At 42.5% G+C, this 57,671-nt stretch carries 59 protein-coding genes and 1 riboswitch (2 of these 60 running past the window's edge); of the genes, 18 read left to right on the top strand and 41 right to left on the bottom strand.

Annotation, left to right across the window (positions count from 1 at the left end; all coding sequences use genetic code 11):
- The 5 genes from R50345_RS29500 to R50345_RS29520 form a co-directional block, all read right to left on the bottom strand.
- Window positions 1-627, bottom strand: the 5' end (the start) of a protein-coding gene (locus tag R50345_RS29500) for an MATE family efflux transporter (RefSeq protein WP_042131654.1). It extends 738 nt beyond the left edge of the window; only the first 627 of its 1,365 coding nucleotides appear in the window; it begins with the start codon at window positions 625-627; the stop codon falls past the left edge of the window.
- 75 nt (window positions 628-702) lie between these two features.
- Window positions 703-1,362 carry a dihydrofolate reductase family protein gene (locus R50345_RS29505; protein WP_042131655.1) on the bottom strand — a complete coding sequence of 220 codons (660 nt, stop codon included), beginning with the start codon at window positions 1,360-1,362 and terminating at the stop codon, window positions 703-705.
- A gap of 21 nt (window positions 1,363-1,383) precedes the next feature.
- Window positions 1,384-2,520 (bottom strand): sugar ABC transporter substrate-binding protein, encoded by a 1,137-nt coding sequence (locus R50345_RS29510; RefSeq protein ID WP_042131656.1) that lies wholly within the window; start codon window positions 2,518-2,520, stop codon window positions 1,384-1,386.
- Window positions 2,521-2,535: 15 nt separating this feature from the next.
- Entirely contained in the window at window positions 2,536-4,476 is a 1,941-nt protein-coding gene (locus R50345_RS29515) for an alpha-amylase family protein (protein ID WP_081954224.1), read from the bottom strand.
- Window positions 4,477-4,512: 36 nt separating this feature from the next.
- A complete protein-coding gene (locus tag R50345_RS29520; protein WP_042131657.1) occupies window positions 4,513-5,553 on the bottom strand; it encodes a zinc-dependent alcohol dehydrogenase in 1,041 nt (346 codons plus the stop codon).
- Window positions 5,554-5,854: 301 nt separating this feature from the next.
- Here R50345_RS29520 and R50345_RS29525 point away from each other — a divergent pair, with 301 nt between their 5' ends.
- A complete protein-coding gene (locus tag R50345_RS29525) occupies window positions 5,855-7,006 on the top strand; it encodes a metallophosphoesterase (protein WP_042131658.1) in 1,152 nt (383 codons plus the stop codon).
- Window positions 7,007-7,145: 139 nt separating this feature from the next.
- Here R50345_RS29525 and R50345_RS29530 read toward each other — a convergent pair whose 3' ends face one another.
- Window positions 7,146-7,700 carry a TetR/AcrR family transcriptional regulator gene (locus tag R50345_RS29530; protein WP_042131659.1) on the bottom strand — a complete coding sequence of 185 codons (555 nt, stop codon included), beginning with the start codon at window positions 7,698-7,700 and terminating at the stop codon, window positions 7,146-7,148.
- Window positions 7,701-7,866: 166 nt separating this feature from the next.
- Between R50345_RS29530 and R50345_RS29535 the strand changes: the two genes are divergently transcribed.
- Complete coding sequence (locus R50345_RS29535) at window positions 7,867-9,330, top strand: DHA2 family efflux MFS transporter permease subunit (RefSeq protein WP_042131660.1); 1,464 nt, start codon at window positions 7,867-7,869, stop codon at window positions 9,328-9,330.
- Between the two features lie 137 nt (window positions 9,331-9,467).
- Here the strand turns inward: R50345_RS29535 and R50345_RS29540 are convergent, their stop codons facing one another.
- Complete coding sequence (locus tag R50345_RS29540) at window positions 9,468-10,820, bottom strand: amino acid permease (protein ID WP_042131661.1); 1,353 nt, start codon at window positions 10,818-10,820, stop codon at window positions 9,468-9,470.
- A gap of 132 nt (window positions 10,821-10,952) precedes the next feature.
- Window positions 10,953-11,033, bottom strand: a riboswitch (glycine riboswitch).
- A 197-nt stretch (window positions 11,034-11,230) separates the two neighbouring features.
- Between R50345_RS29540 and adhP the strand changes: the two genes are divergently transcribed.
- The 3 genes from adhP (at window position 11,231) to R50345_RS29555 (ending at window position 13,926) form a co-directional block, all read left to right on the top strand.
- Window positions 11,231-12,247: an alcohol dehydrogenase AdhP gene (gene adhP, locus R50345_RS29545; protein ID WP_042131662.1), complete on the top strand. Its 1,017-nt coding sequence runs from the start codon at window positions 11,231-11,233 to the stop codon at window positions 12,245-12,247.
- A 153-nt stretch (window positions 12,248-12,400) separates the two neighbouring features.
- The gene (locus R50345_RS29550) at window positions 12,401-13,252 is read left to right on the top strand and encodes an alpha/beta fold hydrolase (RefSeq protein ID WP_042132585.1); all 852 of its coding nucleotides are present in this window, start codon (window positions 12,401-12,403) and stop codon (window positions 13,250-13,252) included.
- A gap of 203 nt (window positions 13,253-13,455) precedes the next feature.
- A complete protein-coding gene (locus R50345_RS29555; protein WP_042131663.1) occupies window positions 13,456-13,926 on the top strand; it encodes a pyridoxamine 5'-phosphate oxidase family protein in 471 nt (156 codons plus the stop codon).
- A gap of 558 nt (window positions 13,927-14,484) precedes the next feature.
- Here R50345_RS29555 and R50345_RS29560 read toward each other — a convergent pair.
- Together R50345_RS29560 and R50345_RS32380 are read right to left on the bottom strand one after the other, a co-directional pair.
- Window positions 14,485-16,728: a U32 family peptidase gene (locus R50345_RS29560; RefSeq protein WP_042131664.1), complete on the bottom strand. Its 2,244-nt coding sequence runs from the start codon at window positions 16,726-16,728 to the stop codon at window positions 14,485-14,487.
- A gap of 164 nt (window positions 16,729-16,892) precedes the next feature.
- Window positions 16,893-17,075 carry a hypothetical protein gene (locus tag R50345_RS32380; RefSeq protein ID WP_331281350.1) on the bottom strand — a complete coding sequence of 61 codons (183 nt, stop codon included), beginning with the start codon at window positions 17,073-17,075 and terminating at the stop codon, window positions 16,893-16,895.
- Window positions 17,076-17,279: 204 nt separating this feature from the next.
- Here R50345_RS32380 and R50345_RS31525 point away from each other — a divergent pair, with 204 nt between their 5' ends.
- From R50345_RS31525 to R50345_RS31530, 3 genes are all read left to right on the top strand, one after another.
- Window positions 17,280-17,546 (top strand): hypothetical protein, encoded by a 267-nt coding sequence (locus R50345_RS31525; protein WP_156114889.1) that lies wholly within the window; start codon window positions 17,280-17,282, stop codon window positions 17,544-17,546.
- A gap of 367 nt (window positions 17,547-17,913) precedes the next feature.
- Complete coding sequence (locus R50345_RS29570) at window positions 17,914-18,153, top strand: hypothetical protein (RefSeq protein ID WP_042131665.1); 240 nt, start codon at window positions 17,914-17,916, stop codon at window positions 18,151-18,153.
- Window positions 18,154-18,195: 42 nt separating this feature from the next.
- Window positions 18,196-18,459: a transposase gene (locus R50345_RS31530; RefSeq protein ID WP_156114890.1), complete on the top strand. Its 264-nt coding sequence runs from the start codon at window positions 18,196-18,198 to the stop codon at window positions 18,457-18,459.
- 98 nt (window positions 18,460-18,557) lie between these two features.
- On the opposite strand, the gene R50345_RS32135 is transcribed toward R50345_RS31530, so the two are convergent.
- The gene (locus R50345_RS32135) at window positions 18,558-18,788 is read right to left on the bottom strand and encodes a hypothetical protein (RefSeq protein WP_042131666.1); all 231 of its coding nucleotides are present in this window, start codon (window positions 18,786-18,788) and stop codon (window positions 18,558-18,560) included.
- Between R50345_RS32135 and R50345_RS29580 the strand changes: the two genes are divergently transcribed.
- Together R50345_RS29580 and R50345_RS29585 are read left to right on the top strand one after the other, a co-directional pair.
- Window positions 18,682-19,464, top strand: a complete 783-nt coding sequence (locus tag R50345_RS29580) for a transposase (RefSeq protein WP_231573990.1) — start codon at window positions 18,682-18,684, stop codon at window positions 19,462-19,464. The two genes, R50345_RS32135 and R50345_RS29580, sit on opposite strands and share 107 nt — an antisense overlap.
- A 232-nt stretch (window positions 19,465-19,696) precedes the next feature.
- Complete coding sequence (locus R50345_RS29585; protein WP_042131668.1) at window positions 19,697-21,154, top strand: MDR family MFS transporter; 1,458 nt, start codon at window positions 19,697-19,699, stop codon at window positions 21,152-21,154.
- A 346-nt stretch (window positions 21,155-21,500) separates the two neighbouring features.
- Here the strand turns inward: R50345_RS29585 and R50345_RS30570 are convergent, their stop codons facing one another.
- From R50345_RS30570 to R50345_RS30575, 18 genes are all read right to left on the bottom strand, one after another.
- On the bottom strand, window positions 21,501-23,486 hold the full coding sequence (locus R50345_RS30570) for a CFI-box-CTERM domain-containing protein (RefSeq protein ID WP_156114892.1): 1,986 nt from the start codon (window positions 23,484-23,486) through the stop codon (window positions 21,501-21,503).
- A 432-nt stretch (window positions 23,487-23,918) separates the two neighbouring features.
- Window positions 23,919-24,950: a hypothetical protein gene (locus R50345_RS29595; RefSeq protein WP_042131669.1), complete on the bottom strand. Its 1,032-nt coding sequence runs from the start codon at window positions 24,948-24,950 to the stop codon at window positions 23,919-23,921.
- Window positions 24,868-25,296, bottom strand: a complete 429-nt coding sequence (locus R50345_RS32140) for a hypothetical protein (RefSeq protein ID WP_231573991.1) — start codon at window positions 25,294-25,296, stop codon at window positions 24,868-24,870. The genes R50345_RS29595 and R50345_RS32140 overlap by 83 nt, the downstream gene beginning before the upstream one ends.
- Window positions 25,268-25,582 (bottom strand): hypothetical protein, encoded by a 315-nt coding sequence (locus R50345_RS29600; RefSeq protein ID WP_042131670.1) that lies wholly within the window; start codon window positions 25,580-25,582, stop codon window positions 25,268-25,270. Before R50345_RS29600 ends, R50345_RS32140 begins: the two co-directional genes overlap by 29 nt.
- A gap of 30 nt (window positions 25,583-25,612) precedes the next feature.
- Window positions 25,613-27,847, bottom strand: a complete 2,235-nt coding sequence (locus tag R50345_RS29605; protein WP_042131671.1) for a hypothetical protein — start codon at window positions 27,845-27,847, stop codon at window positions 25,613-25,615.
- A gap of 161 nt (window positions 27,848-28,008) precedes the next feature.
- On the bottom strand, window positions 28,009-29,676 hold the full coding sequence (locus tag R50345_RS29610) for a recombinase family protein (protein WP_156114893.1): 1,668 nt from the start codon (window positions 29,674-29,676) through the stop codon (window positions 28,009-28,011).
- Window positions 29,677-29,716: 40 nt separating this feature from the next.
- Window positions 29,717-31,291 (bottom strand): recombinase family protein, encoded by a 1,575-nt coding sequence (locus R50345_RS29615; protein ID WP_052414777.1) that lies wholly within the window; start codon window positions 31,289-31,291, stop codon window positions 29,717-29,719.
- An 18-nt stretch (window positions 31,292-31,309) separates the two neighbouring features.
- Window positions 31,310-31,558 carry a hypothetical protein gene (locus tag R50345_RS29620; RefSeq protein WP_156114894.1) on the bottom strand — a complete coding sequence of 83 codons (249 nt, stop codon included), beginning with the start codon at window positions 31,556-31,558 and terminating at the stop codon, window positions 31,310-31,312.
- 139 nt (window positions 31,559-31,697) lie between these two features.
- On the bottom strand, window positions 31,698-32,018 hold the full coding sequence (locus tag R50345_RS29625; protein ID WP_042131673.1) for a DUF960 family protein: 321 nt from the start codon (window positions 32,016-32,018) through the stop codon (window positions 31,698-31,700).
- Window positions 32,019-32,486: a JAB domain-containing protein gene (locus tag R50345_RS29630; RefSeq protein WP_042131674.1), complete on the bottom strand. Its 468-nt coding sequence runs from the start codon at window positions 32,484-32,486 to the stop codon at window positions 32,019-32,021.
- Window positions 32,483-32,896 (bottom strand): hypothetical protein, encoded by a 414-nt coding sequence (locus tag R50345_RS29635; protein ID WP_156114895.1) that lies wholly within the window; start codon window positions 32,894-32,896, stop codon window positions 32,483-32,485. The genes R50345_RS29630 and R50345_RS29635 overlap by 4 nt, the downstream gene beginning before the upstream one ends.
- A 348-nt stretch (window positions 32,897-33,244) precedes the next feature.
- Window positions 33,245-35,563: a hypothetical protein gene (locus tag R50345_RS29640; protein ID WP_042131676.1), complete on the bottom strand. Its 2,319-nt coding sequence runs from the start codon at window positions 35,561-35,563 to the stop codon at window positions 33,245-33,247.
- On the bottom strand, window positions 35,515-36,075 hold the full coding sequence (locus R50345_RS29645) for a bifunctional DNA primase/polymerase (RefSeq protein WP_197069727.1): 561 nt from the start codon (window positions 36,073-36,075) through the stop codon (window positions 35,515-35,517). Before R50345_RS29645 ends, R50345_RS29640 begins: the two co-directional genes overlap by 49 nt.
- Before the next feature lie 240 nt (window positions 36,076-36,315).
- Complete coding sequence (locus R50345_RS29650) at window positions 36,316-36,804, bottom strand: hypothetical protein (protein ID WP_042131678.1); 489 nt, start codon at window positions 36,802-36,804, stop codon at window positions 36,316-36,318.
- A 94-nt stretch (window positions 36,805-36,898) separates the two neighbouring features.
- Complete coding sequence (locus R50345_RS29655) at window positions 36,899-37,387, bottom strand: hypothetical protein (protein ID WP_052414778.1); 489 nt, start codon at window positions 37,385-37,387, stop codon at window positions 36,899-36,901.
- A gap of 274 nt (window positions 37,388-37,661) precedes the next feature.
- The gene (locus tag R50345_RS29660; protein ID WP_042131679.1) at window positions 37,662-38,192 is read right to left on the bottom strand and encodes a hypothetical protein; all 531 of its coding nucleotides are present in this window, start codon (window positions 38,190-38,192) and stop codon (window positions 37,662-37,664) included.
- A 223-nt stretch (window positions 38,193-38,415) separates the two neighbouring features.
- The gene (locus R50345_RS29665; RefSeq protein WP_042131680.1) at window positions 38,416-38,856 is read right to left on the bottom strand and encodes a hypothetical protein; all 441 of its coding nucleotides are present in this window, start codon (window positions 38,854-38,856) and stop codon (window positions 38,416-38,418) included.
- 90 nt (window positions 38,857-38,946) lie between these two features.
- Window positions 38,947-40,344: a stalk domain-containing protein gene (locus tag R50345_RS30575; protein WP_052414779.1), complete on the bottom strand. Its 1,398-nt coding sequence runs from the start codon at window positions 40,342-40,344 to the stop codon at window positions 38,947-38,949.
- Between the two features lie 217 nt (window positions 40,345-40,561).
- Between R50345_RS30575 and R50345_RS29675 the strand changes: the two genes are divergently transcribed.
- Window positions 40,562-40,900 carry a helix-turn-helix domain-containing protein gene (locus R50345_RS29675; protein ID WP_042131681.1) on the top strand — a complete coding sequence of 113 codons (339 nt, stop codon included), beginning with the start codon at window positions 40,562-40,564 and terminating at the stop codon, window positions 40,898-40,900.
- Between the two features lie 50 nt (window positions 40,901-40,950).
- The gene (locus R50345_RS29680) at window positions 40,951-41,256 is read left to right on the top strand and encodes a hypothetical protein (protein WP_052414780.1); all 306 of its coding nucleotides are present in this window, start codon (window positions 40,951-40,953) and stop codon (window positions 41,254-41,256) included.
- Between the two features lie 13 nt (window positions 41,257-41,269).
- Here R50345_RS29680 and R50345_RS29685 read toward each other — a convergent pair whose 3' ends face one another.
- The 4 genes from R50345_RS29685 to R50345_RS29700 form a co-directional block, all read right to left on the bottom strand.
- Complete coding sequence (locus tag R50345_RS29685) at window positions 41,270-41,530, bottom strand: hypothetical protein (RefSeq protein WP_042131682.1); 261 nt, start codon at window positions 41,528-41,530, stop codon at window positions 41,270-41,272.
- A 6-nt stretch (window positions 41,531-41,536) separates the two neighbouring features.
- A complete protein-coding gene (locus tag R50345_RS29690) occupies window positions 41,537-41,914 on the bottom strand; it encodes a hypothetical protein (RefSeq protein ID WP_042131683.1) in 378 nt (125 codons plus the stop codon).
- 233 nt (window positions 41,915-42,147) lie between these two features.
- Window positions 42,148-44,376, bottom strand: a complete 2,229-nt coding sequence (locus tag R50345_RS32285; protein WP_156114897.1) for a type II restriction endonuclease — start codon at window positions 44,374-44,376, stop codon at window positions 42,148-42,150.
- Window positions 44,352-44,546 carry a hypothetical protein gene (locus tag R50345_RS29700; RefSeq protein WP_042131684.1) on the bottom strand — a complete coding sequence of 65 codons (195 nt, stop codon included), beginning with the start codon at window positions 44,544-44,546 and terminating at the stop codon, window positions 44,352-44,354. Before R50345_RS29700 ends, R50345_RS32285 begins: the two co-directional genes overlap by 25 nt.
- Window positions 44,547-44,701: 155 nt before the next feature.
- Between R50345_RS29700 and R50345_RS29705 the strand changes: the two genes are divergently transcribed.
- From R50345_RS29705 to R50345_RS29725, 5 genes are read left to right on the top strand one after another with little or no spacing between them, the layout of a single operon-like run.
- Window positions 44,702-46,630, top strand: a complete 1,929-nt coding sequence (locus tag R50345_RS29705; protein ID WP_042131685.1) for a DEAD/DEAH box helicase — start codon at window positions 44,702-44,704, stop codon at window positions 46,628-46,630.
- Window positions 46,614-47,051 carry an EcoRII N-terminal effector-binding domain-containing protein gene (locus tag R50345_RS29710; protein WP_042131686.1) on the top strand — a complete coding sequence of 146 codons (438 nt, stop codon included), beginning with the start codon at window positions 46,614-46,616 and terminating at the stop codon, window positions 47,049-47,051. The genes R50345_RS29705 and R50345_RS29710 overlap by 17 nt, the downstream gene beginning before the upstream one ends.
- On the top strand, window positions 47,048-48,652 hold the full coding sequence (locus tag R50345_RS29715) for an ATP-binding protein (protein WP_042131687.1): 1,605 nt from the start codon (window positions 47,048-47,050) through the stop codon (window positions 48,650-48,652). The genes R50345_RS29710 and R50345_RS29715 overlap by 4 nt, the downstream gene beginning before the upstream one ends.
- Window positions 48,645-49,475, top strand: a complete 831-nt coding sequence (locus tag R50345_RS32155) for an HNH endonuclease (protein WP_052414781.1) — start codon at window positions 48,645-48,647, stop codon at window positions 49,473-49,475. The genes R50345_RS29715 and R50345_RS32155 overlap by 8 nt, the downstream gene beginning before the upstream one ends.
- Window positions 49,476-49,520: 45 nt before the next feature.
- A complete protein-coding gene (locus tag R50345_RS29725) occupies window positions 49,521-50,021 on the top strand; it encodes a hypothetical protein (protein WP_042131688.1) in 501 nt (166 codons plus the stop codon).
- Window positions 50,022-50,277: 256 nt separating this feature from the next.
- Here R50345_RS29725 and R50345_RS31535 read toward each other — a convergent pair whose 3' ends face one another.
- From R50345_RS31535 to R50345_RS29745, 6 genes are all read right to left on the bottom strand, one after another.
- Window positions 50,278-50,454: a hypothetical protein gene (locus R50345_RS31535; RefSeq protein ID WP_156114898.1), complete on the bottom strand. Its 177-nt coding sequence runs from the start codon at window positions 50,452-50,454 to the stop codon at window positions 50,278-50,280.
- 153 nt (window positions 50,455-50,607) lie between these two features.
- Window positions 50,608-50,862 carry a hypothetical protein gene (locus tag R50345_RS29730; RefSeq protein ID WP_042131689.1) on the bottom strand — a complete coding sequence of 85 codons (255 nt, stop codon included), beginning with the start codon at window positions 50,860-50,862 and terminating at the stop codon, window positions 50,608-50,610.
- Between the two features lie 165 nt (window positions 50,863-51,027).
- Complete coding sequence (locus tag R50345_RS29735; protein ID WP_231573993.1) at window positions 51,028-51,339, bottom strand: HTH-like domain-containing protein; 312 nt, start codon at window positions 51,337-51,339, stop codon at window positions 51,028-51,030.
- Between the two features lie 30 nt (window positions 51,340-51,369).
- Complete coding sequence (locus R50345_RS32290; RefSeq protein WP_269321977.1) at window positions 51,370-51,498, bottom strand: hypothetical protein; 129 nt, start codon at window positions 51,496-51,498, stop codon at window positions 51,370-51,372.
- Window positions 51,495-51,974: a 23S rRNA (pseudouridine(1915)-N(3))-methyltransferase RlmH gene (gene rlmH / locus R50345_RS29740; RefSeq protein ID WP_042131690.1), complete on the bottom strand. Its 480-nt coding sequence runs from the start codon at window positions 51,972-51,974 to the stop codon at window positions 51,495-51,497. Before rlmH ends, R50345_RS32290 begins: the two co-directional genes overlap by 4 nt.
- A 132-nt stretch (window positions 51,975-52,106) precedes the next feature.
- Window positions 52,107-52,457 carry an ArsR/SmtB family transcription factor gene (locus R50345_RS29745; protein ID WP_042131691.1) on the bottom strand — a complete coding sequence of 117 codons (351 nt, stop codon included), beginning with the start codon at window positions 52,455-52,457 and terminating at the stop codon, window positions 52,107-52,109.
- A gap of 141 nt (window positions 52,458-52,598) precedes the next feature.
- On the opposite strand from R50345_RS29745, the gene R50345_RS29750 reads away from it, so the two are divergent.
- Window positions 52,599-54,011: an MFS transporter gene (locus R50345_RS29750; RefSeq protein WP_042131692.1), complete on the top strand. Its 1,413-nt coding sequence runs from the start codon at window positions 52,599-52,601 to the stop codon at window positions 54,009-54,011.
- A 96-nt stretch (window positions 54,012-54,107) separates the two neighbouring features.
- On the opposite strand, the gene R50345_RS31045 is transcribed toward R50345_RS29750, so the two are convergent.
- From R50345_RS31045 to cydD, 3 genes are all read right to left on the bottom strand, one after another.
- On the bottom strand, window positions 54,108-54,275 hold the full coding sequence (locus R50345_RS31045; RefSeq protein WP_076120603.1) for a CxxH/CxxC protein: 168 nt from the start codon (window positions 54,273-54,275) through the stop codon (window positions 54,108-54,110).
- A 230-nt stretch (window positions 54,276-54,505) separates the two neighbouring features.
- The gene (cydC, locus tag R50345_RS29755) at window positions 54,506-56,263 is read right to left on the bottom strand and encodes a thiol reductant ABC exporter subunit CydC (RefSeq protein WP_042131693.1); all 1,758 of its coding nucleotides are present in this window, start codon (window positions 56,261-56,263) and stop codon (window positions 54,506-54,508) included.
- Window positions 56,260-57,671: the 3' portion of a thiol reductant ABC exporter subunit CydD gene (gene cydD, locus R50345_RS29760; protein ID WP_042131694.1), read on the bottom strand. The gene runs 355 nt beyond the window's last position; only the last 1,412 of its 1,767 coding nucleotides appear in the window; its start codon lies off the right edge, out of view; it ends in the stop codon at window positions 56,260-56,262. The genes cydC and cydD overlap by 4 nt, the downstream gene beginning before the upstream one ends.

Here is a 57,671-nt window from a genome sequence, read left to right on the forward strand (position 1 = left end):
AATGATCAATAAACATTCGATTACTCTGGAAACAAGCGTAGCGATAGCCGAACCCTTCAAGCCGAGTGCAGGAGCGCCGAAGTGGCCGAAGATAAGCACGTAGTTCAGTATAAGATTCAATCCAACTGCAATTAAGCTAACATACATCGGCCATTTGGCATGCCCGGTACTGCGCAAAATCGCAGAATACATCATCGTGAGCATGACAGGCACAAAGCCGATCGACATAATCTGTAGAAAAATGTACCCGTCATTTATTACATTCGCATCTGTAGTGAACATACTCAGAAAGAACGGCGAATCGATGAATACAGCCGCAGAGAACAGGAACGAGAACGCGAAGCCGACGATCAGACCGAGACCCAGCACCTGGGAGACACTTTTGGAATCTTTGTTCCCCCAAAATTGGGCAGCAAAAATAGATACACCTGTCGATAAACCGGCTAAGACAACCGCGATAATTCCGTATATTTTGGTGGACATCCCCACCGAGGCAATCGCCACATCTCCAAGCTGACCGACCATCAATTGATCCGTCAAATTGAGCAATGCCATCAGTAAGCTCTGAAGTGTGACGGGCACAGCTATTTTATACACACTTTTGTAGAAATTCTCTTTGTCTGACATGTATTGTTTACAACCCCCATATTCTTAATTTTTCCACAATCCATAGCCTTTTGCAGTCTATGACCTTGTGAGAGGTCATACTACTTTTTTGTAGCGCATGAGCGTGTAATTATCTTTTGGCTGAATTTCTACAACTTTGAACTTTTTTGCAAAGCTCAATTGCTGGTACCCGTCTCCATCCACTAAAGTAATGTTCGTGGAGCCGCCTATAATGATCGGTAGCTGCATCAGAATAATTTCATCAACGATATCCTGATTGAAAATATGCCAGTTCAAAAATCCGCCGCCCTCGACCATCAGGCTAGTAATCCCATAATTTTTCTCAAGCTGACGTTCAAGCTCAACGAAATCGACTTTATCCTCGCCGCAAATGAGGCATTCCTTGCCTCTTTCCCGAATCTGCTTGATTTTTTCTTCATCCCGTCCTTTCTCGGTTGTGACAATAATCGTCTTCCCCTGATCCGAGAGAACATTGCAGTCTAGCGGAATATCCAAGGTAGTTGTCGGAATGATACGAATTGGATTTTTGTTCTCCTCATATCGATTAGTAAGAAACGGATTGTCTGTCAGGATCGTATTTTTTCCAACCATAATGCCCTGCACGTTCCCCCGAAATAGATGGATGAATTCCATATCCTCATTGGAAAACAAAGAAAAAAGCTCTTTACTCGAATTACCGGCTCCCATCGTGAGCTTTCCGTCAATCGAAATTTGGCTGAATATCGTTGTTTTCATTTGTTTTCTCCCCGTCTCTTATTAGCTTTTAAATGCGCCCCAAGATACTTGGAGACTTTGCTCTATTTTTTTAAGCGCTTGTTCAGGATTACTCAAGGGCAACTCGATAAGACCTGCATTCAGTGCCTCCCATACGTGGATCATGAAGGGGAAAGTCGGCATCGGCCTTGCTTGATCCAATAATGATAAAATCATTTTTTTGTTAGGTGCCGCAATATCAGTTAACCGTTTAAGTGTTCCTTCCTGTGCCGGAATCCGCTGCACATCCAGCGTCCACATAGTTTGGCATTCATCACTCAGCATAAAACGCGTGAATGATAAAATATCTTCCCGCTCCTCTGATGTTAACGAATGATTGGGATAGATCAGGCCGATGGAAGAAGTCATGGATTGCGATTGCCTCCCCTCGATAACCGGAAGCTGGCAAACCGCAAGGCTATGATTCATATGCTTATCCAGATGATTATAAATCCACTCGCCACAAATAATGGCGCCGATCTTACCATCAATGAACTGCTCTAGCAGTCCTGTAGAACCATCAAGACTTACAAGTACACCTTGATCCATCTTGTCGCGGATAAATTGTAGTGCCTGCTTCATTTCAGCGGTGATGATATTCGGCTTTCCATTCTGTACAGGCCAACCACCAAAAGCCGTAAGGAACGGAATAAACCAATAGCCCTGTTGTAAATCTGCGCCAATCGGCACGATACCTTGTGCGGATAACCTCTCAGCTTCCTGTTCGAACACATCCCATGTCGTCGGCGCACTAGTGAAAATTTCCGGGTTGTAGTATAGGACCAGATGATTGCCCCTCAATACCGGAATACCATACTGAACGCCATCCATTTGCATCGTTGAAAGGGTCCCTTCAGTCAACACATCATCGAGCAGCCCGCCAGGCACCTCGGAGTAGAGGCCATTTTCGACATAAGAGGACATGTCGGCGGGAACCATCGCCAGGTGCGGACCTTGGTGGGTATCCTTAATTCGGTTCAGGCGCGCAGTCAGCTCTGTAATATTCATCACTTGAGGTGTAACTTGTACGTCAAAGCGCTCCGTATACAGCTTGCAAATTCCCTCTAACACCTCAATCGAGGTATCTCCCGGACCATCAAACTCATGCCATAACACGATTTCCTTGTTTTTCTTTTCCATTGCAACCTCTCTCCCTTAACTAACTTGTCTATGATTGTTTACTAGCACTAGTGCCTGATTAGGCGCAAGCAGTAAGCTTTCGAACACCTGACCTACGCTGCTGTCCGTTAAGGAACTATCCAGTGTCACGGACATTGGGTATCGACCAGGTACGGCAGCCTTTAAATCGACTTGGCAGGAAGTATCAGCACTCAAGTTAAAGCAGCATAACAGCGTCCGATCCCCGTGCATATATCCGTACAGAACAGTACCCTCCGGGGACTGAGCCACGAAAAAATTCTCTGGCTGAACTAGCTGGCGCCAGTCTTTCTTGAATTCACTTAGCTCCGTCAGCAGCGGCAGCATCGGTGCAGGATTGGTCCAATTAATCTGCATGACGTTAAAAAAAGCACGAGAAATCTCTTCTCCGTTCGTGTTGTCTCCAAGACCGCAGTTGAGGGGCTGCTCTTCATTCATTTCATAGCCCGTCGTCACATACGGAATGGCGTTCGGAAGAAATTGATTAAACACCGCGATCATTCGAGCAACGTCTATACCGCCACGGCTCGTGATCCGGGGAGTATCCGCCGTCTCTGCACAGGCAAACACATGAATGTTCAACTCCGGCAGCTCCTCTAAGAATGAAACGAGATTCTCCTTAGTAATCTGCGTCATAACGTTCCATCCGCTGCCTAGCATAATGTTGTAACCGGTGCTCGCTGCCTTCTTGTGGTTACGATTGAACAAATCTTCGCTGATCAAGATTGCATTCGGATTCAGCTGTTTAATCGTATTAAAAATTCGAGTCAGCAACGGTGTTGGAAGCACATGTCCGATGTCGATGCGAAAGCCGTCAATTCCATATTTTTCGAGATTAAACCGTACGGCCTCCTCCAGAACATCCCAGAGCTCCAAATTCGGCTCCTCTCCAGGATAGTCATTGCATTTAATCGTATCAAAAAGGACATATGGCGCCTGATCCGGACTTATAAGATGTCTCACTTGTGGAGAAAAGTCCTTGTATAAGCGTAAAAACGTAATGTCTGTCCAAATCGGCTGCACATCATTTATCCAATCCGAATGCGCTGGAGCAGTCGTTATCCCCATCTCTCGCTCCACCAAAGTTAATATCTCCTCCCCAGTTCTATCAGCCCTCTCTTTTAATTGCTGCCAAAGGATTGGATGAAGTTCATTGGGCGGCAGTGAGAACTTCCGCAGAAATGCTGCGGTCTCCTGGCTTTGATAGACCATCTCCAATTTATCAGGCGTACACTCCTCAAAAAACCCAAGCTCAGGGATCGGTGGCGGCGCAAAGCCTTCTAATTCATCCATCTTGATCCAATACACCCATTCAGGATGTTCATTAATGAACGCGCTGTTTTTCGCCGTTACACGGGGAATGAAATCAACAACCGTCTTAATATCAAGCAAATGACAAGCTTCTACCAAAGCGCTAAGCTCATCGTGGATCGTGAACTCTTCCATACCATCCAACAAGCTATCATGCAGGTTCTGGTCCAAGTGAAATAACGACTGCACCGCGTAAGGTGATCCGATATCCCCCTTCAGATTTAACTTGCTGTACTGGTTCACAGGAAGCATGTATAGAATATTAATGCCCATTTTTTTTAGCAGCGGCAGAAGAATAAGGAATCTTAAAAAAGTACCAGATTCGATTGTTCCATCATGGTTGTAATCCCAAGCCGTCGAATAGCGAATAAGCGAGGAATAGATCGCGCTGTCGTCCAGATTTGTGCGTTCCTTAAGCAAATACCTCCACGAAAGCTTGTCCACATACTTCAAATGCTCCGTCAAAAAATCATACGGATGTACACAGATTTCACCGTCTTTTTCAAAGAGAACACGCTCATACTGGCACTCATTCCACACTGCAGGGATCCAAATGGGCTCCACGTCTTTATCCTTGTGTGTAGACAAGTAGTCCTGAACTAGCCTAAATTTGCTGTCGTTGCTCATTATCAGTGCCACCTCTCATTGATTGTAGGATTTCGTTTAGGGAACAAAAACCGTCTTTACGGTTTCACTCCTAACCACCTTCAAAGAGTTCAACTCATAGCCGATCAACTCGTCTATCGCTGCTTCATGCTGACTGAGCCTAACTTTTCTAGTTACCAGCTTCTCCAGTTCAGGTGTTTCAGCGGCAAACCGCAAAGCCTCCTCGAACATGTAGCGGTATTCGCCTGCTGCAATAATTTTGATTGCAAGCTGTACGAATTTGGTAGGAGAAAAGGTATACCGGTACTTTGCATTAATACCAAAAGGAACGATGCGCCCCCCGCGCTCAATCCACTTCTCTGCCATTTCGAGCTGTGTCCCCACTGTGTCGATAATCAGATCAAACTTATGTCCCTCGCAGATTTCATCCACAGTAGCTTGATTTAATTGGGAAGGTGTCAGAGCGAAATCTGAAATCTCTCTGGCAAAAGCCAACCGATAGGGATTAATTTCTGTCGCCACCGTGAGCGCAGATTTGGATTTACTCACAATTTGACTTAACAGTCCCATCGGACCCGATCCAAGAATGAGCACCTTATCGTCTGCTGAGACGTTAGCCTCTTTGAAATTGTGCAGCACACAGGCAAGTGGCTCGATCAAGACTGCCGTCTCCCAGCTCATATGATCAGGAAGGAGGTGTGCAAACGTTTGTGCAGTAGCATAAAAAAAAGTGAATGTCCCGTTTCGATTCAATCCAGCAATAGGCATTCCATTTCCATCCTGACCCGTACATAGGTGCGGCTGTTCCTTCAAACAAAAATAACATTCATTGCAGCTTTGATTCGGATCGATAACTACGCGGTCCCCCACCTTAACACGGTCAACGTTACTGCCGATTTCGACTACAGTCCCTACAGCCTCATGACCGCGAATGACCCCTGATACTCCTTCCTCTTTACCGGTTACGACTGCTAGATCTGTTCCACAAATACCTGTCATCTCAATCCGGATCTTAACTTCATCCGGGGCTGTGATCTGTGGCTCTTCCCATTCGCATAGCTCCAGCCTATGATTGGATGTCCACACCAGCGCTTTCATACGCATACTTCCTTTCTGTTTGTGTTATCCATATTCGCCCAGAATATATCATACCCACCATGTAAAAGTAAGGTGAATATTGTCGTAAAATGCTATAGCTTACATTTTTATATAAATTTCATATAAGTAAGCGCTTTAAAATATATTCAAACCGTTTCGATTCTTCTTATTCAAAATCAACTCTCTCCTCTTCCAACATGAAAAAATATGTTACTCTTACTGAGTACATGACTATTTATTCATTCTTATTGATAATAATTGTTTACTCTCAGAAATCTAAAGAAAAAGGGTGGTACATCATATGATATTTGCATTTCTGTGTATATTCGCTTTGTACGCGGCAACTAACTATTATATCGCGAGAAAGATTTTTAAATGGCTGCAACATATATTTCCAAATGTAACCGGGATTCTATATGGAGTCATCTACAGCTTATGTGCGTTAACAATCATAATTAATTTACTATTGTCCTCTTCAGCTATGACGACCGATTTAAGCATCGTTAACTTTTTGGGTCAATTCGGGGACTATTGGATGGGGATCTATTTCTATTTGCTCTTACTATTGATCCTTTCAGATATAATCTTACTGGTTAGTAAGTGGGTTAAAATCATCCCCTCTCCTACACCAGCGCGTGTTATTTTTCATACAAGATCAGTAGTGTTAGTTCTAGTCATAGGGTTAGTGTCTTATGGGATTTATAATGCGAATCAGTTAAAAGAAGTCACTTATCCGATCCAAATTCATAAAAACACCTCATTAGATCATTTAAATATTGTTCTGATCAGCGACTTACATTTGGGCTACATAAATGATGTGAAATTTATTGAAGACGTTGTTGATCGTATTAATGGATTACAGCCGGATATTGTGTTAATGACAGGGGATATCTTTAATGGTAACTACTACGCGCTCTCTAATCCTTCCAAAGGTATGGAGTTATTAAGTACCATTCAGTCCACCTATGGAGTTTATGCTTGCTTAGGCAACCATGATGCAGGACGATCATACGATGAGATTGTGAACTTTATAGATAAGAGTAATATTAAACTTCTAAATGATGAGCATGTTGTTATAGATAATCAATTCGTTGTTGTTGGTAGGAGGGATTCATCACCGATTGGCAATCAAGGAAACCCAAGAGCAATTACTTCCGAAGTGATGAGTAAGATTGATACAAATATGCCCGTTATCGTAATGGACCATCAACCAACGAATATGATTCAATACGGAGATGACGTCGATCTAATCATTAGCGGACATACGCATCAAGGACAAGTATTCCCTGGAAACCTAATCACCAACGCTATGTTTACAGTAGATTATGGCCACTATCAGAAGAATTCGAACAGTCCTCACGTCATCGTTACATCTGGTGCAGGGACTTGGGGACCGCCATTACGCATTGGCACGAATAGTGAGATAGCACTGATTAAGGCTGAGTTTAAATAATATGATTTTTTGAAAAAAGCGGACAGCCTTTGGACGAGAATTAACGTCCTAGACTACCGCTTTTTATTGTTTCACTCACTTCATTCTGACTTAGAATAGCTATCGGTTCCCCAAATCCTCCTGCAGCGTAGTCTAGCGCTTATAAATACCTTCTTTTATACATCAAGGTAATCTGCCCCGCTATGTATTCCGCACTATATTGGCTGCCATCCTTAATCCACCACATAATAATCCCAAGTAGTGATGCTGCAATTATATCAACAGAGACTACTTCTTTATTGGGGTCTATGTTTCTGGCGTTTCTTCGTTTTTCGACAGTATTCTTTAACAGGTTGGTCAAGTGGTTTTTGAAGCCTTTGTGCTCCATCAATACAGCAAAAACTTTCCGGTATTCATAAAAATAATTTAAAAATGTGACCAGCTGCTCCTGTTCGTTGTTGCTCTTCATTTGTAATAGCGGTTCAACCTTCATGGACAGGTCATCAAAGATTTCATGTACAATCTGGCGCAATAAATCGTTAATATCCTCATAATGCAAATAAAACGTAGCACGATTCAGTTCAGCACGGTTGGCGATTTTTTGGACAGTTAATTGAGAAATCTCCACATTGTCGGCCAACAATGAAAAAACAGCATTCTTCAGCATCTTTTTTGAGCGAATGGCTCGTGGGTCAATTCTTTTATGTTCAGACATTTCATCCCTCTATTATCGTTTATGTGGCACTTCATAGACTAATTTACCCAATCTGTCGATTAGTCGACATTTTCAATAAAATTGCAAATAGGAATACTATTTAAATCCTGATATGATTCATTTTATTGACACTATGTCGAAAAAGCAATGAAGAGAGGACTACACCATGCAAGAAGACATTAAGAAAATTAATAAAGGGATCTTACTAACCATTTTAATTTTTGGTTGTTTCTTATCCACACTCAATCAGACACTTTTAAATGTCGCCTTAAGTAGTCTGATGGATGTCTTTGATGTTACGGCAACAACCGTACAATGGATTTCCACGGGCTTTATGCTAATCAACGGGATATTGATCCCGATTACAGCCTATTTAATGAAACGTTTTACAACACGTCAATTATTTATAAGTGCCATGTCATTTTTATTAATCGGTTCGATTATTTGTGCAGCGGCGCCGAGCTTTAGTCTACTCTTAATCGGACGAATGATCCAAGCTGCGGGTGCTGGCATAATAATGCCGCTCATGATGAGTGTTGTGCTCGCCATCTTCCCCGTTGAGAAACGTGGCAGTGCTATGGGACTGCTCGGACTGGCAATGATATTTGCTCCTGCTATAGGGCCGACTCTTGCGGGATTTGTTGTCGAATACCATTCTTGGCGCTGGTTATTTATCGGCCTCATCCCACTTGTTATCCTTGTTATAGCGTTGGCATTCAAGTATTTAGTGAATGTATCTGAGACCTCTAAGTCGAAGCTTGATGTGGTAAGTGTTCTTTTATCAACCGTCGGATTCGGCCTGATCTTATACGGCTTCAGTAGTGCAGGCAGTAAAGGCTGGGACGATGCAATAGTGATTCTGACCTTAGGGATTGGGATCGCTGTAACGGCTGTATTCTGTATAAGACAAATCAAGTCTGATGATCCACTGCTAAACCTGTCTGTCTTCAAAAATAAAGTCTTTACGATGACGTCTCTTATTAACGTATTGATCACGATGATGATGTACGCAGATATGATTTTATTGCCTATTTATCTGCAGAATGGCCGTGGTTTTACAGCGTTTGATGCAGGATTGCTCTTGCTGCCGGGGGCACTTGTAAATGCGTTCATGTCGCCCGTCACCGGAAAATTATACGACCGTTTTGGTGCCAAGCCGCTATTCATTATTGGTTTACTCTTTATTTTTCCATCTATGTGGGCGGTAACCGATTTATCTCAATCGACAACCTATATGTATCTAATGATTCGTACCATTGGTCTCCGAATTGGATTAAGCTTTATCACTATGCCACTCAATACAGCCGGACTAAATGCGTTGCCCAAACAACTAGGTACGCATGGTACAGCAGTGAACAATACCGTTCTTCAAATTGCTGGCGCCATTGGTACTGCTGTCGTAATTACAATTTATACCGTGCAGGCAACAAGTCATGCGGCCACAGTGATGCAGAGCAATCCCTCTACTACTCCTGAAATCCTTAAATCCCTAGCATCCATTCTAGGGGCGAGTGACGCCTATTACTTCATGATGATATTATCCATTGCCGCATTTGTTATAACATTATTTATGCCTATGAAGAGCAAGATCACGATTGAAAAGAAAGCAAACCTAGCTAGCGAAGAATAGACTCATAAAGTGGAACGTCAAAAGGACAGCTGCTTGCTGTCCTTTTGCATTATCCTCATAGCTATTTTCAGCTCACTAGCTTTGGTTTCAGCCCCGCATCCCCTAGTAGCGCTACTTAATGTCTGCCTCACACTAGCTTAATTACTTTTCCCCTTCTTACCTCTAATCGAATACAGGATGAATAATAAAATAAACCAGATCGGAGTACACAATAAAGCCGGGCGTGTCTCTCCAGCGAACAGCATAATGATCAGTATTCCAGCGAACAAGGTTAAGACAATATAATTAATAGCCGGTGTGAACGGTGCTTTGAATTTGGATTTCGCCTGTAAGTCTGGCCGGGTTTTCTTATACTTAATATGGCAGATGAGCACAATTCCCCACACCCATATAAAACAAATGGCGCTAATCGTTGTCACGATTCCAAAAGCCTGCTCCGGAATAAGTTTACTTAAAAGAGCTCCTACAGATATGACAATTGTAGAAATGAATAACGAGTTACCCGGTACATGGTTTTTATTTAGTTTGCCCAAATGAGGTGATGCCTGCTTATTTCTACTCAAATTATAGAGAATTCGGCTTGTCGAGAACATCCCACTATTACAAGCGGAAGCCGCTGAGGTTAGTACAACAAAATTAATAATCCCTGCGGCAATTGGAATCCCTACTAAAGTAAAGGTTTTTACAAAAGGACTTTCTGCCGGACTAAGCTCCGTCCAAGGGTTAATGCATAGCAGGACGAAAAGCGCGCCGACATAGAAAAATAGAATCCGTAAAGGAATTTTATTAATTGCAGACGGGATATTTTTCTCCGGATCCGCTGTTTCCGCTGCTGACACACCCACCAACTCCACACCGACATAAGCAAATACAACCATTTGAAAAGAGAATAAGAAGCCTGATATGCCGTTCGGAAAAAAGCCCCCATGCTCCCATAGATTCCGTATCGTAACCGATCCTGCATCCGTCTTAAACCCTATGATCAGTAAAATGACCCCAAGACCAATCAAGGCGAGAATCGTAATTACCTTAATTAAAGCAAACCAAAATTCGAGTTCCCCAAAGCTCTTTACAGTTAATAGATTAAGTCCTAATAACACGACTAGACAGGCGATGGCAGGAACCCACTGCGGGATATCAAACCAATATTGTACATATACGCCAACAGCGATGACATCAGCCATAGCCGTCATGATCCAGCAAAACCAATAGGTCCAACCGGTAATGAATGCGACCCGTGATCCAAGGTAGTCTTCAGCAATATCCGTAAACGATTGATAGCCCGCTTTAGATAATAGGAGCTCTCCCAGTGCTCTCATCACAAAAAACACAGCAATACCCACGATTAAATACGTGATCATAATGGATGGGCCTGCCTTCTCTATCGCCTTGCCTGATCCCAAGAATAATCCTGTACCGATGGTGCCGCCAATAGCAATAAGTTGAACATGCCGATTAGCCAGCTCTCTCTTTAATTCTGGTTGTGCCATACCTAGTTCCCCCTTGTGAGTACAATAAATTGGAATAAAAAAAGAGAGATTGGATGTCATCCAATCTCCCAGATCGTAAGAATATCAAATAATATTTGCCTACTGATGTCGATCAGCATGACAAATATATATTCGTACTCTTCTGTCCTTTTGCCTGAGATTGTGAACCCTTCGGCGCCGCGGAAATTCCGCAGTCTCTCCAGAAGCTGCTCCAGCTAAAGTGTAATCCTTAGCCATCATAGCTCGTGAATTATGAAGTTGATAAAGCGGTAACGCAGTAAAGCTGTTCTGATATTCTAACATATTACTTCTGATGTGAGTGTTAATCTGTGATAAAAGTCTCAAGAATTTAAAGTAAGCCTCATGAACATACTACTTTTTGAAAAACAAAAAGCTAAAGGAGTATGCTAATGAAAGCCGCTGTAGTAAAACAATTTAAAGAAAAGTTAGAACTACAAGACGTACCTAAACCAAAACCCGGACACAAAGAAATTCTTGTCCACATTCAGGCGTGCGGAGTGTGTCATACTGATTTGCATGCTGCTCATGGCGATTGGCCTGTCAAACCGAAACTCCCTCTTATTCCCGGACATGAAGGCGTTGGGATTATTGAAGAAATAGGTGAAGGAGTTACACACTTAAAGGTAGGGGACCGAGTAGGAATTCCGTGGCTGTATTCTGCTTGCGGTCATTGCGAATATTGTCTCACAGGAAGAGAGACCCTTTGTCTGGATCAGCAAAATTCCGGATATTCCGTAAATGGCGGATATGCAGAATATTGTGTAGCAGCTGCCGATTATGTAGTGAAGGTTCCTGATAATCTAAGTTTCATCGAAGCGGCACCTTTATTTTGCGCTGGCGTTACGACCTATAAAGCTTTGAAAGTATCAGGTGTAAAGCCAGGTGAATGGGTAGCCATTTTCGGCGTCGGAGGATTGGGTCATCTAGGTGTACAATATGCAAAAGTAATGGGAATGAATGTAGTGGCCATCGACACTTCAGATGAAAAGATGGAGCTTGCCAAACAGCTTGGCGCAGACAAAACCGTAAACGCATTAAAAGAAGATGCGGCAGTCTGGATTCAAAAAGAAATCGGCGGAGTGCATGGTGTCGTTTGTACGGCGGTTGCAAAAAAAGCATTCGACCAAGCCTACCGGGCCATTCGTCGCGGCGGTACCTGCGTCATGGTTGGGCTGCCCCCTGAATCCATGGATGTTCCGATCTTTGATACGGTATTAAACGGTACAAAGGTAGTCGGTTCGATTGTCGGCACTCGCAAAGATTTGCAAGAAACATTGCAATTCGCTGCAGAAGGAAAAATCAAAACCATTATTGAGACACGTAAATTAGAAGATATTAATGAGATCTACGATCTGATGTTAGAAGGCAAAATCAATGGTCGAATCGTCCTTGATATGACGAAATGATCAATAATAAAAAGTATGCTACCATAATATTTATTGCAAGCCACAAAATTTGAGGTGATCGGAATGTTAAAGCGTTCTATGGAGAATGTAATGGAATCCGTGAAGGGAAGGAGTGATGCGTAAAATAAAAATGAAAAAAGGATGATTATGAAAATGAATAAGTACCAAACTTTAAATAGCGATGGATTTGAACTGAATTATTGTGTAAAAGGAACTGGGAAACCTATTTTGGTGATAGGCAGCAGTGTTTATTATCCTCAACTATTCTCAGAAGATTTATATGATACATTTCAGTTTATTTTCCTTGATCATAGAGGATTTGTGAAGCCGCCCCGAACTCTACAACCGGAAGATTATAGATTGGAGAAAGTACTAGGTGATATAGAGACGGCAAGGCAAGATCTTAACTTAACAAATTTCATCTTATTAGGGCATTCAGGACATGCTTTCATGGCTTTGGAATATGCTAAAAAATATCCTTACCATGTCCAAAAAGTTGCCTTATTGAATTCAGCACCTACAAATAGCGAGGAAAGACAGCATCATAGTTTTGCATTTTTTAATGAGACAGCAAGTCCGGAGAGAAAAAGACAGTTCGAGAAGGATATTTCTTTGTTAGAAAGTGACATTCAGAAAGATCCTGAACGGCGATTCGCTCACATGTGTATTCGGATGGGAGCCCAAAGCTTTTATGATTATACATTTGACGCAGCTTACATGTGGGAAGATGTATATACGAATATGCCAATTATCGATTATCTGTGGGGAGAAGCATTCGGAGAATTGAATCTTATACAATCACTCGCTAACTTCAACAAACCAGTATTTATCGGTTTAGGCAGGTATGATTATTTGGTAGCGCCTGTTTCACTTTGGAATTCTGTTAATAAAACCTATAAGCACGTCAAAAAAGTGATCTTTGAGCATAGTGGTCACAACCCGATGTTTGAAGAACCTCGAACCTTTGACAATGAGCTAAGCAACTGGATCCTTGAGGACAATTGAGGCTTTCCTTTGTATAACGAAAAACACTAAGTTGATTCTTAGTGTTTTTTTATTTCTTGCTCTTTTCAGTTAAACCATACCTAAGTCGAACAGAGGATTATGATAACGATTTAATATTTATCGTATTATTCCTCACATGCACTAAGATTTGACAATGATAAGCTTAACATTGTATACCTTATGATACTTTAGGAGGTAATATAATGAGCAAGTACGACGAAGCCATGAAGCTCCTGGAAGAACAAGTGGGTAATAAGGATGGCCTGATCTCTCTGTCCACTATCGCGCTGGAACCAGGGCCCGATGGCAAAAGCCGTCCCGCCGCCCGCATTGTGGACGCCTATTATGAGGACGGCGCGTTCTACACCGTCACCTACGCAACCTCAGGCAAGATGCAGCAGATCGCCCAAAACCCCGAAGTCGCCGTTTGTATCATCGTCGAAAACTTTACGGCCGATGGTATCGGTGAAAACCTGGGCTGGGTATGTGACGAGAAAAACGCTGAGATGATGACAAAGCTGCGCACAATATTCGCCGATTGGTATAACGAAGCCAATAACGACGAAGACCCTAACACATGCCTGCTGCGCATTCGCCTGACAAAGGGCCTGTGGAATGACGCCCATAAAGGGATCAGAAATGAGATTGATTTTGTCAATAAGACGGCAAGTTAAGTGGTCTATGTGGTTTCAATATTTTGAGGATATAAAAAGAGTTATGAGAAGGGCGAATGAAGTTTTGAAAGACTTGTACTGGAGAATGGAGATTTAGAAATGATCTGTCGATAATGTACCTAAGCTTCTTAACTTGGAAGTTCGATATTTTGGACCTAGTCTATCGTCTACTTCGATCCTAAGATTTCTACAACTAACCAATGTAGATTCAACGATAAAGGGATTTCTGCTGAAAAGGGTCGGTCTCTCAAAAAGACTTTTCCTTACTTCTGACACGTTCCACTGCGATGGTTGAAGCGGCAAGTTTCAGAGCCGCCCAGTACTGGGCGGCTCTTTCTTATTCTTTTATGTTAAGCTGAACGATTAGCAAGGAAGACAGTGATATACTGGACAGCAATACAAAAATAATTTCCACGATTACCAACATGCAAAACTTTATACGTGGAATACCCAATCGCAGAGTCTGCCGTCCCGGCATTTATGTACAACATAATCTGACCGCTGACGCTGTTGGATTCGCTCCCGCCATGATATCGCCAGAACCATCCCTTTGACTACCTACAAAATCTCTTTATTAAAATGTCCTCTTGTTTCTGTTTCCTGATTAAAGATTGCATTATTCATTGAGCCATTTAATTTACCTGACGCCATATTAATGACTTTCATAACCTGCTCTTTTGATTCAACTGTGAAGTTTAATCTGAGCGCCTCGATTCCTTTGATGTTTTGTAGCTCATCTAAAAGATTAAGCGTCTTCCCATTAAGGAGAGTCGTTGTACAATCATTATGGGAAATTATAGGGAACGTTCCGTGCTCATCTTTTAACTCATAGCTCTTCGTTTTGCAAATTCTGCATTGATTCATTTTTTTCATCGGACAATATTTTGTAAACATCAAAGGAACCTTACCATATACAATCATTTCCAGTGCAGGATAGCCGTCATTTTCTTCATAATAGGCATTCATTAAATCTTCAATTTGGCTCTTATTCAATTCATAAGATAAAGTGACTCGTTTTGCACCTAATTTATATAATTCATAGCAACTAGTTGCATTAACAACATTTAGAGAATAGTCCGTAACAAACGGATTAGTTTCTCTGTAGTGATAAATTCCACCATATCCTCCGATCAGCAGCTGCCCTTCTTTTTCCTTATAATCATTCTGATTTCTTCTAACAACGTTTTTAAAATAGATTTCCTTAATTCCACAGCTCACGCAAGCATCGTACTGCTCCCTAGTCGTTACAGAGGCCGTAAGGTATGGTTTTTCAGAGGCAAAGCTTATTTTTTCTTTTGCTTTCAAAGCCTTGGTTCTTTTCTTTTGGCTGTTAAGCTTTAAGTCATATAAGCCCAGTACAATATCTCTTCTTGCTGCATTTAACAGTTTAGCTGGTATAAATGCATTGCATTCCTCAAAATCCACATGATTAAGTTCGAATATAGTATCATTTAATCTTGAAAATTGCTTTATTACCTGGTCTTTTGTTGTTGGATTATTAATGGCTTCGCCTAGTATTTCCTCGCTTTCATATGAATAATTAAAGCCTAAGCCCTCCGCATCTATGAAAAGCTTTGAATCTGGACATGCATATACTCTAATATCGAGGTTAAACCGCTTAAATTCTTTTTCCAGTGATGATTCTAATTCTTTGCTATAGAAATAATCCTTCGTTTTATATACTAAATCTCCCTTAGACACCTTTTCTTTGATTTTGATATAGCAGACATCATCTGCTTTGTTGATTAATTCGCCATCTTTATCGTACAGTTTTACAACAGTTAAATTAACATCTTCATTGTTGTGACTTATTCGGATGGTATCGTTTTGATTTAAAGAACGTGTAAGTGTTATTTCATACATGTCTTTAACAATCTTGCTAATTGTTCCAATTTCATAACCAAAGTTATTAGGTCTTAAGATGTTTGTAATATTCCTCTTATCTTCGCGAAATAAATATCCTTTAGTAAATGTTCGATTGAATGTTTTTTTCAAATTTTCTTTATCTTCTTCGGTTATTTTATTATCTAAGGCCATGCGATATTTGGATACAACATTAGCAACATACGTAGGCACTTTCATTCGACCTTCTATTTTTAAAGAATCGATTTCTTTTAAATCATTGATATAATCGATTGTGTTTAAGTCCTTAGTAGATAGAATATGGTTTTTCCCTAAAGATGTATCTGATGTCTTGTCCATTAGTTCATACTCCTTACGGCACGAACCAACACATCTTCCGCGATTTGCGCATCGATAGCCGATTAATCCTGACATTAGACAGTTTCCCGAATAAGATACACATAAAGCACCGTGAACGAAAATTTCTAAAGGTATTTCAGCTATTTTTTTGATCTCTTTTACTTTTTCAATCTCAACCTCACGGGACAGAACAACTCTTTTAGCACCAAGTTCTTTAAATAATAAAGTTCCGTCTAAATCGTCTATTCCCATTTGAGTTGAACAATGTGCTTCCATATCAAGAAAGTTTTTAACGATATAATCGAAAGCAGTCAGGTCCTGAACGATAATGCCATCAACACCGATTTCATTTAATTCGTGTATCTGCTCTTTCATCTCTTCAACTTCGTTTTCAAAAACGATGGTATTCATTGCAACATAGATTTTAACATTCCTCAGGTGCGCATACGCAACAGCCTCTTTTAACGATTCTAAATCAAAATTAGATGAGTATGCACGTGCACCAAATTTTTGCATTCCTAAGTATACTGCATCACAACCATTAGATATTGCAGCTTTTAAAGCTTCCATATTTCCTGCTGGAGCTAGTAATTCAGTCATTTTTTCCTCCTTATGACCCATAAGTTACACACTAGTTAAACTCAGCACCATTGATCATAAAATAAGACCTACACTTAAGCTACGGCAAATAGCACAAACCAATGGCTTGTGCTTTTGTTTCTAACGATCTTATTTGCCTGAGAGGCTTGCTTCATAATTATTTTTTATAATAATTCCTTCAGTACATTTTTAGCCACACGTACCTTCTCATCATTGGCCTCACGGAGCATGCCTACAATATCCTGAATATCACGCTCTGCTGCGGTAACCATGAACTCTTCACCCTGGTACGCAAACAACTGAATGATATTCACTTCAAGCAATTCTTCAATCTTATGTAAATTCAATAAAGAAACGTTCTTCTCCCCACGTTCAATCTCCCTATGTATGAAAAATGAAATCCGCCTTTCTCCCCTTCCTGCGACAAGCCCTGCTCTTTCCGAAGAGCATGAATCCGGGTTCTTACAAGCTTCAGTATTTTCTTATCCATCACGGTATTCACCTCTCCATGTCAAAAGTGTAGATAAGTTTCCTAAAATTTAGCTCATATCATGAGAAATCACCAGCAGTATAAGACTGCGTTCTTCCTTTGTCATTCTGCCCTCATTTCTATGATTCGTGCGTTATACATCTATGAGCATAAGACGGAGTTTGGCACAGAGATGTCATTAATTGATCTATTACTTCTGATACATACAGATTATAATCCTGGGCTTGAGATAGTGGTGTTTGTGGAATTATATCGTTCACGGGGAGGGGAAGGAGTTAGAGATGATAAGGGACGAGGATATAAAGAGAGTGATGAGACGGGCGGCTGAGGTTTTGGAGGAGTTGTGCTGGAGGATGGGGAAACCGTAATATGTGTCCAGGCCAAAAGCCCATAAGCAGATAAACGCCTTAGCGAAACGAACTTGGCAGGTGTCAAAACCCCAGTTGTTTTTAGACTGGTTTAACAGGGCTATCGGCGATTTACCCTGTTGAATTAACCGGCACATTATAATACCTCCCTAATCGCATCTCGTCAAGAAATAATGTGCGAATGAGCGACATAGCGAGGGATCCCCCTTAGGTTTTCTTAATAGGAATGAATTTCCGAGTATGCAGAGTGATATCGCTTTTTTCAATTCATCCGGTGTCACGTAAAATATTCTTTAGATCAATGAGGAATAAGGAAAGGAGATTTGTATGAACAGCGTGGACAAAATCAGATTTTCACTCTTTTACGGCGAAGCGCCCGAGGCATCTTGTTACGGGTATATGGAACGAAATCGGGATGGCAATATGATCGCGCTCTACAATAGTTGCGGCGAGGAAATCGACATGTTTGGCGGACATAAATTTGTCAGGGTACAGGCGCTTGGCAAATTTGATGATGAAGACCGCGATAATTTTTACTCCTTGTTAGAAAGTGATGGTGTAGGATAATCTGCACGATAGACAGTTGAAGATTCAGTGTCAAGATACTTAATGAGCCTGTTCAAAAAGCCCATAAATGCGGAACTCATCGATTACATGGATCATGTAGACGACTCTATTGTTCTAGAGAAGATTGCTCCCCTTTACAAAGATGGCGGTCGTCCGCCCATTGATCCCAGAGTCTGCTTTCGGATGCATTATCTGTACTTTACTCGTCCAGAAATTTCTTCGTTTCGAGAGCTGGAGAGACAACTTATTGACGCAATTTTATTGGTGTTCCCAGCCCGACAAAAGTGCCGGTTCACAGCTCCCTGAGCCACTTTCGCTCAAAAGTTAGTGCCGAGTTGTTCTATGCCATTCTTTTCGACATCATCGCCCAAGCCTTGAAGCTAAAGGACTTTCTATCGCCCATGTTAACGGGCATCGATTCCAGGCCGATATGGGCCAACGTCAACGGATGCAAGCACAAACGCTGTTCTTACCCGGACCAGAGCACCTGCTCTTGCGAGAAAACGTATTCTGATCCCGATGCCACCATTGGCGTGCAGCGCAATAAAGTCAACCAAAACAAATTCTTTATCGGTTACCGTTAAACATTCTATCGTCTGTCCAAGCCCTAAAGGACCCGTTGTTCTATTCTCCATCGTTCTTCCTAACGAAACGGCCGATGTGAAGGTGATGCTGCCGCTCATCGACATGATGAAAAAAATCGAAGGGTTGCAGGTGGAGTATCTGGTAGCCGACTTGGGTTACTTCGACTCCGACGATCAGAAGGAATCCCTCCTGACCCACGATGTGGCAGCCGTCACTGGGTTCAAAACCAATACAAAGATTCCCGAACACTGTTCACCCAAAGGAACGCCGGAATGTGAACAAGGACATGTCCTGATGTTCGACGGATTCGATAAAGAGGATTATACCGCCTGGTTCCCCGCAGCGGAGGAGAAATGTGCCGCCTGCCCGTTGCAAGGAAAATGCCAGAAGCAATGGGGCGATTCCTTTCTGGACAATCCGTTTTTCCACGGTCCCGTCCCACAAGGTAGCGCCCTGCAAGAACACATGATGGGCTTTCGCAAGCAAGTGGAGCTAGCGTTCGCCCAAGAATTCAACCCACTGACTTCGGTCATGAAGCACAAGAAGGTGCCGGTTCGAACAACCGAGCGTGTGGAGAAGTGGTTCATCTTGCGGGATGCCTTCCGATTGGTGGAGCGGATGATAGCTCACGTTCGTCAGACCGTTCTTCCCGTACAGCATGTAGCCGCTATGAAGAAGCTACAAGAGATCCAAGTCGAGCAAATCTCACTGCCTTTGGCTGGGTAAAGAGGCATTACTACACATTGAAAATACAGTCCTCACGACCAAGGGAGAGGTCTGTCCAAAATAGGCTATCCTAGTGGGAGACTGTGCGTTGGAAGTAGCCACAAAAGATATTCCCCTTACATTTCCAAATTTGGAGTCTCCGTCTGCGGTTTAGAGTCATTCTTTCAAAATCATTTAGCCCTTTTGAACAAGCTCTTAATGGAACGCAATGAATATTCTCTGGAGGTGGAAGATGAACAAACGGGTTCAAGAGGCAAGCGGAATGAAGAGTGGGGCGATGTTAGCCGCCCTGCTCATCGGTGCATTTATTGCGTTTCTTAACGAAAATTTACTTACCAATACATTTCCTGGATTAATGCGTGAGTTCAACGTTGCTGCTTCAACTATACAATGGTTATCGACTGGTTATATGCTGATGATCGGCATACTGGTGCCGGTGACCGCATTGCTACAGCAATGGTTCACGACTCGCTGGATGTTTATGTCTGCGATGGCGTTATTTTTAGCAGGTACCTGCTTGTGTGCAGTATCCCCTGGATTCGAAGTCTTGCTGATAGGCAGGGTTGTTCAAGCTTGCGGGACAGGATTATTGATTCCGTTGATGATGAATACGATTCTTGCCCTCTATCCTCCGGAACGCAGGGGGGCTGCCATGGGTCTCATGGGGCTTGTCATCATGGCCGCCCCTGTCATCGGACCGGCTTTGTCGGGGTTGGTTATCGACAGCTTAAACTGGCGATGGCTGTTCTACATGGTGATTCCTCTCGTATTGTTTTCGATTATTTATGCATTCATTTACTTAAAGAATGTTACAGAAATAACCAAGCCAAAGGTCGATCTTTTATCCATTTTTTTGTCAACCGTCGGGTTTGGTTGTGTCACCTACGGTTTCAGCCAGGCGGGTGTCTGGGTTAGTCCTGGGAGTTACAGTTTGATTGCCACAGGCGTCCTCTTCTTGATCTTGCTTATTTGGCGGCAGCTCAAGATTAAAGATCCTTTGATTGATCTTTCCGTATTCCGGTATCCTGCCTTTTCTTTGGTAGCAGTATTAATAGTAGTGCTGATGATGGTTTTATTCGCCACCACAACATTGCTGCCGATCTATATGCAGGATGTGATGCAGTTGACAGCATTCGCGACAGGTTTACTTCTGATGCCAGGCTGCATTTTAAACGCAATGATGATGCCTGTGACGGGAAAATTATTCGATAAATTCGGGCCGAGATTCGTCATAATGCCCGGACTGCTCATGATCGCCCTATCGCTGTGGCTGTTTGCTGGTATCGACAGCGATACAACCCGAGGCTCCGTTCTGTTCAATCATGTCCTCTTATTCTTAGGCATATCGTTTGTCGTCATGCCAGCTCAGACGGCAGGAATGAATCAACTTCCGCGTCACCTGGTCCCCCACGGCACAGCCATCTACAATACGCTCCAGCAGATTGCTGGGGGAATTGGCATCGCTTTGTTCGTCGGCATCATGTCGTCCAGAGCTAATCGTTCTCTTCACCATTCGCTCAATCCCGCTGCGTTTCAAGATAAGACACAAAGTATCGTTGCTGGTCTGCAAACGGTTTTTAGGATTGAATTTATTCTCGCAATACTTGTTTTGGTACTGGGTTGGTTTATAAATGATCGTCTTTATGCCGATTTTTCTCAAAAGAAAGAAACCAAAAACTTATTGCCTTAGGGTCTCGTAATACTTATTTTGCCGTCATTTATGGAGACCTTGCTACCGAACGTATTAAGCATTCTAAGACGAAGGAATACTTTTATGAGGTGATGAGCTTATATGCAATTGGATATTTTTCTCTCTGTGCAGTAGTAATTTCAGACCTTGTGTAAAAACTGAAAGACTAAGTAGAACCTATAATCTTCATGCTGTAAATACAGGATCCTACAAGCTTTTCTTCAAAAAACTTGCCCCTATTTATGATACGGTTCACCTTACACGCTATAATGGCTAAAAAAGTGAAAGGAGCTTGCCGCAGCAGCTCCTTTCTTGGTCGTAGATAATCTCTTTATAAATAGACGTCCTAAAGGTATTGAAGCTTCAAATCTTCTACCATCCCGATATAGATTTCTTTGCAGCGCTGATACCAGCCATTTTCGATAGCCAGCAGACATTCTTTCAGATAAACATCCCATAATTCTTTGTAAATTGCATCCTTGTCAAACATTGCATTTATACGGTCTACAAGGATCGGTGCAACGCTATAGTATTCCTTGATCAAGCTCTCACCATCCGCCAGATTGGTAAGCCAGTTGTCTCGGAATGCGCGAAAAGTGTTCAGTTCATACCCATCATCTGCACGTCCTAGGGAATCGCATACAGCAGTCGTAATAAAACAGGAACTTGAGCTTGTAGACCCGCTGTTCAACTTTTCGAGCTCCTTTTTTCCATAAGGATGATCATAAGCAGCAGCCAGCTTTAACATCATTTCTGCTTTTTCTTTATTACGGGTAAGTCCATGCTCTCCGGTTCTATAATAGGATCCAAGCCACGCTAAAGCAGTGGGATGCTGACGGTTTACTGCTTCCTCAAGCAAGGTAATTGCGCTACTTTTGCTTGTGGTGGCATTATTGTACCCATGAGTACCCCAAAATCCCTGCATAGCGATTGCGGAAGTATTTCCTTTAGCTGCCATTTCGATCACAACTCTTGCCGCCTCTTTTTCTTTGGAAGAGTTGCGACGATCCCTTCCATACATGGCATAATCTATATCAGCTAATAGATATTTGGCATAGATATTCCCGTTATTGGCGCGCTTCTGAACATCACCGAGAAGGTTCGTCATTTCAGTAACGTCGTACTTCTCAATACAGTTATGACAAATGCTATCTTTGTAATACTTTTCCATAGCGTATTCCGCATAACTGTTTCCATTGCCGATTTGGGTCCAAACATACTCCAAATTGCGATTCCTGAGCGCCTCATCGATCGGATTACGGACACGGTCCACCTGTTCAAGACTCGTATTGATGGACGCTTGCTGCTGCATTTGCCGGGATAAGGAATTCTTCTTCTCCGTCAGAGAAGAGTTCAGTGCACTGACATCCAGTTCTGGGTTGTCCTGCCGCAGCCGATTTAGTTCCTTGATCTTTTTATCGATGTTTGCCATCGTGTCGTCCGGCATTTCTTTAATGCTGACCAAACGGGAACGATCAAGGCTGATTATCGCTTCCCGATATTCAGCTTGCAGTCCAAAATACTCAACTGCTTTTAATATCTCCTGCCTGGAATCCTTGACGATGGAATAAAGATTCGAATAATAGGAAACCGAATACGGACAGTTTCGGATACATTCGCATAGCACATCGATCACTTTATCATATAGCGACTTATCGCTTGCATATTGGGTAATTAGATTGTTGGCCCTAGCGTTCAACTTTTCGGTATCGAACTCAATCAGAGGTATTCGATTTTCATCCTCCAGTATACTCCACACACTATAAAATATGCCGAAACAGCATTCATGAATCCCTTCCACTAGTAAGCCCAACGTTCGGTGATCGGTAAAAATCTTTTTTTTCATACCGGCGATTTTCGCTCTGTCTCCTGCATTGCTCAGGGAATCACCAATCCCCCTAACCATCCCTGTCCCCATATTTAATGCACCGGCGGTTAAGGCCCCTTTGATTGCCCCACCAAGACCGAACCCACCGCCTTGCCATCTGCTCCGCCCAGCTCTCGATAGGTTTTTGTAGTTGCTTAAGTTCTCGGCGTATTCTTCAATTTTTTCGGCAGCTTCCATAAATGGAGATATGTATTTGGGTATGTCGATATCGTTGGCTGCCAACTCCGCCAATTTATCAAAATCAACATCATCGACACCATATTTCATCAATACTGAAACCCCGAATTTCAACGATGCAGTGACCGACTCTATGAAAGTAGGAAAGGCTTTGTCAAACAGATCGTCAAACGATTTTACACTCGAATGATAGTAGACATCAAAGTCAGTTTTGCTTTTGCTCGCATGACTAGAGAACAATGTTCTCAATTTATTGTATTCTACCATGTCAGCTGAGAAGGAGAGCGTTCGACCCTGTATTCGAAACTCGACGGACGGAGTAGAACTTTTGTTTTCTACTAAAGACTCCATAGATGTTTTAGTAGAATTTTCTATCTGATTGGTGTTATTACCTGTAACGGGAGCTCCACAATTAAAGCAAAACTTTGCAATATGTATGAATTCTGCCCCGCAATTGATACAAAAATTATTTTGCACAGTTAACCTCCTATAGAGATATGAAAATTGTCGATTATATTGAGATATTTCATGCAACAATCCAGCATAGCAATTATACACCTAAAGTTTTTTTGGGGAAAGTTTACAATTGATTCGAACTAATCTTTTTATATCGGTATAGACATAAAACCTTACACAGACACAACTGTCGCTCCTGCCGCTATTTTAGGTTAAAATCGGCTTTGCGCTTCTGTTCACCACCTAACCACCTGCTCTCACATACTTCACATTGATACTGACCTTCTCATCAAGGTATTTCTTCCAACAGGTATTGTCCCTGGATGGATCGTTAGCCTGCTCTGTGAAGTACACGCCCAAGTCTCTATTTTCAAACGTGAAGTAATCTCTTCCCCTCTGATTTCCGAATAACGCGACCAGCGCGTAGTTGTAGCTGGAACTAACGGCAATCCCTGTCTTCTGCATCGGTATTCTTTTCTGGATCTCTTCTATAGTATATGTGACCCCATCACCAGTTCCATCCGCATCCAGGGATTGGAGTAGTAGAGCAAAGAGTAGATCAGCATTGGATCGTAATGTGATCTTTCCTATGTCGAAGACCTCTGATGAGAATGAGTTCCAGTCATGCTTTTTGGTAATTGCTGGAGCAACTCTAGAACGGGACACAGCAATACCCTTCACCTTATGCTTCCCAAACATCATGAGGAACTTATCCAGCTCACGCTTATTCCCCTTCACCTCTTTGACTGCTGGAAGCACGGATCGTACGAATGCAGAAAAATCCGTGATGTCCTCTTGGCTTACAGGTACTCTCTTCCAAACCCAATCAGGCCTTACTGTCGACATGAGATAGTTCATTGCTCGGAAATTATGCTGATCTATGATTTCTACTTTCTTAGAGCATATTAGATGTGACAAGAATGCTATTGTAATGAAGGACTGATGGCCTGCCAGTCGCTCTTCCCAAAAAGCAAAGATATCATCAAGTTCAAGTTTGCCTTTCTCTGCAAACTCCGGCCAATGCTTTTGTAACTTGGCAATGATGACCTTATGTGCAGGCACAAAATTGGATTTCCCCCAATGACCATACTTCCATTCGAACGCTTTACTAATTTCATCATGTTCAACACTTTTAGGATCGGAAAAGCTTTCTTTCCACTTCAGGTATGGCTCTTCTGGATATTTCAATACCTCATACTTGGTTGTGTATTCTCCAAAGTGTTCTGAGATGGTCCTGGCTATCGACTCGATTTCTTTCTTCGTCAATTCGGACATATACCGTTCCTCCAATTTCTCTTAGATTCAGTTTCCCACAAGCCATTTGGAATGTCATCCATTGTGTGCTCTGAGTACGCACTACCACCCGCAGAATCCCATTTGCTGCCCGTTCCCTCTTTTGACCTGCATTTAGTGTCAGTGCTGTAAGAAGTGACCGCAACAGCCTAAAGGGAACTTTTGAACCAAGTGACGCATTTTTAGGCAGACAGTTGATTACTGTCACCCGAACAGTCAAATTGCAATAGAGATGCTTCTGCTTTATCTGGACAGCAAAAGACCCTTCTGCATGGGTCACAGAAAGGGCCTTACTAACTCTATTGATTAATAATTGTTCTGATTTCATTTAGCTTTTGCTGGCTAGACTTGTACCTGCTATACAAATGGACTACAAGCTCATTAAGCTCTTCGATAATATTGATACGATCCTGCTTATCGTCAGCCTCAGTAAGCTTGTTCAATCTCGCTGTTATCATCCTCTTAACTCCAACCGAGCTTCGTTCTCCCGCCCCGTAGACTTCAAAATAAATGTCCCAATAGTCATACTCAGGAAAGTCTTCTGTCCATATTTTCGAAATATGTTTCCCTTCCTTAGCCAGACGTACCATTGTTTCCGAATCTTTTTTGTTCATATACATACTCCCCGTCTAATCATAATTTGATTATTCTTGTTTACTTTCCTCTTGTTTACTTTCCTCTTCTTTAATTTGTACCAGTGACTCTTCAACGATAGCTTTTAATTCATCTAGGAAATCCCCTGATACATTATCATAAGTTATTTTGGGTTGTGGTATAGTTCTTTCAAAAATACTCCGGATCTCACTTGCCCTATTAGCCGCTGATCCTGTGCCCTTATAATAAGAATGAGCGACAATCCACTGAGAGTGCAAATCCACTTTGAGACGTCTTTCAACAAGTTGATTTATCTTGTCGGACGTATTCTCAGATAACCGCTGAAGTACACTTTGCTTTTTGTCATCAGGAGCCGGAATAGACCATCCTTTTGGAACACTTAGAAATTCGTTTAGTCGTTGCATTAAATACCCCGCTAAATCACTTGCAGGTTTTAGGTCACTGTACTCTGTAGTTTTAGACCAATTTGCAACACGATTGGATAAAGCTTTTATTCGCGTCCAGTGCTGTTTAGGAAATTGTGAGTTTCTTAACCCTAATAAACCAAGCCACTTTTGCATGAATAAATCTTCCGTTTCAGTTATTGCGATAACCAACCGTCCAAAGTCATACTGTGGTATAGGAATAAGTCCGTTTGGAAGTAGCGAGGCCGCCTTATCAGCTTTCATTGCTACTGACTCTATAAAACTTTCCATTTCGGTAATCAGCTCATCTGACGGGTTTTTCAACTCTTGAGTATTTGGAAAAAAGTAAGCGTTTCTTTCTAAGTGATCCCTCAGTTGGCGGATCATCTTAGGATTTAGATTGTAGGCCTCTTGCATTGCTTCTATAGCTCCTGTTTGAATACCTAAGACGTGGTCACGACGATCATCGTCATCAATCATATTCGACCCTTGTACTTGATCAAAGCGAGTATATACAACCATTAGCTTATCCTGCTGACCGCGAGAAGAAGCTTCCCTTAAAATCACCTTAGGAATATCAAGCATCGGCTGAGTTGCATTGTCAACAAGAATTACAGCATCAATTTCTTTGAATTTGTTTGTAACATCCATAGGAATACTTGTTGTAATATTAGAGTCATGTCCTATACCTTCCCCATCAACTAACACTAGTCGAGGGGGAATATCTGCTTCCCACCAGCTTGGTTTAAATGGCCCTTGAAGGCGGACACCATTCACAACTGGAGCGAGTAACTGACCGAACCTTCTTCCTTCATTTCCTGCAAACCATCTCATCATATTTACTACTTCAGTCTTATCTTCTGACTCATGATACCAGAATACGGGCCACCCACGAGTATCACGATGCATTTGCCCTGTTCGAATTAATTCAAATCGCGACTTAATAATCTTTAATATATAATGGACAAGTTCGTTAAATCGTTCTGTGTCTTCTCTTATCCACGTTTCGTAAAGCAGGTCAATAGCTTCATCGACATTATCTTCATCCGGTGTAAATTCATCACGAGCTTCAGCTGCAAGGACTTTAACCTCATTTATGATGTAATTAATATCTGTTTGAAGGGATAGTTGATCTGGATACGGAGTATCTAATTCTTGATCCAATTGTTTAGTAATGCTAGTTTGTTTACCTGAGGAACGATACTGACCAAGCAGATAGCTTAAACGAAAGCGCTGTTCAGGATGAGACAATAAGGCCTTTGCAATAGTCTTTTCATCCTCACCAATCACCGCTCTTCTAAAGGCTTCCCAAACACATTCCTCTATAAGTTTTATGGCCTGAGCTTGGGAAATAAATGTAACAACTCCACTCCAGTCACCTTCACGAAAAACGTATTCCGTATTACATGTTGTCGTACGACTTGATGAGATAGCGGGAAAGCTGATTTCATCTGGTTCTGTACCAATCATTTGTCGGATTACTGTTGTTTTACCTGCTCCAGTTGTGCCCAGGAACATTACCCGTGCATATCCATCATCTTTGGATGGAAGTTCAATCTTCTCATTACGAAGCTCCCAAGGGTCTCTTATTAAATCCTCCTCCATTTGATCATAAAATATGTCAACAGCCTTACCGTGGAAAATCATTTTCGCTTGTTGTTGCTCATTTAAAGACCAGTAATTCTCATCAGCAAGTATGCGTTTTAAATCATCCACAATTCTTTGGGCGTCTTCTTGATCAGTACCGAGACCTCGTCTGATTTTTCTACCCTGTTTGCCTTCACGATCTTTTAATACTGGATGCCTAAATTCAACGGCCCAGCTATTCACTCCACCCTTTGTTAAACGTGCTGAATACATTCGCTCACTCCCTATTCATTGTTCCTGACTGTTCCGGTTGCTTATAAATCTTATTGTAGGAACAATCAGGAACAATGTCAAGGGATATTTTTCCTCTGCACTTAATATCTATTGAGAACGCAAATGATCCCTTAAGCCATACGTTACATTAGCTAAAAAATTTAAATTGCAATAGAGATGCTTTGACCCTGGATCTCTCGCTTCATATGGACAGCAAAAGACCCTTCTGCATGGGGCACAGAAGGGTCAGCGTTTAAAAAATGGTGTAGCGTATTCTCATCGAAGTTCATATCGATTTGGTCGATGGTTTTTGAATCCTTGATTGTAATCTGCTTGATGGCCAAATGCATTAGGGTCTTTCGTTGGTCAAAGGATGACGAGTCCAGCAGCTTATCAAACTTATTCAGAAGAGCGCGGACAACTTCGTAGGAGACAGGCTCAACATGGTCGTCTTTCATTTCAGCAGCCAGCCCTGCCTTTTTGACATGTAATCGTTCCAGTTCTCCACCAATATCATCAAGCCGCTTGGAGAACATCGTCTTATCTAAGCCGTTCATTTCGTACATGTCAAAGTACTTTCGCCGCTTCCCCTCCAGCTCTGTTATCTTAACCAGAATATGCTCAAGTTCCTGCTCGAGGGGTTTGACACGCTTCGTTTTCCTTTCATTAATGTTTTTCACGATGGCTTTGAGAATTTGGGGCTTTGCCAGTACTTCTTTAAGCCGTTCGATTACATAATTCTCTGCCTCCAGCTTCCGAATGCTGTTGGCGCTGCATACCTTGCTCCCCTTGTTACGGAAGTTGCTGCAAGAGTAGTATAGACGCGTGACCTTACTGCCGTCCTTCTTACGATTCTGAGTCCGATTAGCTACCATCGGCGCTCCGCACTTTGGACAGCGGATCAGCCAAGTTAACAGGAACTCGCCATCGAAGCGCTTCAGGGAGACCACTGATTTTTTCTTGCGTAAATACTGCACTTTGCTCCATAGTTCTTCCGAAACAATAGCAGGATGAATCCCATCAAAAGTCTCCAGTATGGTGTTAAGGCCCTTACGCCTTTTCTCACTCCAGTTTTCATACCTTCCATAACGTATTCTTCCAACAAAGAATGGATTATCCAGAATCTCCTTCACACCGCTGATGGAGAAGGCTCCACCAGATCGGGTAACATAACCCTCATGGTTGAGTTCGTTCGCAATCGACTTAAATCCTCGTCCGGTAGCGAATCGTTCAAATATCTTGAGAATAATGACTTCTTCCTCAGGAACAATCTCTACTTTTGATTCCCGACTCCGAACGCCATTCACAATGTCCTCTACACTTCGATACCCTAGCGGTAGCTTACCATTGTGCTTCCCTGTCCTAGCACGTTGTTTGTGACCCATCTTAACATTGTCAACTATGGTATCACGTTCAAGCTGTCCTACAGCCCCCATGATATGCAACATGAATTTCCCGTGGGAGGTTGAGGTGTCGAACTGTTCTGTCATGGACATAAACGCGACGTTATTCTTATTCAGAATATTAACGATTTGTGAAAGATGCTCTGCATTTCTCGCCAATCTATTAAACTTCCACACCAAGACGGTATCGAATAAATTATTTTTTGCATCCTGAAGCATCTGCTGCAGCTCAAAGCGGTTATCCATGCTCTTACCACTGATACCTCTATCCACGTACTCGCGGTAGATTTCATAGTTATAGAGCTTAGAGTAGTCTGTCAGCGTTTTAAGTTGTGCATCAATGGAATAACCATGCTCAGCTTGCTCCTCCGTGCTTACACGAACGTATATAGCAACACGACGCACCTTATCCGAGGTCATTAACATAAGAGTGCCCGCCCTTGTTCTAGTATGAATCGGCCTTGATTTAAACAGATTTGCTGTTGATTTTGCATTGTAATTCCTCCATGTTATTTGTAAATAGTATATGATTTAACGATGCACTCCCATGTAAAACAGCTTTTGATATATCTTTGTCAGGGGGGAGCGTGATTTTATCAAATAAGCTCTTAAACAGCTTTTTTTGCTGTTCATGCGGGGAGATTTGGACCATTGCCCACAAATTCTTCAATGCGGTAAGAATCTTATTACTATCTACCAATTGTATCTGTTGATTAGCTAGTTTTTCTTCAATACCTCGCAGGGCCTCTTGCTTAACAGCCTTCTGCTCTTCGAGTTCCTTAAGCCGCGTAACTAGAACCTCCTGAGGAATATGCTCCTCTTCAAATAACTCAAAGCATCTCTGCTGCCGCTGATCAAATGCAGCCAACTCCTTAGTCAGACCTCTCTTTTCATCCTCAAGAGGTTTACGGCTTAGATCCCGCTTATCATTCACTGCCGCGATGATTTGATTCAGCAAAGGGGGTTTAGTCACAAGTTCCTGCATTTGTTGAGAGAACCAGCAATCCATGTTATCTGCGCGAATCGCATTTAGGCTACACGAAGCGGAGCCCTTACTCCTATAGAGTGAGCATACATAGTAGTAGTTCTTCCGAATTGTCCCGTTTTTGTTAAAGCTCTTCGTGTGTGCTGCAACCATGCTGCACCCGCACTCAGGACATTTGAGTAATCCTGACAATGGAAAATGCCGTTTGATCGTCTTCGATGTCAGGTTCGATCGACTGCGTAGATTAGCTTGGACTTGTTCCCATAATTCCAAAGTAATGATTGCTTCTTGTTCACCCTCTATCAGTTGTACCTCAGCCCCTGTATGGCGCTGGCTTGTACCAATGCGTATTTTGCCGATGTAGTTGGGATTAGTCAGGATGCCTCTTACCGCCGCGATCCCAAAAGCCAGGCCTTTTTTGGTCAGACAGCCTGCAGCATTTAGTCGATTGGTGATTGCCTTGTACCCTAATCCATCTGCATACATGGTAAAAATAGTTCGGACCAGCTCAGCCTCAGGTTCCACAATTTCAAGCTGTTGCTGTCCAGGGTCAGGATTCTTATGCCACCGGTAACCGAGCACCATATTCCCGCTATTCCAGCACCCCTGCCGATTGCGCTCTTGCACAGCTAAACGGACATTGTCACAAATCTGTTCCCGTTCTAACTCAGCAATAGCACTCAGCACCTGTACGACAAAGCTGCCCATCGTTGTATCGGTATTAATATCTTCTGTCGCGCTCTTTATTCCGACATTGCTCTTATTAAAAATTTTTACCATTTGCAGCAAGTCACTATGGTTGCGTGAAAGCCGATTTAGCTTCCAGACTAAGACGTTTTGAAAACATCCCTGCTGCGCATCCACAAGTAACTGCTGCAAAAGGGGTCTGCCCTGAATCGACTTCGCTGATTTTCCTGCATCTATATAGGATTTGTATATCGTTAGATTGTGCTGTCGGCAGTATGCCTTTAGCATATCCATCTGACCATCTATGCTGTAACCATCCACCTGCTCATCTGTGGAGACCCGAATGTAGAGGGCTACTGTTGATTCCATTAGGTTGACCTCCTATTCTCAGGCGACCATTTGGTAGTCTGCTGTCTCAAGAAGTTGTGAGGTCAGTTCATGGTTGGCCAGTTCTTCCATTTCCAGCAATTCAACTGGCTCCAGCCAGAGCATAACTTCTGCACGGTATGATGCCCTTTTCTCTTGCATGGAAATGTAGTTGATAACCATATCCGAGAGCAAATCAATAGCGGATTCAAATTCGTACTGTACATTAAAGCCGTCTTTCATAGCAGCTCCCCCTTTGAAGTATGTCATCGAAACAAGAGCCTACCGCCTTTATAAGCAGACTTGTTTACTCTATTTATGATTTCTGCTGCTTTTAATGATTTCGATAGTTATTTGAAGCGCTACGATAATGAGATTAATAACCCTTGGATTCATCTGTCCCACCCTCTCAATATTCTGATGGCAAGAGCATCGTCACGTACTCGTCGCTATCAATTATCCACACGGTAATGCCATGCAGAGGCTTATTAATGCCAGGATAACTATAGGTCTTTGTACGTTCCGGTTGCTCTTGAGAGTGGATGATCTTTTGAACCATATGACTTCCCTCGTTCTCAGTAGTCAAATCAAATACTTGAAGGTAGTCCATCTGTACGTTGCTTTGGATTTGTTCATCCAGTAACGCCCATAGAACCAGTTGCAGTTCAGGGTTGAGCTCATTATTTACGCCTCGCGTTACGTATCGTTGGGAATCAAATGTATAAGACATCTACATCAATCCCCTTTCCTTCATGCTTGTAAATTGGATGCCTTCTCCAAGAATAAGGTGGTCAAGTAGATCGATGCCAAGCAGGCAGCCGCTATCCCGCAGTCGCTCTGTAATCTCAACGTCCTCAGGGCTGGGATCTGGCTGGCCTGATGGATGATTATGGCAGGCTATGATGGAAGCAGAGTTGGCAAGAATCGCAAGCTTGAACGTCTCCCTGGGATGGACAATAGAGGCATTCAGCGACCCGCAGGATACTTGATGCATAGCGGTGGGCTCATTTTTAGTGTTGAGGCAAAGGATACAGAATGTTTCCCTATCACAATCACCGATGAATTGGCGGAACAAGTCAACTGCATCTTGAGGTGAACGAATCACACGATTAGGGTAGAGCAGCGATGTTTTTTCACGCACCATTCGTAGAGAAATAACCTCAATACGCTTAGCTGGTTTAGGCTTAGAGTTAATCATTCGAAGTCCTCCTTAGCCAGGCATCCAGATTGCTCCGCAAACCACTGTTCCAGTTCTAGCCTTAAAGCGCCCCTGAGCGCGTATATCAGCAGAAAACACTCGTTGTCGGGCATTAGGCAGGCTCGGTACATATAAACTCCATTTGGCAGTTCTACCAGTTCTACGTACTCTGGTTCATTCTCCAATAGATTCACAACAACATCGCCATCTGTTAGTGTGCAAGTATCTTCTGACTGGACAACCAACATGTAGTAGCCATGATCCACAAGTGAAAATTGATCTTCACCTTCATGATGTAAGGAAGCTTTTAATTCCTCAAGCTCACTTACAAGGTACGTCAGACCAACTTGAGACAGCGTACCTTTCTTGGAGTAACTCAAAATGGATTCTTGATTTGTAATGTTAAACAAATAGCTCATCTCCCTTAGAATTTTCTCTAGTAAATACAGCATTCTAAGGAAATAATATATATTTACAGGTAACCTTTGTTCCGTTCTTCGATGCCCCCACACGTTGCCCCCCAGTTTAGGGACTCGCCCCAACTGGGGCGACGCAAAAACCTTGTTGGCTCATGGTTCCGTTGGCACCTGCCCCCGTTCCCCCCTAACCTGACGTGGGAGAGAGACATTTTTTATTGGCAGGGGGGGACATTATTTATTTTTTATGTTTAGTTATGTTTTTTTATAGGGGCAATGGGGGCTCCAATCACCGCAGTCCTTGTCCCGCTTGGAATTCCCAGCGCCCCCTCTCTTCGGCTTTCAGGGGGCAATGCCCCCGTTTTCGGGGGCGAACACATCAGGCAGGTCCCCTCCAGGTTCCGATCGGCTTGGCTCGGGCCTAACTCGGGGTTGTACTTCTTCGTCATCCTTTCCCCGCAAAAGTTCAGCTTTTACGCAGAGCTTGCGGGAACGCTGACCTCCTACAGTCTTCTTGACGAGGTTGTGCCGACGCTCTTTGCCGTTTTCCTTCGAAGTCTCCGTGAGCGTGATGCCCTCTTCGGCCAACTGTTTCCACAAGGTTTGACTGGAAATTGGAAAATGAGTCCCTTGTGCCGAAAGGAATCGACTCACTGCATTGTAGAGTACATCAGGTAGAAAGTAATAGTAGTTGCTATCGTGCCAGCCTACGTGAGTTCCACTCTTGGGAATGTCCCCTTCAGAAAGCGGTTTAGCGGCTTCCGTGTAGATCGTCCGATTAGCAAGAAGTTCGCCGACAATGCTCACAAAGCGTGTCGTTGCCTTAACCTCTGCCACCTGCTCTCCCTGCTCACTCGCCGTACTGACAAATCCTTCCCAAGCCTCGCGAAGAAGCTCATTTTTACGTCCGTGTTCGATCGCTCCAACACTTTCAGCGTAGTCTAAGCCAAGTTGGAGACCAAGGTACAGCCAAGCCGCAGCCTCTACCAGCCTGCCGTGTACATGTAGTTGGGAAGCTTCATTTCTTCTTTCGTAGAAGATTTCCGTCAGCCTGTCGTCACTTTCTGACATGGCCTGTCCTAGCCATTCCAAGTAACCGACCATTGCTTGACTTAACATCTGAGCTTGCTGCTGGGCAGTAGTCAATTTATGGAGATCAACATCACCTTGTCTGAGCTCGACGGGGAACAACCTAGCAACGCTTGAGCCACGGTCGAGAACATCCTCCGCTGTCACAATTGCCATGCCGCGAGGGGGGTAACCAGGCCGCAGGCTAGTGTCCTGTCTCATGCGCCCTCGTCCAACCCTGTCACCGTAAGCCCTAAGGATTTGCTCAGCTAGTTGCGACATGCCTTTCGCTTCCTTCAGCGCACTGGCCGGATGGTAATCATCGATCAGAAGTAGTGAGTCTTTCACATCGAACCCCCGTTTTTCAACCGAGTTTGCCGTATCCTTAAAGCTGGCCGGAGGACGCTCTAACAAGTCACCAAAATGGCAAAGGAACAACTTAGCAAGAGTCGTCTTACGAGTTCCCGTATAGCCGTGAAGCCACATAAGGAACTTTGGCTCCAGATGTACTGTTCTCAGCCATTCACACAGAGGGGAGAGAAACGTAAGTCCCAACAGTGGCAGCGTAACCCGATGGGGAGCGATGTCCAGTAACATTAGGCTTGCTTTCATGGCCTCTTTTCGATCACCTGATGAGGTAGGCAACCTGTAGTTTTCCAACCTCGGGTCGATCTCTACCTTAACGTCCTTTGCTCCTACAGCCCCAGCAGCATGAAGGTACCTTGGGACCCCATCCACCTCTACCCAGCCAAGATGGGCAAAAACACGCTCTGTGGTTGCCCCTGACGCTGTCGTCTGGATCGCGTGGCGGACCGTGTCCCTGACCTTGTTCCCAGGTTGAATGTTAGGCTCTGGTCCCCATTGCTCCAACCACTTCATGCTGTCGAAATCACCCGATGCAACGTGTATGGGATGTAGTCGTTTTCTATTATTCATGAGAACTCCCTCCAGTTCGTAGAATCGCTGTTGTTCTGATCCATCATCCTTGACGACGGTTTTGTTTATCCAGGCAAAAAAGTTAGCCAGTGGAATGTCATTGCGGTTGCCTTCCTTATCCGTTTGGACAACACAAAGGTTCTTACCTTCCAATGAGTACCGACTTGGCAGAAGCGCTTCCTTTTCCTTTATGTGGTCGGGTAACGCGGCTGGCGCTTTTGATTTTGTGCCCGTTAGAAATGCGGCTGGGGAGTTGGTGATTTCCCCTGCCTCATTCTTACTCACTTGATCACCAAAGCATTGGTGCATCTGATCACCGCTACATCCCATAGTCTCACAGCGGGTAGGGCCACGATCTGACTTAGTCATCTCTTGTATTCTTCGTTCGCTTTGCTGGGAGTGCTTGTGGGAAGCTCGCGAGAACTCTAACGCTTTATCCAGCAATCCCGTATTAGTAAATACCGCGCTCCAACGAAACCAAGTTTCTTCATCAAGCCCATGCTGTTGCTGCCTTTCCCAATCATCGGTAAAGCGGAGACAAGACTTTTTAAGGCCCTCGAACGACCCTCTCTCAGTTGGAACGGTTCTCTGTCCCCTTTTTGGAGGAGTTATTCGTTGAACCATCCATCTAGGGGCGTTTGGTAACTGAATTCCCATGGGCTTTTCCCTTCCTTCCATTCATAGATGCCGCCATTTGCGTGCTTGGATGGCGGGAGAACTGTCTGTTGACCGTCGCAGAGCAGCGCACATTCTTCATGTGGATTCTCCGGATGGCTCTCAGCATACTTGACTGATCGGACTCCAATGGGAGCAGCGTACATGAGCCGCCTACCGCCCCCTGGGGTGGTAAACTCAAGTGTATCGGGGAGATCACCTTTACTCCATTGCTGTAACAGTTCTTCTCCGTACTCCCCGTCCACGTCGATGGCGACGACACCTGTTCGAGTGCCGAGTACTAACCCAACATTCATGGAAGGCCATTGCCGCGCCCATTCGTCGATTGTATCGGGCTTTGGAATAGAAGCATTCGTCCAGTCTTTTAAGAGAGGCATCTTTCCAGGTCTTGTACAATTATTCCGGTGTTGTTCGCTCATACCGCTGTGATCGTGTGAACATAGCGGTATGATGGCCCAACCTAGCGCGGCGAAGGCCTTCATTGCTTCGGCCACGTTCTTATAGGGAAGATGATTAGACATCCTTATCACCTACCCCGTCAAACTGAGAAGTAGTTAGCTCTTCGGCAAAACACATCAAGTCGTACCGTTTTGCATAGATTTTTTTCTGAATCTCATACTTATAAAAATTCTGCCTCTCATTCGCGCAGTCGTTTTCTATATAGAAATGACGCATGTTCTCACGCACCTTTACCTGATGTTTGATGTTATTTGTTGGGAACCAACCATGCAGTGTCAGCTCGATTGATTCGGTTGGGTCAACTGTAATGTTTCCTCTGAAATCTGCAAAAAGTGGAAGGTAAACAACGCCTTCTCTATCCCAACAAGCCGCAGAACCGTGTTTGTCCATCTGGAGCTGCGTTCGAAATGACCTTTCAGTTCGTCGAAGTTTCCGAAACTCTGTAGGCTCGCGTACTTCTTAAACAACCTCAGACAATCGTGGTTGGGTTCTACGCCGTGATCCTCACCGAACACATCTCCAAAACTGTCGCCATAGAAGTCCAATAACTGATAATATTGTTTCCACGACAGTTTAAGGGAGAAGCACGTACAGACGAAAATCTGTTCTCCCCCTTTTACTAGGTCACGATTCAGATTATAGAAAGATATCTCGCTGTTCTGGTTTTTCAGAAGGGAATTGATGGCACGCTCAACCTTCTTGTGATTTCCAAAGTTCAACATGACTTGCTGCAAAGAAGCTTTTGGTGTAATCTGCTGTAGCATGAGCTCATTCTCCTCTATCATAAATTTGGTAGGCACTTTTCATTTGTTGCTATGAAATTGTCAAAGAGTAAAATTGATTTAGGACTTATATGTCCTACTTTTCGAGTGGGAATACGGCTATTACCGCGTCCTTATAGTTAAGGTAAGTGACTTCGTAGAACGTGATGCTTGTTCTCTCGCTGAAATCGAGGTCGAACAGCGACGTCAATTCTTTGACCAGCTCGGAAGAATAAACAACCGCTTTGGTTCCCGACTGTTTCAGCGTAAAGCAGGTCTCGTTATTTGGTAGCTTTGCGCCGACAGCAAATCCTTTCTCGTTTACACCGATCTGAATTTGTTCAGGGAACCCAATCTGTTCCATGACTTTGGCCGAAATCGTGAACCGCTTGCTATTTCCATCTGCATTCACGAGAGAGCAAACACCTGGCCTACCGTTTCCTTTACTTTCATGGGTTGCAGCTATGGGCTTAAAGTTGAGATCCTCGAAGGATTCTGTTTCCTGCCCTACACTCGCCACTTCTTCCGTATTAAGTTCTTCTGTTTCAAACTGTACCGTTACTGTTTCTTCTGCATGGTTTGTCATTTCGTGTTTCCTCCCAGAGTGAAAGTTTGTTGTTACTGCTTCTAACACTTACAAGTGTATCTAGTTCTACCTATTTTCGCGTCCCAACCCGGTCTTGAAACTTTTCCTTGACAAAATCTTAAGATTTCGTTTCAAGTGTGTATTGAGTGGGTCTTTCGAGAACTAGAGTAACATCCGAAACAGGAAGCGCACGAACCAAAGAACTGCTGTACGTTTTCCTTGACAACGAAAAAAAGCCGTGCATATTCGCAGCGGCTTTAGCTTCTTGCAAATTCTATTGGTTATCAATTCGTTTCTTTAGCTCTTCCTTCCATTGTCCCATGGCGGGGTTGAGCCTTTCGAGTAGTTCGATTCGGTCTTTGGCAGGGATTTGTTGGTATAAGTCTACCAACTCCTTTACATTCTCCAGCGTCTTCTCGAACAGCGCCTGGGATTGCTCCAAGGCAAGCTCATTGGCAATAGCTTTGAACTTTGACTTCGCAGGCTCTTCAATTGTATCGATGTAGGAAAGAAGCTCCTCTTGAAATTGGAGCGATTCCTCTACCGTAATGTTACCAGACTGTTTGAGCGTCTTTTGTAAGAAAGGACTATCGATATGGCGAATCGTCCAGACTATGAAATCAGCCAATTCCTTATCAAACCATACCTGTCCTCGGCTGTCTCTTAGGTTTTCCTCTTGTTCACCGAGTAGATTGAGAATCTTACTGAATAGGCTGCGTACTGTTTTTTCCTCGAAGCCCTCGACTTGTTTTACTACCCATGGCAGATTGAATCGTTCCACTTTAGTCTCTTCTTTTTTAGTCATATATGAAGCCTCCAATGCTCTTGTTGATAACCTGATTATAGCTTTATGTAAGGGTTGGGACAACAAGCCGAAGCGTCTTATCCAATAAAGTTCTTATCCAAAAATACCCCGTAGAATACGGTTATTTCACAAAGGATGCACAAGTATATATACATATTAAAATTGTTATCTGAGGGAAGAGAAAACCCCGACCTAAAGAATTCGGGGTTTTCTGAAAATAGTTTTACTTATTCAGCTTTAATCTGATTTTGGGGTTTGCATCGCTCACCTCAATGTCCGTATCTATGCTGTAATTCTTTAACATTGCCACAACAAGAATAACCGTCAGCGCTACAATAGCTGTGATGATAACTGTTTCAGTGATACCCAAGAAACCTGCTTGTGGCTGAACAGAAGGGTCCTTCTCCAGCAACTCCAGCTTGTTTTTAACCTTGTAGGCTCTGCCCACGTTTTCTGCCAGCTCTCCTACGATGATGATGGTACCGTATCTCTTACTTACGGCATCCTCCAGTTCTACCTTAGTGCTGACCGTGACTTGCCGATCTGAGAATGTCAGTGCCTGACGAAATCGCCTGTTGTCCTGTTTCTCTGCTCTTCTCACCGCTGCTTCCGCTTTTGTCATGTCTATCTTATTTCTCAGCATGTCAAAAAAAAGAATTGCCAAGTGCTACGCCTCCGTTCTACTATCTATTATTTATAGATTCCCCATGTCCTTTAGAAGCGACATGGGGACTTCTAAATTTATAAAGACTGGTTACTTCGTAGCAGCTTCCAGAAGAGTTAGGATGTCAGCATATCCATTATCCCTTGCCGTACTTAGAGCAAATTCATTTGGAACTGCACCTGCTTGAAGCAGCAGCTTCACGGTTGAAGCTTTTCCACTGTATGCTGCTGAACTAAGTGGTGACGTAAAGGAATAGCCTAAATTTGGTTCAGCACCCTGGGACAGCAGATATGTGACGATTTCGTCGTTGCCTTTAAGTGCTGCTGCCATCAGCGGGGTCCGGTTTTGGGGTAGAGCGTTAGCATCGACATGGTTTGTTCCGACTAGACGCTTTACTTCGCTAAGCACTCCGTCCTCAGCCGCCTGCACGAGACCCATCTCGCCTGTGTAACTCGTCACTGTGCCTTTATCCAGACGCGCCTGTGCCTCATCGTCAAACTCAATGGCCTGACCTTTGCCGCGATTGGCCTGTAACTGATACTCTTCTAAAGCAGTAAAGATATTACCGGCTATGAAAACTGTTACAGGAGAATCATACTGAACGCCAAGACGATTGAGCACACTGATTTGAGACTTGCCTACAGAAATTCCCACCATTTCGATGACATCTTCTTTAGCCAGCTTCTTAGAACCGGCGTAGAAAATCTGGAAGAACAGGCCACCGCTTTCATTCTCTCCATAGGCCATAGTGGTGATCTGTCCATTTTTTGCGGTCAGTTCCTGTACGTCAAAGATTCGGATTCGACTAACCTCAGTAATTGTGGAGCTGTACTGGGCTGGATTCTTTGACATATTAGCTGAACTTACCTGTTTAGCTTTGTCGTAGAGAGAGAACTTGTCCCGATTAGTCGCAAAGAACGCGTCACTGTTACTCTCCAGAATCTTATAGGTAGCATCTGGCATCTTGACACCTGTCGACGTTTCGCTCTTTATCGCATCCCGCATGACAGTGGCATAGCCTTTGTACACGCCGCTATCCGCTTTCGGAAGCTGGGATTTGTCAGTTGAAATGAGGACGGAACGAGAAGTGCTATCCCACTCGACCTTCTCACCAAGGGCTTCACCGATGAAGCGTAGCGGCACCATTGTACTTCCATTTATGATTTGTGGAGCAGCGTCCAAAGCCACTTTGGTTTCTCCGATCCAAGCGCCCTTCCAACCAATCTGTAGGCGGATGGTCTTGTCATCCTTTGTAGCATCGATGATTTGCTGCTTGCCATCCCACTTAACCGTTGCACCTAGTGCCTCGAAAATGGCTCGCATGGGAACCAACGTTGATCCGTCCTTGATGATTGCCGATTGTTCGAAGGTTTGTAGTTTTCCTTTCAGATACACGTTAATCGTGCTGTCTGCAAGAGCAGTCCCAGCTTGTGCGAGCAGCATTGTAGCGACGGTAAGAGTAATGATGATTCGTTTTTTCATTTGCATTGATAGATTCCTCCGTTAGGTCTGATAAAGTAGTATAAAATAATATAAAACATGATTCGGTAATACTTTAAAATATAGTTAGGGCATTGTAACCACACTAAAAGATGTTATTTATGCCATATTTATTATCTATGGATGTTATATTTTAGTCAAATAACATTTGTAGTGTGTTAAGTCTGAGAAGCCCCTCAGGTAAGATTTTCTTGAGGTGGTATTTGTGTCTGATGTGGTGAAAAGAGTCGGAGAAAGGATACGTCGGCTGCGCAAGGATAAAGGATTATCCCAAGAGCAGTTAGCGGAATTATCCGGTTTACATACGAATTATGTGGGTCAGGTGGAGCGCGGGGAGAAGAACCTGACGATTGAGACATTGCAGAAGGTTGTTGTTGGGTTAGGTGTGTCGTTAGAAGAGTTCTTTCGATACCTTGATCCGATGAAGCGTAAGGATACTTTGGGACAGATTGTGGAGATGCTGTCGGAGCGTTCTGCGCAAGACCAAGTAATGGCCTTGAGAGTGCTACAAACCGTATTAGATTGGGAGAAATCAAAGAATTAGAGTTAGACATTGGGTTCCTCGGTATACTAAGACAACAGGAGATGATATTAATGACAACTGAAAACGATATGCACGGTGAAAAACCTTATATTGATATTAATGAATTGAGCAGCTTCGTGTCTCAAAAAACGTGTCATGATGCTGACCTGATTGAAACTGTTATTGGTTACTCAGACGAGTACATTAACAACAAAGAAGAAGATGAGAATGGCGAGGTTCATATTGATAATGACGAGCTCATAGTTCATATTTTAAAACAGCAGGACATTGCTTTAACTGAGAAAGAAGTGGAGGAAATACTGGAGGCAGAGTTGGAGTTTTTAGAGATAAAGGGCATTGCTGTTCCAGAGGAATAAAGTATTCCGTCATTTAGTCGACTATAGGCTTGCTGTCCATGTATCGGGCTGCGAGTCTTTTTTCTATTCGAACAAGTAGCAGTTCACGATCCAACTTGACTTGAATCTCGTGCATTGCGACAACGACCTCATGAACGGTCGGGAGATGAATCGGCCCGTCCTTTTTGAAGAGCATCTGAAGCACAGTGTCTATGGTCTCGGAACAGGTCTCGATACGGTTAACCAGCGTATCCTCACTTTTTACGAGTGATTCGTAATTGGATCTATTCTGCATTAGATTTCACCCCCTTTCCTTATGTGCGGCTTCATGTGCTTCCGTAGAAACATAGAACGGTACATTTAATTGAGAGACCCAGCCTAGCGCTAGTTCAATTGGGCTCCCCTCCATTATTGGAGGTCCATCTGCCCACTCTTCCTCTCGGGCAAATTGAATTTCGGTCGGGGTCAATAAGACATACATATCGGTTCCGTCAAAATATGGGTTAATGGATTGATCTTCATGAAAAGTTAGGGCTACCCGCAGCTTAAGAATCAATGGTTGATGGCGCTCTAATTTTTCATGTTCCATTGCAGCCACCGCTAAAATGTGAATCGTATCATCAGAATTAAATGATATTTTGAGAAAATCCAAAATTCTTTGCTGCTGTTCCTTGTCCATAGTAGTTAGGTCTCCTTTTAAGTGAGAATACAAAATACCCCTATTCGCTGTTGGAATAGGGGCATTCGTTGTTGATACTGGGCTTTATTGTAGATAATATTTCTTTCTAGTTGAGTTTTGCTTACCTCCATTAGTGCATTTCTGTCGTATCTACAATTATTATATCTAAATGAAAATCCACTTAAGACGATAAAATAGTAGACCCATGGTTGGGAGTAACGTATGAGTCTATTCTATAATTCCTTTTTTTTAGTATCCATCAAACCACAGAAATTTGAGAGGGAAAGTATCTTGGAACGATATTCAATAGGATAAAAGGAAAGATATTTGTTTGGCACAACTAATGAAACGTTACTTAACTCCATATCTTCCAAGGTTTTAGCACTCATACCTTTTTCTAAAGTTACAATAAATAGCGGAGGTCCTTCAGGATTTAAGTAATCCCTCCAATTCTCTTTACATGTAACTAGCGAAAGTAAATTCACTTTTTCATTGTTATTACTTATGAATCTAAATCCACGTTTTTTCGAAGTCACTACTTGGAATTCGTAATTCAATTTTGACTGCTTAAAGATAAAGTCTAAATGGAATTGAAATGTCAACTCAGTTCTCAGTTGTCTGGTTTGTGCAGCTGTGGAGGCAAACTCTAATAATAACTCGAGATCATTGAATGGCTTTTGGAGCTTATCTTGATATATACTTTTCTCTAATGATTTAGTTATCATGTACTCAAGTTCAATTAACTCGAGAAGTAAAGCATCAACATTAGTATTATCAATCTCCATATCTACTAAAGAATTAGAATTGAAATACAAGTTCTGTGCCTTTTGTGAAATCTGTCGTGGAGTGAGCATTTTGTTTGATACTGAATTAACAAGACCTTCATTTAGCTTGTCAGACAAGCCCAAGTCACTTTTTTCAATATTATCAATTAACCCATAATTACCAACATTTTCAGTTGGAGATATTGAAAATGTTTCTAGGAAAGAATCAGCATCTTTTCCTGATAGCACATAACCTAGATATTCATCACTATTAACCTTAATAAAAATTAAAAGATCGCCTAAATAACTATCGGAAAATAAAGGGAATTTTTTTCCGAAACGAGTTATTCTATATTCACTTCTTGACTTTTTACCATACCACTTAAACATACTATCACTGTGTAAATCTAATTGCTCCCAATAAATTCTCACAGCTCTCTCTTTATTCACTTCTTTTTCTCCCGGTTTATCAAACAAGATTGACCAAGAGTCTTTTGGAATATATATTCCTGATTGATGAGATCCGGTTTTCCCAATATCGTTTGCTGAAATAAACTTATAGAAAAATTGTCCATATTGCGATGCCCTAGCAATTGCTTCATCTCTATTATTATCATAAAAATACTTACTTCTATTATAGCTATCTACAACTTTCTTTGCTTTTAAAGCTTTAATCATACATTCTGCTATTTTTTCAACTACCGGTACAGCTACTGAATTACCAAACTGCTTGTACGCAGCTGCATCGGAAACTACAATACGATAGTTTTCAGGAAACCCTTGCAATCTAGCACACTCACGTGGGGTTAACCGTCTTGGATTCTGGCCCTTTTGTGGAATTAAAATTTCTGAACCATCTTTGTAATATCGTGCGGATAATGTTCGCGTTGAACTATTAAAATCAACTAGCCCATAACCAAAACCATTTCCTGCTTTTTGGTGTTTTTCAGCATAGCTCTGAAGATATTTCCACAAGTTATCAGTCAATGTGTACTTTTCATCGACTTGTTGTTCTAATATCGAACTAACTGGAGGGCCTTGTTCAGGAAGCGTAGGGAACTCGAATGCTATTGGATCTAAAAATCCAACTAAGTATATACGCTCTCGATGTTGGGGCACTAATCCCTTAGCATCAAGAATCGCATCATACACCTTATAACCCAGTTCCTTTTGCAGAACTCTCATAATCGTACGAAAGGTTTTATTATCATCATGAGACCTAAGGTTTTTTACATTTTCTAATAAAAAGGCTTTGGGCCTTTTAGCACGAATAATTCGAGCAATTTCGAAAAATAAAGTACCCTGTGTTTCATCTGCAAACCCATGGCTCCGACCTAAGGAATTCTTCTTAGAAACTCCAGCAAGACTGAAAGGTTGACATGGGAAACCTGCTAAAAGAATATCATGGTCTGGAATTTGCTCAGAAGATACATCACGTATGTCACCTACTGGTCTATATCCAAAATTGGCTTCATAGGTCTCCTGTGCCTTTTGGTCCCACTCGGATGAGAATACACATTTACCACCCTGTTTTTCAAAGGCAATACGTATACCACCTATTCCAGCAAATAAATCTATAAACTTAAACATTATAGTTTCCTCTTTACTATTATGAAGTAATCTTGCAGCATAATATTTTATTTTAACACCCAAACCACATGCGAACAAGCGTTTTATTCTTTTATCTTTTCTTTCCATTTAATTAAATCTTGAATAATTTCTGCAAGGTCTTTATGGAACGGATAATTCTCTGTTATTTTCTCAAACTGATCTTCATCGTATTGATTCCAATCTGTATTTTTCCATGCCTTATTAAGCTCGGTCATACTATCAATACACCCGTCAATATTTTTTATAAATTTTTCCAACTAAAACACCTCTATTCTTTGTATTCATTATGTATATAATATCACTCAAAACAAAAATGTGGTAAATGGAAGAAACAGGTGACGGAGCAGATGAAATGTATTATCCTATAACTGGTAGAAAATAAAAAATTCCTTTTATTAGGGCGGAAGCTAAAATGAACAATCATGGCAAATGGATCATCGTTGAAGATAAATATCTATCTATTCAGTTGATTTCGGGAGCCTCATTTATACCAACTGCTAAAGATATATATATGGCAGAGTTTAAACGGAAGCTAATAATAAATGAAATACATATTTCCAAACCATCTGATCAGCTTTTTGGTATAAAAATTTCAAAATTCCCATTAGATCTACGATTAAAACTTGTTAATAAAGACGGTGTAGGAATCACAGCTGAATCAATAGTTTTACATAATAATCAAAATATTATTGTATCCAGCTTTGATAAGGGATTATCAGACCACCTAATAATTGATGGTACTTGGTACCCTTATGTAAATGGTGCAAATGAAAAAATTGCAAACCTTTTAACACAAGTAGGAATCAAGGAACTTGATAAAATCAACTTGCGACAATACGTAAACCTTCGTTCTAGCGGTAATCCTTATATATTAGATGAAGTTACCTCCTTGCCTTTAGATAAAAGTGCAGTGCTGGATAAATCAGTGCTGGATATACCTGGTTTTATTGGCAAGCTGTATCCTTACCAGTACCAAGGATACCGTTGGTTACAAATGATTTCAGACCAAGATGCTGGATGTATACTAGCAGATGAAATGGGTCTTGGTAAAACTGCACAAATTATCGCCTTGTTATCAAGTGAAGGCAGTAGAAACAACAATCCTTCGTTAGTTGTAGCACCTGTTACCTTACTAGAAAACTGGAAAAGAGAATTCGCCAAATTCGCACCAAGTCTAAAGATATTAATTCATCAAGGTGCAAGACGCACAGGTCTATATTCTGATATGTTAGATTTTCAAGTGGTAATCACTTCTTATGAAACTGTCCTTCGGGATTTATCCATTATTGAGATGATTGATTGGAACATTGTTGTAACAGATGAAGCACAAGCGATTAAGAATCCCTCCGCAAAACGAACCATAGCTATAAAGCAAATTCCACGCAGAACTTCAATCGCAGTGACAGGAACACCTGTGGAAAATAGACTAATTGATTTATGGTCTTTGGCTGATTTTTCCTTCCCTAGTTTTCTAGGTGATATTAATCAATTTGAAATGAACTACCCTGAGGAGGTTTTGGGTGCAAGTTCTTTAGAACCGGTTATTTCACCTATAATGTTACGTAGACGCGTAAAAGAGGTAGCAGGGGACCTACCAGAACGTATCGATATTCCACAAGTATTGGAGTTATCCGATAGCGAAATTGAAGGATACGAAAGCTTAAGGCAAAGTATAATTGAGGAATACGGTAAGAACGCCTCATTAGTATCTCTTATTAAGCTAAGAATGTATTGTACCCACCCCTTCTTGAAGCAAGATCACAAAGATGATGATGATCCTAGTAATTTTGTTAAATATAAACGGATGATTGAAATACTTGAAGAGATTATTTCTAACAAAGAAAAGGCGATTATCTTTACTTCCTATACAAAAATGACCGATATAATGGTTGGTGATCTTTCCATTAGGCTTGGAATATACTGTGATTTTATAGATGGACGAGTTGAGGTAGGTGATCGTCAGATAAAAATTGATACCTTCGGGAATATCGATGGATCAGCGGTTTTAATTTTAAATCCAAGAGCTGCCGGATCAGGCTTGAATATAACTGCAGCAAATCACGTCATACATTATAATTTAGAATGGAACCCAGCTTTAGAGGACCAAGCATCAGCTAGAGCCTATCGAAGGGGTCAAACAAGGCCTGTAAATGTATATAAGCTTTATCTGGCCGATACAGTTGAAGAAACGATAAATGACCGTGTTGAGCGAAAAAGAGCACTCTCTGACACAGCTGTTGTCGGCACAGATGGTTCTAATGATTATACTGATATACTCCAAGCATTAATGAAATCCCCATCCATAAAGAGGAGTAATGATAGCCATGAAACAAACAACTGATAAACCTAATGCAATTAGTAAAGTATTAAGCCCCAATGACACCGGTGAGACTGGTGGACATCAAGCTGGAATGTTAATTCCCAAAGTCGATGGTGTGCTGTCTTTTTTCCCCACCTTGGGATCAGCTACCAAAAACCCCCGTTACAGACTTAACTTCCTTGATGATATTGGTCAGGTATGGAAATTTAATTTTATTTATTATAATAATCGCTTTTTTGGTGGCACAAGAAATGAATATCGTTTAACCGGGATGACATCTTTCATTAAACAGAATAACCTAAAAGCCGGAGATTCAATCATATTAAAAGGAAACACAGAAGAAGATCAGTTGGAGATACACTACGAGCGGTATAATAATATTGATGAAGCAGAGGACGATATCATTCACCTTGGTTCATCATGGAAGGTGATTAATATATGAAAACTAAAAATCTACCCCCACGGGCTACAAGAATGATCGAAGGTCTAAGGGATACTGGATATGAATTTAATACAGCTATGGCTGATGTCATTGATAACTCTATCGCTGCAAATGCATCCTCAATTGAGATTGATATCTTAATGGACTTTGCTGGTGATATAAGTATTTATATTGCCGATAATGGTTGTGGGATGAATGAACAGGGCCTCGATGACGCAATGACTTATGGTTCATTAGAAAGGCCCGATCCAAGTAGCTTAGGTAAGTTTGGATTAGGATTAAAAACAGCATCAACTGCCTTTTGTAGATGCTTATCAGTAATAACACGTGCTGGAGCCGGTATTGACCCAATAAAAGCCAGATGGGATCTTGATTACATTAGCGACGTTGCTAAAGATTGGGTACTTCAATTTCCTGAGATTGATCCCTATGAGTTGGAATTACTTGAGAAAGTCACTGGTGGTAGTTCAGGAACTATAGTTGTTTGGGAAAACGTGGACAGAGTAATGAAGGCATATTCAGATCAAGGTGGACCTCATGCTCGAAAAGCTTTAGATAAAATTGTAGATAATTTAAGAGAACATGTGGCAATGGTTTTTGAACGCTTTCTTGATACGAACTTTACCACTGCACCAAATGTGGTAATCAAATTAAACCAAGACCCAGTTATACCTTGGGACCCATTTTGCAAATCAGAACCAGAAACCAAATTGGTAGCTAAGAAAATTCAACCTGTAATTATTGATGAATACGGTGCAAAAACAACCTTTGATATTAAAGCTTATGTCATACCAAGGAAAGAAGGATTCACCTCCGAAGATGCTTGGAAGCTCGCAAAACTGAACAATGATATGCAAGGATTTTATATATATCGTGAAAATCGATTAATTCATTACGGAGATTGGCTTGGAATGTTCCGCAATGAGCCCCATGGAACATTACTTAGAATAGAATTCTCCTTTGATCATACTTTGGACGATGCTTTTAATGTAGATATTAAAAAGTCCAGAATTATGTTAACGGGTGAGCTATATAACTGGCTTAAAGAAAAGTTCTTGCCTGCGCCTAGACGAGTTGGCGATGATAGATATAGAAAGGGTGTAAGTAGTACAGTCAATAAGGTGTCCAAAGGCGCACATGATGGTTCAAATGCTGGTATTGGTTCTCGTGAAAAAGAAGTTCAAATATCAAAAATAGAAGTCAAAAACCCAGGTGTTAATGAAGTTGAGGTAACTAACAAGAAAGGTAAATTCACAATTAAGATACCTGTGATTGACCCAGTAAAAGAAGGTGAGCTTTTTGTACAACCAGTTGAGTCTATTGATGAAGGAATGTTGTGGGAACCTTGTATAATTGGTGAACATCATGCGGTTAGAATCAATACAAAGCATTCATATTATCATAAAGTGTACGTACCTAATCTAGCCTCAGGAGTAACTATTCAAGGAATGGATTCGCTTCTATGGGCTCTTAGTGAGGCCGAGTTAGGAACAATTAATGATTCTACAAGGTATCATCTGAAAGAACTGCGTTATGAAGTATCGAAGATACTAAGAAGATTAGTAGAGGATCTTCCAGAACCGGAGATCAATAATGAATAGAATTAATTTAGTTCTATTGGATGATCGTTTAACTGAACAATTTGGCATCATCATTCAATCAGAGTTTGTTAATAACTCGATTGAAATTAGACCTCAAGATCTTCCTCGGGGTAATGGGTTTATCATAAGAGGTTCTTTAGGTTGGCGAAACTTAAGCCTTGAGTTTATACCCGACAACTTCGCTGGTCCCTTAATTCGTGCCATGGGTTTAGCAGATCAACAAAAGAAAGTGCTGTTTTGTTCGATAGCTAGTACAATAAAACCGACAACTGAAGACCTAAACTTTCGTTTAAATTCAATTGATCAAAATCCTATGGATACTTCTACATGGCCTAATCAATGGAATAAACTTAATTTAAAAGTAATAAAGATACCGGTATACAGTGAAGAGATAAATCCAAATGAACTACAAGAATTATTTGAGGTACTGGTCGCTAAAATACTGGGTATGATTGTTTGCTTGCTTCCCTTAGAAGAGAGTGTTGTTGAGCACTCAAGTATAGGTTTACCCGAAGGTGCTGTAACAAGAGTAGAGGTCAATCGATATGAAAGAAGCGTTTTGAACAGGGAAGCTTGCATCATGATCCACGGTTGTATATGTAAAGCTTGTGGTTTCGATTTCCATAAATATTACGGAGTTATGGGTCAGGGTTTTATTCATGTACATCATGTTACGCCTGTGTCAGCAATTGGACCAAATTATATTGTTAATCCCACAACCGACTTAGTTCCTGTCTGCCCAAATTGCCATTCAATGCTGCATAAAAGAAATCCACCATTTACGGTAGATGATCTGAAGTTAATTATCAGTAAGAACACTTAGGTAGGTCGTTAATTATCACAGAAACTGGATGAAGGGGCTGATTGCATGAGCTTTTTATCTTTATATTTTAGAGGTGTTGCAGCAAAAATTTTAAGTTCGGTAGAAATAAATAGGTGGCAAAGCAATCAACATGAGTTCCATGGAGTAAAAGTATTAAAAAATATATTTGGGTTAAAAAGACAGTATTTCAACGCAAAATTTATTTATTTCGATAGAAATGGAAAAGCACTGCAGGACACGGGGCAATTAACTTGGTATGATGCAAGGGAATATTCACTGGATAGAACTGAGCATCGTTTGTATTACACAGACTCTAATGCTGTTAATAACGCACAGGAAAACGATTTAATGATAGTAGGATTGCGGAGTGATAATACCGTTATAGTTATTATAGCCGATAAAGACAGTGAATTTTGCGAAAAATTGAAATTCCTTTTCGGAATTAAATCTTTAAGCACTGAATACAAATCAGTCAATTTAGAGAATAGTGAAGTCAGCAGTAATGACATAGATATGTTAATGAAGATAGGGATTGCAATACAATAAATAAATTTCTTGAGTACAAGGGCTCTTATGGGTTATACCAGTACGAGCCTTTTTTGTTTTTCTTTTTAACTGCTGTGCTAGCCTCTCCCTTTCCATAAGCCACCCTGCTAGAGAATTTCAAAAAATGTCCCTAGCCCACAAACCAGCTATAAAAAGTGACGGTATGGTAGAAGTGAGAACTGTTTTTTTGACAAAACTGACCGTATTGTCGCTATTTACTTCAGCAAAAGAGGGCTTCCAGCGTCATCTTAATAAATCATTTTTCATCAAACACTTGAAGTACGTCAGCAATCTTGCTATCCATTGCATCCTTTACAGCTCGAAAAACCTCAAACTCAGAATAGCCTTCTGCAAGCAATTTTGCTTTTAGCTTCAAAGTAATTTCTTCTTGCACTTGCTTTGGTAACTGTAAGATGTATATCGGTTTCGTCATAAAGCTTAATCACTTCCTAATAAGTAATATTTTTAGTATTATCATAAAACTCTCAGCCACGGTTCAGTATCGCAAACTCCCTTTCCAATGATGGAGTAATGAAAGCCCGTATTAGCCCTAAAACAAGCTAATCGGGCCTTATGTTTAAATACATTAAAAAATACCGGGTACTAAGTGTTTAATAACTTGTACTATATCTTCTCCTTTACTATTAGCATCCACTATCTCATCATAAATATCCTGTTGAATTTCTTGAAAATCACTTTTATTAGCTTTCAGTAGCACGTCTCCAGGTATCAGTTCATTGATTAAATCAACAGTCTTTTGATCCTCATAAGAATGACTTTTATGTACGTAAACCCAACCGGCCTCATGGCCAGACTTTGTTATATAATATCGATCAGTCATTAATATCACCTCTGGTATTATTAGTCAACTTAATGAAAACAAACAAGGTGCTTCAATTGTCGCTGTATTTTGAACAAACTGAACCAGAATTTTGGGAGATTGATTCTTTATCTTTAAAAAATTATACTTATAATTAATATCGGCAAGGATTCATCATTAAAAAATTCATTCTTTTGGAACCACATATTCGGATAAATTTATTCCCTTACTAACTTCTGTTGCATATGAAATGTTTATACCAGACGCTGCTACTATATCCTTGACGCTGTAGTTATTCTTTCGAATGATATCTGCATATTTAACACCAAATAAATGAATTTTTGCAACTTGTTTTCCGTGAGGTGCCTTATTATACATCTCACATAGAATTCTTCCTAACTCTTGAACACCCAAGTTAAATCCCCCATTCAATTTTTCTGTGATTAAATGTATTTCTATGAAGCTCCTGATAAATCCTGCTGACTGAGAATTTACCAAGCAGGGGATCGTCATCTCGAACCCCTCTAATTATATAAATTGCCCGCATAAGTCTTTATAACAAGCTGATTGAACCTTATCTATTCCATCCCCCACCCTACCAACTCCAGCCGCTTTTAACGCCTCTACGCCCTTCTCACACAAAAATTTAGCCGTCATTTATGATACGGTTCCCCCCGATTTATCTTCACCGCGCGATAAATCTGCTCCACCAGCACCAGGCGCATGAGCTGATGGGGCAGCGTCATGCGCCCAAAGCTCATGCGCTGCTGCGCGCGGCGCATGACCTCATCGGAGAGCCCGTGGCTCCCTCCGATGACGAACACGACATGGCTCGTCCCGTAGGTGCCGAGCCTGTCAATTTCTGCGGCAAGCTCTTCCGAGCTCCATAGCTTGCCGTCAATCGCGAGCGCAATGACATGCGCCTCGCTCTTTATGTGCGCGAGGATGCGTTCGCCCTCGCGCGCCTTAACAATACCGACCTCTGCTTCGCTTAGAGAGTCGGGTGCTTTTTCATCTGCCACCTCAATCACCTGAAATTTCAAGTACGGTGTCAGCCGTTTAGCATACTCTGCAATGCCATTGATCAAGTACTTTTCCTTCAATTTTCCTACGCCAATAATTTGAATAAGCATAAGTGCCTCCTGTCAAAATCCTCTATAGAAATAGCAAAAGGACGCGCAATAGGCCGTCCCTTGTAGTTTTAGCAAGTAGCTTCCTAATCTTTCGCATTCCTTAAATATCCTATTCTTCAGACAATCCATCCCCTACTTACTCTCCTCCCGCTCCTCCATTGCAAAATCCGGCATTTCCCCAGCTTCATAAGCACACAATATAGAATCCAGCAAACCTGGGAATCGTACATTAAGATCCTCAGTCCGCAGCGATAGTATGCGCTGGGTTCCTTGAACCCGCGTAAACACAACCCCTGACTCGCGCAGCGTACGGGCATGATGAGACATGGTGGATTTGGCGATCGGAACGTTGAAGCCGTTGCAAGCCTGTTCTCCATTTCTATGAATATCCGATACGATATGGAGGCGAATCGGATCACTGAGCGCATACAATACGGAAGCAAGCTGAATGTCCTTGCGGTCCGGATGAAATAGTATTTTCATGGATGATTATCCCCTTTGTCCTACTTTTAATGCGAAAAAAATATTGGTGCTCCTAATTGCATTTTATATCAACGCATGCTATATTTCAATTGTTCGTAAGTAATCGAACTATTAAACAATAATAAAAGGAGTGCTTCGCACATGACTTCTGTAAATAACCTTTCCGCGAATGCGGATCATGAAGCCTCCGCTCCGGAAGCGACTCTTCCACGGGAAGGCCTGCTGACTCTTCTGTTCAGCATCGCTGTGGTTCTCGTAATCATGAATACAGCCATGTTCAATCTGGCACTGCCTGATGTAACTGAAGCCTTCGGCATTACAGCTGCATCCGCTTCTTGGATTGTTACCGGGTATTCCATTATGTTTTCGATTGCCTCAATCACGTACAGCCGGCTCTCTGATTTCTTGCCGATCCGCCGCCTGCTGGTGATAGGTCTGTTGACGCTGGGCTTTGCGGCTGTAGCCGGCTTCTTCAGCACCAACTTTATCTTTCTGCTTATCGTGCGCATTCTACAGGCGTCGGGCGCGGGCGCTGTAATGTCCTTATCTCTTGTTCTGTTTACACGTTATGTCCCGCAAGCCCGTCGCGGCAAAGCGATGGCGACGATTATGTCAGCCGTTTCACTCGGCCTAGGCCTTGGTCCGGTCGCGGGCGGAGCCATCGTCGAATATCTCGGCTGGATCTGGTTGTTCGCTGTAACGGCAGCTATTTTGCTTCTCGTGCCGATGTTCCTTATCCTGCTACCTAAAGAGGTGCCCACCCGAGGCTCCTTTGATGTGCTTGGTGGGCTGCTCTTGGGCGTCGGCACCACCGGTCTGCTGCTGTTCCTGACGAGTGGGTTGTGGGTGGCCTTGGTCACCGGACTTGTCGCCATCGCTTTATTTGTTGGCCGTATCCGCAGCACGCCCGACCCATTTGTAATGCCCGCGCTTTTCCGTAACCGCTCATATCTCGTGTTGGCGGTGGTCGGAATCGCCTCCTATCTGTGCAGCTTCGCCACCTTGTTCCTGCTGCCACAGATTTTGACTCATCGCTTTGGCTTCAGTGCAAGTCATGCCGGGCTTGTGATCTTTCCCGGATCGCTGCTCGCAATCTTCGTCTCCCGTTCCGTCGGACGAATCATCGACCGTTATGGCAATGCGGGGATATTGCGTTTCGCTCCACTACTTGTGCTGACTGCTACCGTCCTGTTCGCTGTTTTTGCGGGACGATCCTGGATTGCCGTCATGCTCATCTATATGATTATGAGTCTTGCCTTCACTACATTGTCCAGTAGTGTATCCAATGAAATCTCACGGATTCTGCCTTCCTCACAAATCGGCTCCGGGATGGGGCTGTTCCAGTTACTGCAATTCTTTAGTGGCGCCTTCAGCGTAGCTATGGCCGCAAGCGCACTGGAATGGCAGCGTGGGCTGCCGCTCCGGGCCGCTTACTCAAACATCTACTGGGGACTCTCTATTGCAGCAATGCTTGCCATCATCTCAGCAATTGTCTACCGCAAGAACAACCGAGGTAGCTCCCTGACCAATATGGCAGATGCAGCAGATGCATAAGACTAGTGAGCCCCCCTATATATTATTCCACGCAAAAACACCTTACGGCCCATTTCCAGGACTGCAAGGTGTTTTTTTATAAGTCTTAAAGGTCCTTTAGACCACCAAATATTCAGCGTTCTTCTCACATTGGGTGCACTTTGCCGGCGGGTCCCAGTCAGAGAATTCCGTTTCCTTCAAATCCACTACATCTGGTGCATCTTCATACTCGTCCACAAACAAATCAATAGCTAATTCTACATGTTCTTTACATACTACATACATTCAACCAAGCATCCCTTTCTGTGCCGCTACGGCCTAATACTCCTTCTATTGTTCTACCATACTTCCCACGAAAATGGAACTCCTATCTATCCATTCCAGCGATCTGTTCATCCATTGTCTATATTCTTGCCCTGCACCAAAAAAAGATTCCTCCCACCCCGAAGGGCAAAAGGAATCTCATCACTTATCTCTCTCTATTATCTATAAATATTATCTCCAAACTCTCCATCCTACCCTAGAAACTCCACCGGACGATCCAGCTCATATAATCTGCGGTAACGTGGTTCTTTTTTCATCAGCTCCGCATGGGTTCCACGCATTTCTACCGAGCCATTTTCCATAAAAATCACTTCATCCATCTGCTCCGCACCGACCAAATGATGCGTTACCCAAATTAGTGACTTACCCTTCATGGCTTCGAACATTGTCTTCAAAAGATCACGTTCCGTCCGCGGGTCCAACCCTACAGTCGGTTCGTCGAGTATGACAACAGGTGTATTTTGCAGCAAAATACGAGCTAACGCTATCCGCTGACGCTCTCCACCGGAGAAACGTTGCCCCGCTTCACGGACAAAGGTATCATATCCATCTGGCAACGAGGAAATCAACGTATCCATTTTGGCTAAGGCGCCAGCTTCTTTAATGTCTTGTTCGGAAGCCTTCGGATCACCCATACGAATATTGTTCGCAACCGTAGTATCGAATAAGTGTGGGCTCTGATTTAGCACCGCTATAATAGAAGGAATATGCTCGCCATAGGCAGCAGCAGCAATCCCATTAATTGTAGCTGAGCCGTCAGAAGGTTCAATAACACCTTGAATAGCCTTTAATAACGTCGATTTACCCGCACCACTTCGGCCGATGATCGCAATCTTTTTACCTTGTGGAATATCGAGGCTGAGATCGCGAACCGACCAGTTAGCCTCTGAACCATAGTGGTAACCTACATTTTCGAGCTTGATGTAAGCACTCCTCATGGCCTGAGGCAGAGCATCGACTACAGATACAGAAGCTTTTTCAGACACGATGTTCTGCTCAGTTCCATTTACACCAGACAATCGCTCTAAGGAGTTACGGTACTGCGGGATTTTCTCCACTGCTTCAGACACTGGCAGAAAGGCATCTGCTACAGGAAAAACAACCAATACGAATGCCGCAATCAATGTACCTGCAATAGCACCATCTGCAAACTCTCCAGCGGCCCAATATAGCATAGAAAGCACGCCAATCCCAATTACTGCTTGCCCAATGAACGTACGAAGACGTGACCAACTGCGCAGCGCTGCATCAGTTTTGGCTACCTTTCTCTCATCTGCTTCATAAGTGTCTACGAACTGGCTTTGTCGTCCACTAATGACCCAGTCACCCATACCAAGTACGGCGTCAGTCAGCTTTTGATAGAGACGATTACGCTCTACTTTCACTTCACGTTGGCGCTTCTGTGTAAAGAGCAGAGATAAGAACGGCAACACCACTACTAACACCAATATATACAGAGCCATCAATAGCGCAAAGGCGATATCAAAAGTACCCAGTGCAATCACAGCTGCTCCATAAATCAGCAAAGCAATAATGCTTGGAAAAACGGTGCGCAGATATACATTTTGCAAATATTCAATGTCATCCGCAAGCATCCCGAGAATATCCCCAGTGCGGAAACGTGACGACAGGAACAAAGCCTGTGGTTCCAAAATATTGTACAGACGCACACGCATCTTAGATAGAATTCGCAAAATCGTGTCATGCCCAACTAAACGTTCTACATAATGAATGACAGCCCGACTCGTTCCGAACGTACGCACACCTACAATCGGTACATAAATCATTAGAATATTTTCGACAGGTGTAGACGCTTTTGAGATCAGAAATCCTGAAGTATACATTAATGATGAGGCTGTAAAAATTGTCAACGCCCCAAGCACGATAATAAGCACAAAACGCCAAAAATACGACGATACATACGGAGCAAACCATCCTTCACGTTTCAATGGATTCCCTCCAATTGCGACCCAATCAATTCATAATACGCACCCTTGCGGGCAAGCAACTCCTGATGGGTACCGATTTCTGCCACTTTTCCTTGTTTCATTACTACAATAATGTCCATATCAAGCATCCAGTGCAGGCGATGTGTAGCCAGAAAGACCAGCTTTCCTTCAAAAAGAGGCACCATCGTCTCCTTCAGCTCATATTCCGTCTCAATATCCAGATGTGCCGTTGGCTCATCTAATAACATAATTGGACGACTGCTGAGTAAAGCTCGAGCCAGCGCAACCCGCTGCTCCTGTCCACCACTGAACGAACGACCTCCGCCGCCGATCATCTCATCCAAGCCATTCGGAAGGGTTGCCGCCAGCTCTGATAATCCAGTAGCTTTCACAGCTGCAGCCACAGCTTCCATAGAAGCTTCAGGGTAATAGAAGCGAATATTATCAGCCAATGTACCACTAAAAATATAAGGGCGCTGCGGGATATACGAGGTCTGCTTTCGCCAAGCCTCATCCGTTAATGCGCTAACCTTTGTACCGTTTACTGTAATACTTCCTGAAGTAGGGTGTAAGAAACCACCCAAGATATCGACTAGTGTAGATTTACCGGCCCCACTCTCTCCGATAATCCCAATTTTGCTTGCTCCTTTAAATTGCAGGTTCACCGCTTCCAGCGAAGAAAGACCAGCTTCCTCGTATTTCACACTGACATCATTTAATGTAAGTACGCTATTTTTATGCCAAGTGAATATCTCTTCTGGTGTTTTAAATGCTGATTTCAATGCTTGGTCACCATTAGAACCTACTACTTCAGCTTTCACTTCATCCTGATCTATAATGCTTTTCATTGCCTCAGCGGCTTCCTTACCATCGAGAGTAGCATGGAAATCTGAACCCACCAATCTGACAGGCAAGAAATATTCCGGTGCCAAGATCAGAATGGTTAAGCCCGTAACCAGTGTCATCTGATCGTTGACCAGACGTAGGCCGAGACTTACCGCGACGGAAGCAACGGATAACATCGTAAAGAAGTCCAGCGCGAACGAAGACAAAAAGGCTACTCGCAGTGTACGCATCGTCGCCGAGCGATATCGATCGCTGACGGTGGCAATACTCGTGCTATGACTACGGCTGCGGCCCAGAAATTTCAGCGTTTCTAGCCCACGGAGGGAGTCTACGAAATGATTAGATAAGGTGCGATAAGATTTTAGCTGACGGTCCATCTGCTTACGAGCCGTCATCCCGATCAAGATCATAAAAACAATAATAATCGGCATGGTGATCGTAAGAATAATCCCACTCGCGGTATCCATCTTGTAGATATAAATAAGCACCAAAATCGGTGTAATTGACATCCCTACCATTCTAGGGATAATCGCTTCTAAATATGTGCGGAACTTTGTTACAC

It is taken from the genome of Paenibacillus sp. FSL R5-0345, assembly GCF_000758585.1.
Classification (GTDB): domain Bacteria; phylum Bacillota; class Bacilli; order Paenibacillales; family Paenibacillaceae; genus Paenibacillus_AQ.

Coding starts and splice junctions, on each gene's coding strand:
- R50345_RS29505 (WP_042131655.1), bottom strand. CDS start 1,362: ATGAAAACAACGATATTCAGCCAAATTTCGATTGACGGAAAGCTCACG.
- R50345_RS29510 (WP_042131656.1), bottom strand. CDS start 2,520: ATGGAAAAGAAAAACAAGGAAATCGTGTTATGGCATGAGTTTGATGGT.
- R50345_RS29515 (WP_081954224.1), bottom strand. CDS start 4,476: ATGAGCAACGACAGCAAATTTAGGCTAGTTCAGGACTACTTGTCTACA.
- R50345_RS29520 (WP_042131657.1), bottom strand. CDS start 5,553: ATGAAAGCGCTGGTGTGGACATCCAATCATAGGCTGGAGCTATGCGAA.
- R50345_RS29525 (WP_042131658.1), top strand. CDS start 5,855: ATGATATTTGCATTTCTGTGTATATTCGCTTTGTACGCGGCAACTAAC.
- R50345_RS29530 (WP_042131659.1), bottom strand. CDS start 7,700: ATGTCTGAACATAAAAGAATTGACCCACGAGCCATTCGCTCAAAAAAG.
- R50345_RS29535 (WP_042131660.1), top strand. CDS start 7,867: ATGCAAGAAGACATTAAGAAAATTAATAAAGGGATCTTACTAACCATT.
- R50345_RS29540 (WP_042131661.1), bottom strand. CDS start 10,820: ATGGCACAACCAGAATTAAAGAGAGAGCTGGCTAATCGGCATGTTCAA.
- adhP (WP_042131662.1), top strand. CDS start 11,231: ATGAAAGCCGCTGTAGTAAAACAATTTAAAGAAAAGTTAGAACTACAA.
- R50345_RS29550 (WP_042132585.1), top strand. CDS start 12,401: ATGAATAAGTACCAAACTTTAAATAGCGATGGATTTGAACTGAATTAT.
- R50345_RS29555 (WP_042131663.1), top strand. CDS start 13,456: ATGAGCAAGTACGACGAAGCCATGAAGCTCCTGGAAGAACAAGTGGGT.
- R50345_RS29560 (WP_042131664.1), bottom strand. CDS start 16,728: ATGACTGAATTACTAGCTCCAGCAGGAAATATGGAAGCTTTAAAAGCT.
- R50345_RS31525 (WP_156114889.1), top strand. CDS start 17,280: ATGAGAAATCACCAGCAGTATAAGACTGCGTTCTTCCTTTGTCATTCT.
- R50345_RS29570 (WP_042131665.1), top strand. CDS start 17,914: ATGAACAGCGTGGACAAAATCAGATTTTCACTCTTTTACGGCGAAGCG.
- R50345_RS31530 (WP_156114890.1), top strand. CDS start 18,196: ATGAGCCTGTTCAAAAAGCCCATAAATGCGGAACTCATCGATTACATG.
- R50345_RS32135 (WP_042131666.1), bottom strand. CDS start 18,788: ATGGAGAATAGAACAACGGGTCCTTTAGGGCTTGGACAGACGATAGAA.
- R50345_RS29585 (WP_042131668.1), top strand. CDS start 19,697: ATGAACAAACGGGTTCAAGAGGCAAGCGGAATGAAGAGTGGGGCGATG.
- R50345_RS30570 (WP_156114892.1), bottom strand. CDS start 23,486: ATGGTAGAATACAATAAATTGAGAACATTGTTCTCTAGTCATGCGAGC.
- R50345_RS29595 (WP_042131669.1), bottom strand. CDS start 24,950: ATGTCCGAATTGACGAAGAAAGAAATCGAGTCGATAGCCAGGACCATC.
- R50345_RS32140 (WP_231573991.1), bottom strand. CDS start 25,296: ATGAAATCAGAACAATTATTAATCAATAGAGTTAGTAAGGCCCTTTCT.
- R50345_RS29600 (WP_042131670.1), bottom strand. CDS start 25,582: ATGAACAAAAAAGATTCGGAAACAATGGTACGTCTGGCTAAGGAAGGG.
- R50345_RS29605 (WP_042131671.1), bottom strand. CDS start 27,847: ATGTATTCAGCACGTTTAACAAAGGGTGGAGTGAATAGCTGGGCCGTT.
- R50345_RS29610 (WP_156114893.1), bottom strand. CDS start 29,676: ATGTTAATGACCTCGGATAAGGTGCGTCGTGTTGCTATATACGTTCGT.
- R50345_RS29615 (WP_052414777.1), bottom strand. CDS start 31,291: ATGGAATCAACAGTAGCCCTCTACATTCGGGTCTCCACAGATGAGCAG.
- R50345_RS29620 (WP_156114894.1), bottom strand. CDS start 31,558: ATGACATACTTCAAAGGGGGAGCTGCTATGAAAGACGGCTTTAATGTA.
- R50345_RS29625 (WP_042131673.1), bottom strand. CDS start 32,018: ATGTCTTATACATTTGATTCCCAACGATACGTAACGCGAGGCGTAAAT.
- R50345_RS29630 (WP_042131674.1), bottom strand. CDS start 32,486: ATGATTAACTCTAAGCCTAAACCAGCTAAGCGTATTGAGGTTATTTCT.
- R50345_RS29640 (WP_042131676.1), bottom strand. CDS start 35,563: ATGGGAATTCAGTTACCAAACGCCCCTAGATGGATGGTTCAACGAATA.
- R50345_RS29650 (WP_042131678.1), bottom strand. CDS start 36,804: ATGCTACAGCAGATTACACCAAAAGCTTCTTTGCAGCAAGTCATGTTG.
- R50345_RS29655 (WP_052414778.1), bottom strand. CDS start 37,387: ATGACAAACCATGCAGAAGAAACAGTAACGGTACAGTTTGAAACAGAA.
- R50345_RS29660 (WP_042131679.1), bottom strand. CDS start 38,192: ATGACTAAAAAAGAAGAGACTAAAGTGGAACGATTCAATCTGCCATGG.
- R50345_RS30575 (WP_052414779.1), bottom strand. CDS start 40,344: ATGCAAATGAAAAAACGAATCATCATTACTCTTACCGTCGCTACAATG.
- R50345_RS29680 (WP_052414780.1), top strand. CDS start 40,951: ATGACAACTGAAAACGATATGCACGGTGAAAAACCTTATATTGATATT.
- R50345_RS29685 (WP_042131682.1), bottom strand. CDS start 41,530: ATGCAGAATAGATCCAATTACGAATCACTCGTAAAAAGTGAGGATACG.
- R50345_RS29690 (WP_042131683.1), bottom strand. CDS start 41,914: ATGGACAAGGAACAGCAGCAAAGAATTTTGGATTTTCTCAAAATATCA.
- R50345_RS32285 (WP_156114897.1), bottom strand. CDS start 44,376: ATGGAAAGAAAAGATAAAAGAATAAAACGCTTGTTCGCATGTGGTTTG.
- R50345_RS29705 (WP_042131685.1), top strand. CDS start 44,702: ATGAACAATCATGGCAAATGGATCATCGTTGAAGATAAATATCTATCT.
- R50345_RS29710 (WP_042131686.1), top strand. CDS start 46,614: ATGAAACAAACAACTGATAAACCTAATGCAATTAGTAAAGTATTAAGC.
- R50345_RS29715 (WP_042131687.1), top strand. CDS start 47,048: ATGAAAACTAAAAATCTACCCCCACGGGCTACAAGAATGATCGAAGGT.
- R50345_RS32155 (WP_052414781.1), top strand. CDS start 48,645: ATGAATAGAATTAATTTAGTTCTATTGGATGATCGTTTAACTGAACAA.
- R50345_RS29725 (WP_042131688.1), top strand. CDS start 49,521: ATGAGCTTTTTATCTTTATATTTTAGAGGTGTTGCAGCAAAAATTTTA.
- R50345_RS31535 (WP_156114898.1), bottom strand. CDS start 50,454: ATGACGAAACCGATATACATCTTACAGTTACCAAAGCAAGTGCAAGAA.
- R50345_RS29730 (WP_042131689.1), bottom strand. CDS start 50,862: ATGACTGATCGATATTATATAACAAAGTCTGGCCATGAGGCCGGTTGG.
- R50345_RS32290 (WP_269321977.1), bottom strand. CDS start 51,498: ATGACGGCTAAATTTTTGTGTGAGAAGGGCGTAGAGGCGTTAAAAGCG.
- rlmH (WP_042131690.1), bottom strand. CDS start 51,974: ATGCTTATTCAAATTATTGGCGTAGGAAAATTGAAGGAAAAGTACTTG.
- R50345_RS29745 (WP_042131691.1), bottom strand. CDS start 52,457: ATGAAAATACTATTTCATCCGGACCGCAAGGACATTCAGCTTGCTTCC.
- R50345_RS29750 (WP_042131692.1), top strand. CDS start 52,599: ATGACTTCTGTAAATAACCTTTCCGCGAATGCGGATCATGAAGCCTCC.
- R50345_RS31045 (WP_076120603.1), bottom strand. CDS start 54,275: ATGTATGTAGTATGTAAAGAACATGTAGAATTAGCTATTGATTTGTTT.